This window comes from Microcosmobacter mediterraneus (assembly GCF_031846265.1).
Taxonomy (GTDB): domain Bacteria; phylum Bacteroidota; class Bacteroidia; order Flavobacteriales; family Flavobacteriaceae; genus Microcosmobacter; species Microcosmobacter mediterraneus.
This window is the reverse complement of the sequence record NZ_JAVRIA010000004.1, coordinates 57,672-115,342: the sequence shown is the minus strand read 5'-3', so window position 1 is coordinate 115,342 and position 57,671 is coordinate 57,672. Positions and strand designations below refer to the sequence as shown.

Genomic DNA, 57,671 nt, shown 5'->3' with positions numbered 1-57,671 from the left:
TGAGTATTACCTCTAAATTTTTATCTCTAATGGCTTGTGGTTCTGCATTTTCCTTTACAGCAATAAAATAGTAATAAGGCATAATGTCAACACCTATTTTAGCAAGGTTATTACGAACTCCTTGCCAAAATAAACCATGCCTTATAAGTTTGTAAATCCACTTAATTCTATTAACAACACCTTTACTATCCTTCTCCATAAAACCATAGATTTAAATTTTAAATAATCTAGATTATTTAAAATTCTTTAGAGTAAAATTCCAAGTCCATTTTTTAAAAAACACAATGCTCATGAATAATTTTAAATGGTCTGAATTCATCTTCTTTTTAAACTTAATTGTAGACTTATTAAAAAACTCGCTCACACTATAAAATGTATTAACACCTTGCTCTTCTAGTAATCTATAACTATGATATCTCAAGAAAGGTGCTAAATTTTTACCTCTAAACCTTTCAAAAGTATACATACTATGCAGATAAGCCTCATTAGTATTTAAACTAAATTTACGTTTTCTAAAATAAAATGGTGCTTTTTTAATAAACATATAAGCTGCAACATCTTCACCATTCTTAAGACCTATGCATATTTCGCCACGTTTAAGATCACTTAATAGATCCTTCTGTTCTATTCCTATAATAGTACTTTTTACAAAATTGATTTCAGATTCTCCAAAAATAGAAATCTTAAAATTTTTATCTTCTCCTCTTATTTTTGGTGGAATAACTGGAGTTACCTCTTCCCTAACCCAATAATATGGCATAATATCTATACCTAATTTGGCAATATTATTTCTTACACCATGCCAAAACAAACCATGTTTTATGATATTGTATAACCATTGGAATTTGTACTTAAGTCCTTTCTTATCACCTTCCATAGCTAATCTTTGTAAATACGACCATATTTACCATGACCAGGCTCCATTTTCATTTTTACACGAAACTCTGAAGGTGACATTATTTCACGATTATTGGCTGAGGCAATGACATGGATCCTTTCTATTAAAGCCGAGTTAGTAGCAAGTCTTGTTCTATCTGCATCATACCAGATATTGTCTTCTAAACCAACTCTAACACCTTTTCCTATGGCAATTGCTAAAGAATTCATCATTAATTGTCCATTTCCTATACCTGCTATACTTACTAAGGCATCTTTAGGTGTATCATTTAGCATTACACCTGTATGCAATAAATTAGTTTGTGCGCAGGCAATGTTACCAAACAGTAAATTATAATATAAAGGCTCTTGTATAATTCCTTTATTAACGAGATACTTACCAAAGTTTATCATTCCTACATCAAACACTTCAAGTTCTGGAACGATACCTTTAGATTTCATAACACTAGCTAAATCCTCTATCATACTTGGTGCATTCATACTAGCTACCTTGTTAAAATTTAGTGAGCTTAATGTTAAACTTCCCATATCTGGTTTAAGATCACCTTCTAATGATAGAACATCAGATCTTTTATCTAAAGTGTTGAAATTACGACCACTAAGCGAGGTGCAAATCACCAAATCTGGAGCATATTTTCGTATACCTTCGATGAGTTGAGCATAAACTTCTTTTTTGTAGGTTGGCACACCTGTTTGCTCATCTCTAGCATGAATATGAGTCATGGTTATTCCTAGCTCATAAGCTCTATGTACATCTTCTACTATTTCATTGATAGTAACAGGAACATGAGGTGTCATGTCCTTAGTAGGTATCATGCCAGTTGGTGTAAAATTTATGATTAATTTTTCCATAATAAGTAGGTTTACATGGCATGAAACTACTATTTTTTATAATAATTGATGAAATTTTGACGATAAAAGGCTAGGCAAAATCTGTAATCGGTTACTGTTTACCATAAATTTCGGTGAACAACCAAGAGGTTATAAACAATCTGTTTCTACTTGTAAATAGGGCTTATTTTTTAGTATTTCATCTGTTAAAACGATATTTTTTGCGCATTGAAGAGTCATTTTGCTTGAATTTGTAATTAATTACTACATTCGCTGACTAACTAAGTATAATTTTCTAATATGCTTTTCCCGAATCCCCTAAATTGATGAAAAATATCCTTATTTATGGTGCATCAGGTCATTCTAAAATGATCGTTGACATCATCCATAAAAATAAGTCTCACAATATCATTGGATATATAGATACGTATAAGTCTATTGGTGAGGAGCTTTCGGGATATAAAATCTTAGGAAACTTAGACAATCTATTAGAGTTACAGAAGACTCACAATGTATCACATATAGTCATTGGAGTTGGAGAAAATAGCACAAGGTTAAAAGTTTGGCAAAAGATAAAAGACATATCTCCAAATATTAGTTTTGAGTCAATAATACATCCAAGTGCCATCTTAGCTGAAAATATAGACGTACCTGAAGGTTCAGTTATTATGGCTGGTGCTATTGTAAATATTGACGCTACCATTGGTAAATTTTGTGTGCTCAATACAAACTCGTCTTTAGGACACGATTCTATAATGAAAGATTTTTCTAGCATAGCTCCTGGTGTTGCTGTTGGTGGCAATGTTGAAATAGGATACTGCTCTGCATTATGCCTAAAATCTGGTGTTATACAAAATATAACAATAGGTGATTATTCTGTGATTGCTTCTGGTGCTTTAGTAGTTAAAGACATAGGTGATTACAAACTTGCTAAAGGTGTACCTGCAAATATTATTACTGAGCGCTCTACAAAAGATAAATATTTAGGTAAATAATATCTACTGAGATATTACTATCCTCTCAACTTACTCGTATATTAATTGACTTATTATAACTAATGAAACGATAACTTTTATTCAAAGATTAAAATAGCGTTTAGTCGAAGTAATACTAATACTTCAAAAGCTATTATTAATTTCGATCTGAAACATTTATTACAGAAATCAATTTTTAACTAACCAATGTCATTGAATATCCTCCGAAATAAGGGCTTCTGGCTGTTTGATTCTATAAAAGGAGGTCTTATTAGAAAGCATTTAGACGAAATTATTACAATTCAGAAACAACCTAATTCTGTTGAAGCTGTCCGTTTAAAATATTCATACACTCATAAACTAATAAAGCATGCTAATAAGACCACTACGTATTATAAAAAATTTAAAAATGCTAAAAAAATCAATGATTTACCTGTAGTTAACAAATCATTGATTCAAGAGAATTTTGAAAAATTCAAATCACAAAAATTCATAAACAAAAAAACACATAAAGTATCAACAAGTGGCTCAACTGGCCTGTCATTTTTTATCTTTCAAAATAAAAATAAGCGATCAAGAAATTATGCGGATAGTATTTACTACTATGATAATGCAGCTTATCGTTTAGGAAATCGGATTTATAAATTAATAGTTTGGCATAATAACAATAGAAAAAGCCGATTTAATAGTTGGTTATTGAATATGTATCAATTTGACGTATCCAACCTAAAAGATCAACGCATTGAATACCTCATAAATAAACTGACTAATGATAACCAAAAAAATAAAACATTTTTATGTTATGCTTCAGCTTTAGAACAAATAGCAAAATATTTAGAAAAAAGAGAATTATTTATAAGTAATCATGGTCTTAACGCCATAATAGCAATTTCAGAATACTTAAATAAATACACTAAAGAAACCTTAGAGAAACATTTAAATATCCCTGTTTATTCAAGATATTCAAATGAAGAACTCGGTATGATAGCTCAACAAAGTATATCATCTCCTACTTTTTTTGAAGTTAACCATGCAAGTTATCATGTTGAAATTTTGAGTATGGACTCTGATAAACATGTAAAACCAGGAGAATTTGGAAGAATAGTAGTAACTGATCTACATAATTATGCTATGCCAATGATACGTTATGACACAGGAGATATTGCGCGATACAAATATGACAATAATGGTGTAATGCAACTAGATAAAATTGAAGGTAGAAAAATGGATGTTATTTATAATACTAGTGGTAACATCATTTCATCTTTTATTACTCATGCAATATTTAATGAGCATTATAAACACTTAAAGCAATATCAACTCATTCAACAAGGTGAAAAGGACTATGAAATAAAACTCAATGCAAATCATAGCACTTTGAGTATTGAAGGTGAAATAATTAATAATGTAAAGTCTGAGTTAGGCAAAGATGCTAACGTTAAAATTACATATGTAGAAGAGATACCTCCTTTAGCTTCAGGAAAACGAAGGAAAGTTATTAATAACTATATTATAAATTAGTCATTAATTATTTGAATATGCTTGAAACATGAGTGAAAATTATAAATAAAAGACGCAACCCTTTCGGATTGCGTCTTTCGTCATGTTTATGTAAATTCATATTATTTCACTTCTTCGAAGTCTACGTCTTCAACATCGCTGGCTTCTTCAGCTTGACCTCCAGTTTGCGCTTCTGGTCCTGCTGCTCCACCTTGAGCATCTTGCTGAGCCTTATACATTTCTTCTGAGGCAACTTTCCAAGCTTCATTTATTTTCTCTAAAGCTGGATCAATAATCGCCACATCTTTAGTCTCATAAGCCTTTTTCAATTCTTCAAGTGCGTCTTCGATTGGTTTCTTTTTATCATCAGATAATTTGTCACCAAACTCACTCAACTGTTTTTCCGTTTGGAAAATCATCGCATCAGCACTATTCAGTTTATCAGCAGTTTCTTTTGCTTTAGCATCTGCATCAGCATTGGCTTCAGCTTCTTGCTTCATTTTCTGGATTTCTTCATCTGTTAGTCCTGAAGACGCCTCAATTCTAATGTTTTGAGATTTTCCAGTAGCTTTATCAGAAGCAGACACTTGGATGATTCCGTTAGCATCAATATCGAAAGTTACTTCAATTTGAGGTACGCCTCTTTGCGCTGGTGGAATTCCGTCTAAATGAAAACGACCAATTGTCTTATTATCTGCTGCCATTGGACGCTCACCTTGTAGCACATGAATCTCTACTGAAGGTTGATTATCTGCAGCTGTTGAGAACACCTGAGACTTTTTTGTTGGTATCGTAGTATTAGCTTCAATAAGTTTTGTCATTACGTTACCCATTGTTTCAATACCTAATGATAATGGTGTAACATCTAACAACAAGACATCTTTTACATCACCAGTTAATACTCCACCTTGAATTCCTGCGCCTACAGCGACAACTTCATCAGGATTTACACCTTTACTTGGTGCTTTTCCAAAGAATTTCTCTACTGCTGTTTGCACAGCAGGTATACGTGTAGAACCACCTACTAAAATAACTTCGTCAATGTCTCCTGTTGATAAGCCTGCAGCTTTTAATGCTGTCTGACAAGGTTCAATAGTACGCTTTACTAAATCGTCTATTAACTGCTCAAACTTAGCTCTTGTTAATGTTCTTACTAAGTGTTTTGGCCCACTAGCTGTTGCAGTAATGTAAGGTAAATTAATTTCAGTCTGCGCTGAAGATGATAATTCAATCTTAGCTTTTTCAGAAGCTTCTTTTAAACGTTGCAAAGCCATTGGATCTTTACGCAAGTCCATATTCTCTTCAGCATTAAACTCATCTGCTAACCAGTTAATAATTTTTTCATCAACATCGTCACCTCCTAAATGTGTATCTCCATCTGTAGATAACACTTCAAATACACCATCACCTAATTCTAAAATAGAGACATCATGTGTTCCTCCACCAAAATCAAAAACTACGATTTTTTGATCTTGCCCTTTCTTATCTAATCCATAAGCTAAAGCTGCAGCTGTAGGTTCATTGATAATTCTACGAACTTTTAATCCTGCAATCTCACCTGCTTCTTTAGTTGCTTGTCGTTGCGCATCATTAAAATATGCTGGAACTGTAATAACAGCTTCTGCAACAGAAGTCCCTAAATAGTCTTCAGCTGTTTTTTTCATTTTTTGCAGCACCATTGCAGATAATTCTTGTGGCGTATATAAACGACCATCTATATCTACTCTAGGTGTATCGTTATCTCCTTTAACTACTTTATATGGTACACGTTCTGCCTCTTTCTTAGATTCAGAATACTTGTTACCCATAAAACGTTTTATAGAGTATACTGTTTTTGTTGGATTAGTAACGGCCTGACGTTTTGCAGGATCACCAACCTTTATTTCACCACCTTCTACAAAGGCAATAACTGAAGGTGTTGTTCTTTTACCTTCTGCATTTGGAATAACAACTGGTTCGCTTCCTTCCATTACAGAAACACAAGAGTTTGTAGTTCCTAAATCGATTCCTATAATCTTACTCATAGTATTATGCTTAATGTTATGTTTTATAAATATTTTACGCTCAGTGTAAGTCAATCATTATGCCAACACAAAAATGCTGACATGATGTCATTATTTAAGCTAATACCTATTGAATTTGTCATAATTATAAGTGAGTTAGTAAATGTTAGAAAAAAAATTACTTTGATAAATCAATCTTTATGGTTCTTAGTCTCTTTCAGATAGAGAGCATGCAACCAACTTAGCTATAATTTTAAGTAAATCAGGAAGAGAAACTGAAACTATTCTTAAATTTGAAAGTCCTTTATTAAAAAAATAATATTATTCTTTATTACAGCTATCTCTTCGACGAGAATCTATTAAGTATATGATTCGCCATTTACCTTCTGTTTTAACTAATTGAAATGAGTTAACACCACAGTGACTAAATGTATCATTATACCAAAACTCATAACCTACCCAAGCATTGGCCATATTGGCATCTATTTGAATATTAAAACTGGTTAAGCGTTCATCCCATTTTTGATCGTCTGGTCTATTAGCAATAGCTTTTAATAAATTATCGGCTCCTCCATCATCTTTAAATTGACCTTGACCTTCTTTATTAATAAAAGTTGTTTGCATAATCACTTTAGGCATCATCACAGATTTCATCATAGTAGTATCGCCTTTATGAAAACCATCAAAAAACGTTTCTATAGTTTTTTTAACTTCAATTTGCTCAGATGTCATAGACTGAGAATACATAGACGTTATGGTTATTATTGCTAAAAAAGTAAGAACACGATTCATAGATATCAATTATAGTTTCACACAAAATAAAAGAAACTAATCATTAGTCTAAATAAGTATAGAAAACTTTAACAAAAAAGCTCAGTATTTCTACTGAGCTTAATTTTTAATTAATTATCACTTTATCTATAATTTCTTTGCCATCATATTCAATTTTTAAAATGTACATTCCAGAATTGAGATTACTTAAGTTGAGTTGCTTTATAAAAGGATCACTATAAAGTGTTTCTTCCATTTCAGAAGATACTAACATCTTTCCTGAAACATCATATAAATACATCTTAGAGGTATTGTATAAGCCAGTAAGCGATATATTAAGTATATCTGACGTTGGATTTGGGAAAATTCTATAATCGAACTCTGGATTTTCAACAGGATCTTCTTCGCAATCTATCACTACCTCTACTCTTACTGTAGCTTCATCGTAATCTAGAGCATTAAAAACTGTTACCGTATAGTCTGTAGTTTGATCTGGTGCAACAGTTATGGTTTGTGTGGTTTCGCCTGTACTCCATAAATACTCATCGCCTCCAGTTGCTGTAAGATCAATACTATCACTCAAACATATACTAACATCTTCTCCTGCGTAAGCTTGTACTTGCGGTAGAACATTGATTACTATTTGGTTAGTATCTGAACAGTCGTTAATGTAACCCGTAACTTCGTATGTTGTGGTAATACTTGGATTAACAGCTATATTGGGTTGGGTTGCACCATTATTCCATTGGTATTCATTAGCTCCAGAAGCAGATATGGTAACATAATCACCATCTAAAATAGTAACATCTTCGCCATTAGTGATTACCACATTAGGATTCGGATCTACAAATACAGTTACTTCATCTTCATCTTGGAAATTTCCTTGATAAGCCACCACAGAATAAGTTGTTGTTGATAACGGACTTACAGTTATACTTTGAGTTGTTGCTCCTGTACTCCAAAAATAAGTGTCACCTCCAGAAGCTGTAAGTGTAACTTCATAATCATAACCATCACAAACACGTTGATTTTCACCTGCACTAGCATTAACTTGTAAATCTTCTACTGTTACTGTAACTGAAGATTCTGTAGAACATGCATTTGTTGTTCCTTCTACTGTGTAGCTTGTCGTGACTGTTGGACTAACTTCTATACTCTGAGTAGTTTCGCCTGTACTCCATTGGTATGAGTCTGCGCCTTCGGCTGTTAAGATTGTACTCTCACCATAAGTAATCGTAATATCTGAACCTGTGCTAACATCTGGCAAGGCATTAACTGTTACTGTAACCTCATCTGTATCTTCGCCTCCAGAATCGTTGGATACTATCACACTATAGGTTGTTGTTGTATTTGGTGATACTGTTATACTTTGTGTAGTTTCACCAGTACTCCATTGATAGTTAGTTCCGCCTGACGCAGTTAATATAGTACTCTCGTCTTCACAGATCTCTTGATCCAAACCAGCATTGGCATTGACATCTTCGGTTTCTACTGTTACTGTAACTGAAGATTCTGAAGAACATGCATTTGTTGTTCCTTCAACTGTATAGCTTGTCGTAACTGTTGGGCTAACTACTATACTCTGAGTAGTTTCGCCTGTACTCCATTGATATGAGTCTGCGCCTTCGGCTGTTAAGATTGTGCTCTCACCATAGGTTATCGTAATATCTGAACCTGCATTAACATCTGGCAAGGCATTAACTGTTACAGTGACCTCATCTGTATCTTCGCCTCCAGAATCGTTGGATACTATCACACTATAGGTTGTTGTTGTATTTGGTGATACTGTTATACTTTGTGTAGTTTCACCAGTACTCCATTGATAGTTTGTTCCGCCTGACGCAGTTAATATAGTACTCTCGTCTTCACAGATCTCTTGATCCAAACCAGCATTGGCATTGACATCTTCGGTTTCTACTGTTACTGTAACTGAAGATTCTGAAGAACATGCATTTGTTGTTCCTTCAACTGTATAGCTTGTCGTAACTGTTGGGCTAACTACTATACTCTGAGTAGTTTCGCCTGTACTCCATTGATATGAGTCTGCGCCTTCGGCTGTTAAGATTGTGCTTTCGCCATAGGTTATCGTTACATCTGCTCCTGCACTCACATCTGGTAAAGCATTTACTGTTACTGTGACTTCATCTGTATCACTACAGGTATTGTTAAATACTTCGACGGAATATATTGTTGTTGTATTTGGAGATACAGTTATACTTTGTGTGGTTTCGCCTGTACTCCATTGGTAACTTGTGCCACCTGAAGCGGTCAATGTTACACTATCATCTTCACAAATCTCTTCATCTAAGCCTGCATCTGCAATTGGAATTGCCGTTACAGTTACCGTAACTTCATCTGTATCTTCACCTCCAGAGTCATTTGATACTGTAACACTGTAAGTCGTTGTTGTATTTGGAGATACTGTTATACTTTGCGTTGTTGCGCCTGTACTCCATTGATAGTTTGTTCCGCCTGATGCAGTTAATGTGGTACTTTCGCCTTCACAGATTTCTTGATCTGAACCAGCATTGGCATTAACATCTTCCGTTTCTACTGTTACTGTAACTGAAGCATCATTTGTACAACCATTAGTTGTTCCTGTTACTGTATAGGTCGTTGTATCTGTAGGACTGACTGTGATACTTTGTGTAGTTGTGCCTGTACTCCATTCATATGAATCTGCGCCTTCGGCTGTTAAGATTGTACTCTCACCATAAGTAATCGTAATATCTGAACCTGCGCTAACATCTGGTAAAGCATTAACTGTTACTATAACCTCATCTGTATCACTACAGGTATTGTTAAATACTTCGACGGAATAGGTTGTTGTTGTATTTGGAGATACAGTTATACTTTGTGTGCTTTCACCTGTACTCCATTGATAGTTTGTTCCTCCTGATGCAGTTAGTGTAACACTATCGCCTTCACAAATCGTTTCATCTGAGCCTGCATTGGCTATTAACAAGGGATTAACAGTGACTATTACTTCGTCATCGTCCTCCTCTCCAGAATCTGATACTACAGTAACAGTATATGTTGTTGTTGTTGTAGGTGATACTGTTATACTTTGAGTAGTTTCACCAGTACTCCATTCATAACTAACACCTCCAGATGCTGTTAAGGTTACACTATCTCCAGTACAAATCTCCTGATCTTCGCCAGCATTAGCAAACTGACCATCTTCAATAATTTTGTCTCTAAAATCTACCACATAACATTGAATAGGTACATTATTATTTCCCCAATCTGAAGCAAACATAACTCTACCTCCAGAAGGAGATGGACAGGGTTGTGCCTGATTTTCATAGAGATTCATGGCATTTCTAGATTTACAAATACGCTCTACTCTAGATCCGTCTAATTTCACTGCAACTAATTCGTTCAAATAGGGCTGCCAACTTGTAGATGATGACATGTAAGTATAAACCCAACCTGGTCTATTTAAAGATCTAGCTGATGCATGACTTGCGTAACCTCCAGGTGTTAAAACAGTGGCTTGACCATCAGATAAACGTCTTTTGATGATTCTACCATCGTTCACAGTTTTATCAACACCAACTGCAACTTCATCTCCATTTTCATCTATAGCTACATCAAAATGGCTAGGGCGACCATATTCACTCCAAAATGGACCTGTTTGATCACCTTGTATAGTAAATACTCTAGAACGATCATATCCTGTTCCAAAATTGGCATTAACTATAATGTAGTTTCCTAATGGAGAAATGGTAATAAAATCTACAATAGTTCCTGGAAGTTCTATATCTGGATATTTTATGTTGTTTTCTAAATCTACAGCAAATGCTACTCGCATACCATCGGCACTTCTAGTCGCTAAAATTGCTGCCTTTGTGCCATCTTGAGAAAAGTTACCTGTATAGTCTCCTAATGAAGTATTAGTGTATCCTGAATAAGAAATTAATGTTGTTATTTGCTCTGTATAATAGTTCCAAGCTCTTACACCAGAATTGTTAACCAAAAGCCTAATACTGGGATCTGTTGGATGCCATCTACTATCATTACTACTTGGAATATTGGCAGTTTTAATAACTTCATAGGTTTCTCCATCTAAAAAATAAACGCTTCCCCAACCTCCACCATAGGTTTTATGCATCCCTAAATAAATAATGGATTCATCAGCGTTCCAAGGTTGCCTTACTGAATAGCCATGTCTTGCAATATTTCTCCAAGTAGCACCTCCAGAATTTGGAATAGGAGTATTTACATCTCCTGTTATCCTAGTAATTGATGTGTCAAAATTCGGATCAATTACGCTCTGTAGATAATCGGGTTTGTTTAACACAGGTTGAGGCCAATAGGTCTCTGTACTTGTGTCTAAATCATAATCTTGTGCTAAAATCTTAGTACTACAAAAAGTACTGATTAGCATCATACATACCAATAAAAGGTAGCGTGATTTGGGGCAAATCATTAGCTATTAATTTTGGGGCTTGGACGATAAACCTATAAAAAAATACTACTTAAGCAATTTAATACATACATTTTTCGATTAATTACAATAAAAAATATGTATTTTCTTACAATATTTTGCTATTTAAACGTATTTTTATATCATTACATCGTTATTAATGACTCTAAAACAATATATACGTTTAAAAAAAAGAGTTGGATTACAACCTGAGAAAAAATTTAATACTATCATTGCAGCACAAGACAAGATTTAATGAGATCATTTGTAACTAAACATCTTACCTTTTTTGAGAACTTTATATCGTTCTCACTTTTTAAAGCAGTAGATGCCATTATACCACTTGTTGTTATTCCTTACTTAATTTCAGTAGTTGGCTCTGTTAAATATGGAATCTATGCTTTTGCGTTTTCTCTTATTTTTTATCTTATAAATTTAATTCAATATGGATTTTGGCTTTCTGGTGTTAGATTAGTTGCTACTAATAAAGATAACAGAGATGATCTAGAAAAGATTTACAGTCGAATCTTTTCTACTCAAATTTTCATCGCTACTATAGTTTTATCACTTTTAATTATTCTGACTTTTACGGTTCCAAAATTTAGATCGGAATATATTGTGTATTTATTTTTTATTCCATTAATTATTGGTCAACTATTCTCACCTATGTGGTTATTCTTAGGTATGGAGCGTATGAAATTTATTACCATGATAAACATACTCTCCAAATCTACATATGCTATACTAACGTTTATTTTTATAAAACAAGAACATCAGTATATATACATTTCATTATTTCAATCCATTGGCTTTTTTGTTTCGGGAATTGCAGCCCAAATTTTAATTAAACGGATTTTCAATATGCCATTTAAAATGGCTACATTTAAAGATATTAAGTTTACTCTAAAAGAAGGTTTTAGTGCTTTTTCCTCTTTAATTACTCCAACAATTTACACCAATACTTCTTTGTTTCTAATAGGATTATTTGGTATGCCACAATATGTAAGTTTTTTACAAATAGGAAGTAAATTATCAGGTGCTTTTAGTGTTTTAAACACTATTCTTACAAATGTGTTTTACCCTGTAATTAACAGGAATAAATCCTTAATCAATAAGGTTAAATATTTGTTTATTAGTGTTGGTTTTTTATTGTCTTTAATTATGTATTTTGGAGGTGATATTATAGTACGATTATGGATTCCCGAAAATCAAGAACAGATTATACAAGTAGTTAAAATATTAAGTCCTTCTCCATTTTTTGCTTCTATTATCTCAGCCTATGGAGTTAATGGACTTCTTGTTATGAAAAAAGACAAATTGTATATGATTTTAATACTTGTTGGTTCTGTAGTTGGATTTATTACTGCTGTGACATTAATACCTAGTCATTTTCATATTGGTGGCGCAATTGCTATTGTAATTGCTTTAGGTATAAAAGCCTTTTTAACTATGTACTATTTTAATAGGAATAAAGAAGAGTTGATCGAGGATGAAAGTTAGTTATTACATATGGTTTTTATACTTAGTTCTGTTTCCTTTTTATTTATTTTCAGAAGGAAATCCTCAGTTAGCTGATGCTTTAGGAGCTTTACTTATACTGCTTAATATAAAAACCATAATAACTTCAGTTTTTGATAGTTCATTTACTAAGTTTTTATTGTTTTTTGTGCTTTATGCTGTAATCATAAGTGCTATTTGGATGGCCAACTTAGATGATATTTTGATCCTACGAAACTCAATATACTATGTCTATAGTTTTTTAATATTTCTATTTGTTTATGGTAATATAAATAATGACGATTTTTTAAAAATGACATTTTATGGTCTGCTTACATCAGCCTTAATTCAGTGTATATTAATTCCTCTAAATTTAGATCAAGGATTTAGAGCTCAACTATTTTTTAACAACCCTAATCAACTAGCATTGTGGTCTTTATGTGTTATAATAATTAGTAACTCTATCAGTTTACTAACTTCAAAATACAAAAAAGCTACTTTGGCTCTATCTGTAATAGCATCAATATTTATAGTTCTATCTGCTTCTAGATCTGCTGTAGTTTGTGTGATGATTTTTTGGTTGTTTTTCTTTGTGAAAAGCAGAAAACACTTTTTAACATCTTCAGCTATTTTAATTTCCGTTTTTGCATTCTTTTACTTTTCAGAATCTAAAGTTCTAAATCAAATTTCTCAATTTACATACATTACTGATCGTTTAACATCTAACAAAGTTTCTGGTCATTCAACCTTAGATGAAAGAGGTTATAGTAGAATTTTTGATTATCCTCAGCACCTTATATTTGGTGCTGCAGAAGGCTCTAATTATAGATTTAACACAAAAATAGAGTTACACTCTACGCTACCAAACATACTATTTAGTTATGGTATAATTGGTTTTATTCTCTTCGGAATTGCTCTATCTAAGATAGCAATTAAACCTTATAAAGATGTCCTTATACTCTTTCTTATTATTATGATATTTGCTTATGTACATATGATACTTAGACTACCTATTTTTTGGTTAACACTTTTATTCCTTTACACGTTAAAAGTGAAAAAAGAAAACTCAGATCTATTACCTAATTAAGAAAGCTATGTGTGGTATTAATGGACTAATATATAAAACTGAAGGTAATAAAAATACTGTAGAAGCCTCTGTAAATACTATGAATGATCTTATAATTCATAGAGGACCAGATGATGATGGTATTTATACAAATAGCAATGCTAACTCTTTAATTGGTATGGGAATGCGGAGATTATCTATAATTGATCTTAACTCCGGAAAACAGCCTATTTCAAACGAAGACGATTCTATAACCATTGTTTTTAATGGCGAAATATATAATTACAAAACTCTCAGAGAAGATTTAATTAGTAATGGCTATACGTTTAAAACCGAAAGTGATACAGAAGTTATTCTGAAGTTGTATGAACATAAAGGTCCAGAAGGATTTTCTCTACTTGATGGTATGTATGCGTTTAGCATATATGATACAAAAAAGAATAAAGTTTACATAGCCAGAGATTTTTTTGGTGAAAAACCGCTTTATTATACAAAAACTGAAAAAGCTTTTATTTATGCCTCTGAGTTAAAATCACTAATATCTAATTTGGGCTTTAAGCCAGAAATTTCAAGGATAGGAATGAACTTGTTCTTTAGATTAACCTACATTCCTGCTCCATATACCATATATAAAAACATTCATAAACTAGAAGCTAATACATTTATAGAACTAGATTTAAAAGATTTTAATTTTAGCACTAACGAAGTATACAAGATTAATGCAACGAAAAGTAATCTTAACTTCGAAGACGCTAAGAAAATAGTAAAAGAAAAGGTCTCTGAAAGTGTAGAAAGTAGATCTGTATCTGATGTACCTATAGGAACATTTTTATCTGGTGGAGTAGATTCCTCTGTAGTTTCTTTATGTCTAGCAGATCAAACAGATTCAAAAATCGACACCTTTTCTATAGGTTTTGAAAAAGCAACATATGATGAATCAGATAAATCCAGAACTGTTGCAAATTTAATTAATAGTAATCATCATGAGTTTATTATTAATGAACTAGATCTAAAGACAAATTTAGATGACATTCTACTCAATTTTGATGAACCATTTGCAGATTCCTCTGCGCTTCCTACATTTTTAGTATCTAATAAAACGTCTAAGCATCTTAAAGTAGCATTAACAGGTGATGGAGGTGATGAAATCTTTGGAGGTTACAATAAATATTATGTTGGCAAGCTCAATAACAAGTATACTAGTACAGTTCCAAAATGGCTACATCATAGTGTTAATAACCTTTCTAAGCCATTATTAAATCGAAAAGATGATAATAGAGGGCTACGTTACAAGATTCAGAAATTCCTTAATTCAGTGAGCTATGATAATTCGCATTATTGGAATATTATCTCACTAGGCTTAACAGAGACTGATATTAAGACATTTTTACAAGATCCATATATAATACCTAATATTTTCGATTATTATAAAGAGAAAACTGGAATTAACTCGCCAAAATCACTCAATGATTTTAGAGTTATAGATAAACATATAAGTTTAGAAGGCGATATGTTGGTGAAAGTAGACAGAACAAGTATGCTCAATTCCTTGGAATGTAGAGCTCCTTTCTTAAATAGAGATTTATTTGAATTTACATTAGGTCTTCCTGAAGATTTTCTACTAAAATCATGGAATAAAAAGTTTATTTTAAAAGAAGCATTTAGAGATAGATTCCCTGAAAAATTCTTAGATATTTCAAAACAAGGATTTGGAGTTCCTGTTGGTGATTGGTTGAGACAGTCGTTAAAATCTGAATTAGAACATTACATAAATCCAGAATTCTTAGACAAACAGAATATATTTGAAAAACAAGACATCATTAGTCTTGTAAAAAATCATATCAGTGGTAAAATAGATAATTCTTTCAAAGTATGGTCATATTTCTGTTTTCAGAAATGGTATACATCAATTTATCAAAATTTATAAAGCTATAATTTATTAATGAATAAAATTTTACGCATAACTACAGTTGCTGGCTCTCTTAATCGCTTATTAAGAGGACAATTACGATTTATGAACCAATATTACGAAGTTGTTGGTGTTACAAGTAAAGGTATAAGTTTTGATAGAGTTATCGAAAATGAAGGTATTAGAGTAGAGCCTGTTGAAATGACAAGAACTATAGCTCCAATTAAAGATTTAGTCGCTACCTATAAACTTTATAAGTTAATAAAAAAAGAGAACCCATTAATCGTTCATACTCATACACCAAAAGCTGGAATTCTTGGTATGTTAGCAGCAAAATTAGCTGGTGTTAAACACAGATACCATACTGTAGCTGGTATGCCATTATTAGAAGCTACAGGTTTTAAATTAAAATTATTAGTAGCTGTAGAAAAGTTAACCTATAAATTCGCTACTAAAGTATTTCCAAATTCTTATGGACTAAAAACAATCATTATTGATCAAGGCTTTTGTAATAAAGATAAGGTAAAAGTGATAGGTAATGGAAGTTCTAATGGAATAGATATAGAGCATTTTAATCGTAAACAAGTTTCTAATGAACAACTAGACGCTTTAAAATCTGAGTTAAATATTTCTGATAATGACTTCGTGTATGTTTATGTTGGTAGGCTTGTAAAAGATAAAGGTATAAATGAACTCATAACGGTATTTGATGACATCTCAAAACAGCTCCCAAATTGTAAATTAGTTTTAGTAGGCTTTAGAGAACGAAAACTTGATCCTTTAAAACCTGAAACAGAGAAAACCATAAAAGACAACCCTTCAATAATTGAAGCTGGATTTCAAAAAGATGTGAGGCCTTATTTTGCATTAGGTAAAGTTTTAGTATTTCCATCATATAGAGAAGGGTTTCCAAATGTTGTTTTGCAAGCAGGAGCGATGGGAATTCCGAGTATTGTGAGTGATATTAATGGTTGCAATGAAATAATTATCGATGGAGAAAATGGATTTATTATTCCTGCCAAAGACACTCAGGAACTTAAGAAAAAAATGCTTCATGTTTTAGAAGATGAAAACCACTTAAAACAATTAACATTAAATTCTAGAGAAAATATTGTAAATAGGTTTCAGCATAAATATATTTGGGAAGAGTTACTTAAAATTTATACGAACGCAGAAAATAAAGAACATGTATAAACATTTCTTAAAACGTACAATAGACTTAATTGCAGCAATTATTGGACTTACTATATTAATTCCAGTTATCTTAGTCTTAATAATCATTCTCAGTATAGCTAACAACGGCAAACCTTTTTATTATCAGCTAAGGCCAGGAAAAAACGAGGCTGTATTTAAGCTCATAAAGTTTAAATCTATGAATGATAAAAAGGATAAAAACGGAGAACTCCTTCCTGGTATTGAAAGAATTACACCAGTAGGTCATTTCATAAGAAATTACTCTTTAGATGAAATTCCACAGCTATTTAATGTGCTTAAAGGAGAAATGAGTTTAATTGGTCCTAGACCTCTTCTTATTAGATACCTTCCATATTACAATGATGAGCAAAAAAGACGCCACGATATTAAACCAGGAATTACAGGTTGGGCTCAAGTTAATGGCAGAAATAATATAGGGTGGAAACAGAAATTTGAATACGATGTATGGTATGTAGATAATGTTTCTTTAGTGCTAGATATTAAGATCATTTTGCTAACCATTAAAAAGGTTTTTAGAAAAAAAGATATTTATAATGTAGATAATGAGATTGGACCTGAATTTACTGGTACAGATTAAAAATTCCTTATGGTTTTAAAAGTTTATATTCTTAACGATATTGAAGAAGCTAATGCTTATAACACTGTCCTAGAACAGTTAGACAATAAGCATCCATATTATAAAGTTGCCTTTTTAGATATCTTTTATGATGGCTTAGATAACGCTAGAGCAGTTGCTCTTTTTGATACTAATGAGAAACCATTAGTAACTATGCCTTTTTACTTAAGACCTATTGAAAGTACTTTAGTAAAAAATGAATTGTTTTTTGATGTCACCTCAACTTGGGGTTATAGTGGTCCACTTTATAACGACGATATTTCAGAATTAATTTTAAATGAGTTTTGGAGTTTGGTTGATTCTTGGTACCAAAATAATAATGTAGTTACTGAGTTTTTGAGATTCAACACAACAAACAACACACTTGGCTATAACGGACAATTAGTTACTATAATGAATATTGTAAAAGGTAACTTAACAACACCAGAGGATATTTGGAATAACTACAACCGGAAGGTCAGAAAAAACATTAATAAGGCTAAAAGAGCACAATTATATACTAAAGTACATGATAATATAACAGATCAAGTATTTGATGATTTTTATAAAATCTTTGTCCATACCATGGATAGAACCGAAGCAAAATCTCAGTATTACAACAGTAGTGAAAAGCTCAAATTATTTTTTAAGGCTCATTCTAATAACGCTGCAATTGCACTAACTTACAATGAAGATTCTAAGGCTATTTCATCAGAAATTGTATTACTTTCCAATCATACAATGTTTTCATTTATTGGTGGAACGCTTTCAGAATACTTTAATCAAAGACCAAATGAAGATTTAAAAAATGAAGTCATAAAATGGGGAATTAATAAAGGCTTTAAGTATTATGTACTTGGTGGTGGCTTAGGAAAAGAAGATGGAATTTTTAACTACAAAAAAGCATTTTTCCCAGAGAATACTGTTCCGTTTATTACTGGAAGAAAAATATTGAATAAAGAAATTTATAACGTTCTTTGTAGCGCAATAAAAGAAGAGGATATAACTGATGACTTTTTTCCGTTATACAGATTAAATGTTTAGTAATCATCTAAATGACAGATAACTACAGAAATATAATACAAGATATAACCTTCATAGGTTCAGGGATTGCTACATCCTATACTTTGATACCATTATTAAATCAATTAATGGCGAAAAGCCCTCAAAATAAGGTTAACATTACTGTCATTGAAAAAAGTGAGGAGCATTTCACTGGTCTTGCTTATGGTAATCGATCTGGTGCAACAGCTTTACTTATTACCTCTTTAGCTGACTTTTTACCTGAAGGCAAAGAGCGTGAAAATTTTATTTCGTGGTTATCTAAAAATAAGGAGCTTTTAATTGAGAATTTACTAGATAAAGGTGGCGTATTAACAAAAAACTGGGTTAATACTCATAAAGATGAAATTGCAAATAATAATTGGGAAAATATTTATATTCCAAGACGCTTTTTTGGAAAATACATCTCGCAAAAGCTTAATAACATCATAAATAAAACAAAAGCTTTTGAAACGATACACATAAACTTCGTTAACGATGAAGTATTTAGTGTTAACAGAGAAGATAGTAACGTATTCTCTTTACAGTTAAAGAATAATCAGACCAAGTTAAGCTCCAAAAAAGTAGTTCTATCTGTTGGTATTCCACCAATAAAACAACTTTGGCCTAAAACATTTAATCAACTATATAAAGATCAGTGTATTTTAATTGGTGATCCATATAGAACAGGATTTAGAAAGAATCTAAATACGATTACTGAAAAAGCAAGAACCTCCTCTGAAAAATTAAATTTTGTAATCATAGGTTCCAATGCAAGTGCCATGGAAATGATATACAAAATAAATGATATACAAGATATTAAAGATCAGATTAATACTATCACTGTAATTTCGCCTCAAGGTGAATTACCAAATTCTGCAGTGAATAAAAACACAAAAAAAATCGTTTTTATTCCTAATCATTTATTAAAACTTGCTGACAAGGAGAACGTAACAGCAAAAGAAATCTACGAAGCAGCCCAAAAAGATTTAGATATTGCAGAGCACAAAAGTTATAGTGCAGCCATTACAGAAGTTCCTATTTCTAATGGTTTTAAAGCATTATTACCTAAACTCACAAATACAGAATTAAAAGCTTTTGCGTGCCACTATGGTAATGAAATTGGAAAAAGACAAAGAAGAGCTGGTAAGCACTACACAGATGTAGTAGACAATCTTATTAAAGCTCAAAAACTAATAAATTTAAAAGGGTACTTTGAAGCCATTATTCCTGATGAATCCGATAAATTAAGGTTTAGCTATAAAATAAAAAGAGACTCCACTCCTATTATTTCAGAAAGAACAGTTGATGTTGTCATTAACTGCACTGGAGGTAAAACATTAAACTCAGAAACCGTTAGCCCATTATTAGATCAAGTGATATCCTCTAATCTATGTACACCTAATGCTTCATTAAGAGGGTTTACTGTTGATGAAAATTTTCAAGCTAGTTCTAATCTTTATATCGCTGGACCTTTACTAGCAGGAAACATTATTAATTCGCAAGCGCTTTGGCATATAGAACATTGTGGCAGAATAATTTATCTAGGAAAAGAATTAGCTAAACAGTTAAACAGTAGTTACTAACTTAGACAAAATTACCAAAGAATCGTTATTTTTTGGATTTCATCGTGTTTATTTGGTAATGCACTTGCATAAATTGCATATTGAGCTCAATAATTTAATATTTAGTTCCCCAAAATTAAAATTAACTTACTAAACAAGAGTTTATGGAATCCAAGATTTGGTTATCTTCTCCTCATATGTGCGGCAAAGAACAGTCTTTTATAGATGAAGCCTTTGCTACAAATTGGATTGCACCTTTAGGTCCTAACGTGGACGGTTTTGAAAATGATATTGAGACTTATTTAAAAGAAGATATACATGCAGCAGCACTTAGTTCAGGTACAGCTGCTATTCACTTAGCTTTACAATTATTAGACGTTGGCGTTGGCGATGAAGTAATCTGCCAAAGTAAAACGTTTTCAGCTTCTGCAAATCCAATAGTTTATCTAGGTGCTACACCTATTTTTGTAGATAGTGAATCTGAGACTTGGAATATTTGCCCAAACACATTAGAGGAAGCCATAAAAGACAGAATAGCTAACGGCAAAAAACCCAAAGCAATTATTGCTGTGCATTTATATGGTATGCCTTACAAGGTAGATGAAATTCATAGTATTGCTAAATCTTATGATATACCAATATTAGAAGATAGTGCTGAAGCATTAGGAAGCACCTATAAAAATCGTAAATGTGGCACCTTTGGTGATATCTCTATTTTATCCTTTAATGGAAATAAAATTATTACAACTTCTGGTGGTGGAGCTTTGGTAACGAAATCAAAAAAACTTAGAGATGAAGCCGTTTTTTTATCAACTCAAGCTAGAGATAAAGCTGTAGAATATCTGCATTCTAAAATTGGTTATAATTACAGAATGTCTAATGTTTTAGCTGGTATTGGTCGTGGACAGATGACAGTGATAAACCAAAGAGTTCAGCAACGAAGAGCCAACTATGATTACTATAAGTCTAACCTAAAGGATATTGAACATATATCGTTTATTGAAGCACCAAAAGAGTATTTTACCAATCGTTGGTTGAGCTGTATTTTACTTCATTCAGAAAATCAAAAACATCAATTAATTGAGCACTTAAATGGATTTAATATTGAGTCTAGACCACTATGGAAACCTATGCATCAACAACCAATATTCAAAGATGCACCTAAATATTTAAACGGAATTTCTGATGATTTATTTAAAAAAGGACTATGTTTACCAAGTGGATCTAACTTAAAAGACGCTGAACGTCAACGAGTTTTAGATGCAATTAAATCATTTTTCAAAAAATGATAACTCGATATTTACATAAAATTTCTCAACGTTATGCGCCAAAATGGCTCATACTATTCATTGATGTATGTATCATTCTATCAACTTACTTTTTAGCTCATCTCATACGATTCAATTTTGAATTTGAATTTGACATTTCAAGACTCGCACTACAATTACCATACATTGCAGTAATTTCATTATTAAGTCTAATTGTTTTAGGATCACAAAAGGGAGTTGTTAGATTTACAGGTTTTAAGGATATATTAAATTTGTTTACTAGTATAAACATCTTAGCCACAGTTCTTATCGTGGCTACTTTTGTTTCTCGTAAATTTAATACAGATACTTTAATTAATATTCCTGGATCGATAATTTACATTCATCTACTTCTGAATATTATATTTTTAATTGGCTTTAAATTAATGATTAAGTCTATTTATAACCAATTAATTCAGGAGATAAAGCATCAAAAAAATGTATTGATTTTTGGAGCTGGAAATCTTGGACTGCTTACCTATGATGCTATATCAAATGATAAAAAATCAGAATTAGAAGTTATTGGTTTTATCGATGACGATAAACAGAAAATTGGTAAAAAAATTAATCAGCTTAGAGTACATAGTATAGATCATATAACAAAAGAGTTTATTGAAAAGAATAATGTCGCTGAAGTCATAGTATCTATTCAAACTATAGAGTCTTATAGACTTCTACAAATATGTAGCCAACTATTTTCATTAGACATTAAAGTTAAGATAGCTCCTCCTGTTCAAAATTGGATAGATGGTGATTTAAATGTTGGACAGATTCATGATTTTAAAATTGAGGATTTATTAGGTAGAGAACCCATTTCTATTGATAACCCAGCTCTAAAGGATGAATACGACTCAAAAACTTTATTAGTTACTGGAGCAGCAGGATCCATTGGAAGTGAAATTGTTAGAAAACTGAGAAACTATAATTATAAAAAATTAATCCTTGTAGATAATTCAGAGTCTCCTTTATACGAAATTCAACAAGAGCTAAAACAGAATAATGCTCTCAACGTAGTTTCAGTAATAGCAGATGTTAGAGATTCAAAACGAATGGATGCTATTTTTAGTAAATATAGACCAATGTTGGTATTTCATGCTGCGGCATACAAACATGTGCCATTAATGGAAGATTTTCCACATGAAGCTGTAGATGTAAATATTCAAGGTACAAAAAACATAGCAGACTTATCTGTTAAACATGGTGTAGAAAAATTTGTATTAATCTCTACAGATAAAGCGGTTAACCCAACAAATGTAATGGGAGCAACAAAACGTATTGCTGAGTTATATACAAGTTGCCTAAAAGGACTTGGGAAAACTAAATTTATCACAACAAGATTTGGCAATGTTTTAGGCTCTAATGGTTCTGTTATACCTTTATTTAAAAAGCAAATAGAAAATGGTGGTCCAATTACTGTAACACACAAAGATATTACACGCTACTTTATGACTATCCCAGAAGCTTGCCAACTAGTCTTAGAAGCAGCTGCAATGGGAAGTGGTGGTGAGATATTTGTATTTGATATGGGAGAAGCTATTAAAATTTATGACTTAGCTAAGAACATGATTATTCTTTCTGGTCTTAGATATCCTGAAGATGTAGATATAAAAATTTCAGGCTTACGTCCAGGAGAAAAGATTTTTGAAGAATTACTAGCTAATGACGAAAACACAAAGCCAACCTACCATGAAAAAATAATGATAGCTAAAGCAAAACGTGTAGACCAAAGTAGTGTTGAGCGTAAAATCAATACATTGTGTGTAAAAAGCAAAACATCAAATATACTTAGCATTGTCTCTCTTATAAAAGACCTAGTTCCTGAGTATGTATCCAATAATTCCAAATTTGAAATTCTAGATAATAAAACAACCAAATCATAATTTAAAATGTCAACCAAAAACTCAATTACAATAAAAGTCCTTGTTTTAATGCTTACGCTGAGTATGTTCTCCTGTGGCTCTCGCAAAGACATCGTATATTTTCAAGATGAACCAATATCATCTGAAGATTTTCCAAAACAAAACTCATTTGAAATCATCTATAAAGCAGACGATTTAATTACCATAAACGTCTCAGGTTTAGATCCTGAAGCTGTAAAACCTTTCAACTTACCTGCAGTAACCTATGATGCAATGTCTAGTATTACTACTGATTTAAATACACAAGGTCAACGCAGAATGCTTACCTATTTAATAGATAAGGAAGGAAATATAGAGTTTCCTGTGATTGGTACTGTAAAGCTTGGCGGACTCACAAGAACTGAAGCTACAGTGAAAATGAAAACTATACTTTCAGAGTATATCAAAGATCCAATTGTAAATATTAGGCTTGCTAATTTTACAATTTCAGTACTTGGCGAAGTTAATAGACCAGGAACATTTACAGTTCAGGATGAGCGTATTTCAATTCCAGAGGCCTTAGGTTTAGCTGGTGATCTTAGTATTTACGGAAAACGAGATAATATTTTTTTAATTAGAGAAGTTGATGGGCAAAAAAAATATGCCAAAATAGATTTAACGTCAATTTCGGTTGTTAACTCACCAGTATATTACTTAACACAAAACGATGTTATCTATGTTGAGCCTAACAAAGCTCGTATAAGACAATCAAGCTACAACCAAAATAATGGTCTCGTTGTTTCTGCTATCGGAACAATAGCCACTATCATTGCTATTTTAATTAGATAATACAATTGTTATGAATTCAACATCTAGTAGACATAATTTTAATGCAATAAATAGGTTAGATGCATTTACAAGGCGTTGGAAGTTAATTTTGCTTTCTATAATATTCTTTTTAGGAATAGCTTTTTTGTACTTGAGATATGCTAATTATCAATATCAAGCCACTGCAGTCATAAAAATTAAAGAAGAGGATAAACAAAATAACTCTTTGAAAGAGATTACTGCGCTTCAAAATTTTGGACCATTCTCTAACACCTACAATAAAGTCTCTGATGAAATTGAGATCATTAAATCAAGAACAATTATTGGTAAAGTAGTTGACGATTTAGATTTGAATATCCAATATTATGAGCAAGGAAGAATTAAAGAGCAAGAGTTATTTAAAAACCCTCCTATTCTAATTAATTTCTTTGCTTCAGACTCTGTTGTACACAAAATTGACACGTCATTTTATATTAATATAAAATCAGATTCTAAATTTTTATTATCTAATGAAGGCGGAAAAGATATTTTAAAATTAGGGTCACCAGATGGTAAAAATTATGCCTTTGGTGATCGTATAAAATCTGGTTTTGGTGATTTTATTATTATCCCTAATGAGATTAAGGACGATAAACCCTTAATAGGAAGGTCTATTAAAGTGAAGATATCTTCAATGTCTTCAGCAGTTGAAACCTATTTAAGAAAATTAAAAGTTCAAGCTACAGATGAAACCTCTAGTGTGGTAAAATTAACTTTAAATGAAAACATTAAAAATAAAGCTAATCAAATACTAGATAAAATTGTAGAAAAATACAATGATGATGTTATCAATGATAAAGAGCAGATTGTGAAAATCACATCAGACTTTATTAATAACCGTCTAAATATTGTTTCTAATGAATTAGAACAAGTAGATTACACAGCAGAAAGCTTACAAAAAGATAATAGACTTACAGCCTTATCTGCACAATCAAATATTTTCTTACAAAGCGAGAAAGAAAATGAAGCAAAGCTAATTGCTACTTCAAATCAGATACAGCTTATTGACTATATGAAAGATCATTTAAAGGACAATGATACAAATGCTGATTTACTGCCTGCAGATGTTGGTATTGCTGATAACTCAGTATCTCAGATTACCAAAAGCCATAATGAGTTGGTATTACAACGTAACAGGATATTAAAAAATTCTAGCGAAAAAAACCCAACGGTTGTTAACCTTAATAATCAAATTAGAGCCTTAAAGGATAACCTAAATCAGAGTTTAGAAAACATTCAATCAGCAAACCAAATAACATTAAATGCACTCAATCAAGAAGATCGACGCATTAGTGCTCAAATTTATTCTGCTCCAACTAAAGAACGAAAGTTTAGAGATATAAAGCGTCAACAAGATATCAAAGAGTCATTGTATTTGTATTTATTACAAAAACGTGAAGAAACAGCAATTTCACTTGGAATGTCTTCTCCTAACGCTAAAATTATTGATGCATCTTATGCAACTACAAGACCAATTTCACCTAAAAAAGGTTTAGTCTATCTTTCAGCATTAGTTCTTGGGCTTTTATTACCAATGACACTTATTTTTATTAAAGAAGAGTTTGATACTAAGATACATACCAAAAATGATTTAAATGAAATATTAAATATTCCATTTATAGGAGATATTCCTAAATCCTCAAAGAAAAAGCGATTGGTTAACAAGGTAGATTACTCACCCAAAGCAGAGGCTTTTAGAATTGTTAGATCTAATATAGATTTTATGCTAAAAAGTGTTGCATCTAAATGTAAAGTAGTTTTTGTTACCTCAACAACCAGTCAAGAAGGCAAATCTCATACATCTATTAACTTAGCGTCATCAATATCATTTTCTGAAAAGAAAACATTAATCATAGAGACAGATATTAGAGTCCCTAGAGTTAATGAGTATTTGAGTATAAAAGCAAAGAAAGGACTTACAGATTATATATCTGACCCAAGCATTAAAGTAGAAGATATTATTATTAAAGTTAAAGACAATGACTCTTTAAGTATTATTCCTTCTGGAACTATTCCTCCAAATCCTGCCGAACTCTTAATGAGTGATAGAGTGGATGAATTATTCAAAACCGTAAAAAAAGATTACGATTATATTATTGTAGATACTGCAGCTGTTGGTCTAGTTACTGATACTTTACTAATTAGCGATCATGCAGATATGGTAGTTTATGTAGTTAGCGCGGATAATATTGATAAACGTCAATTACATATTGCTCAAACCATGCACGATGAAAAACGATTACCAAATATGGTAACTTTACTTAATAGCACAAAGAAAAAGAAAGGCTATGGTTATGGCTATGGAAGCACACCGCAAAAGAAAAAGTGGTACCAGTTCGGTTAAATTATAGTTGTCTTCGTTTCTTTTCTTGCTTAAGTAGGTTAAGCTCTCTACTGGTTTGACCAGCAACAGAGGTGTTTTCCTCAGCACGCCTGATAAGATATGGCATAACATCCTTTACTGGTCCAAAAGGCACATATTTAGCTACATTATAACCTTCTGCAGCTAGATTAAAGCTAATATGATCACTCATGCCATACAATTGACCAAACCAAACGTTATTATTGTCTTTGGCAATACCTAATTTATCCATAAGCTGCATCGCTAAATAACTACTCTCTTCATTATGCGTACCAATAAACAAGGCAATTGAATCTAGATGATTAAGCATATAAGTTAGTGATCTATTAAAGTTATCATCTGTAGTTTTTTTATCAGCACAAATTGGCGACTTATAACCGTACTCCTCTGCTCTATCTCTTTCTTTTTCCATGTAAGCACCTCTCACAATTTTTATACCTACAGTAAACCCATCTTGTAAAGCACGATTATGTAAACTTTTTAAATAATCAAAACGATCCCAACGATACGTCTGTAAGGTATTATAAACAATGGCTTTCTCAGTGTTATACAAACACATCATATCCTCAACAAGCTCATCTGCTGCATCTTGCATCCAACTTTCTTCTGCATCAATAAGCACCTCTACATCTTTTTCTTTAGCCAAACTACAAACAGCCTTAAAACGGTCTTCAATTCTGTACCATTCAGCTTGTTCATCATCAGTAAAAGCTTCGCCTCTCCCTTTTTTTTCAAAAAGATAAAATCGACCAAATCCTGTTGGTTTAAAAACTACAATTGGCATAGCCTCTTTCTCATCTGCAAATTGAATGAGTTTTAATATCTTAGATTTAGCATCATCAAATTGGTTTTTACTCTCCTTACCTTCTACAGAATAATCTAATACAGAACACACACCTTTGCTATACATATTATCGATTACTGGTAGGCAGTCATCCTCGTTAATGCCGCCACAAAAATGATCAAAGACTGTTGACCTAATTAATCCCTCTACTGGTAGATTAGCTTTTAAAGCAAAATTAGTCGCAGCAGTACCAATCCTAACTAAAGGCTGATGTGATATCATTTTAAACAAGAAGTAAGCGCGTTCTAATTCAGAATCTGATTTAAGCTGAAAAGCTATTTCAGTATTTTCAAAAAGAGTGTTAGTCATCGTCACAAAAGTATTTACACAAATATATTTATTCGTTTGCTATTTTTTATGAAAATCTAAGTATTTTCGAGCTCTATTACGCTATGATACACCTATGAATTCTATACTAGCAAAAGATTGCGAAATTCATTTTAATATAAAAGCTTATGAGGTTTTAAAAACTCATTTAGCTGAAAAAAACTACTCTAAAGTTGTGGTTATTGTAGATGAAAACACACACCAATCTTGTTTACCTTTATTTCTCTCTAGAGTTGAAAGCGATATCGTTTTTGATATCATTGAAATTGAAGCAGGTGAAATGAGTAAAACTATTGACACTTGCACTAGTGTTTGGGAGGCCTTATCTGATCTAGGTTTTGATAGAAAAAGTTTAATTATTAATTTAGGTGGTGGTGTTGTAACTGATCTTGGTGGTTTTGTAGCTTGTACTTTTAAACGTGGTATTAACTATATAAACATACCTACCTCTTTACTAGCTATGGTTGATGCCTCTGTTGGCGGGAAAACTGGTGTTGATTTAGGTGTTATAAAAAATCAAATTGGAGTCATTGCAACTGGTGAAATGGTTATTATTGATACAGAATTTTTAGCAACGCTACCTCAAAATCATTTACGTTCTGGACTAGCTGAAATGCTTAAACATGGCTTAATTGCTGACCGAAAGTATTGGGATACTTTATCAGATTTATCACAACTTCATATTGAAGATTTAGAGCAACTGATTTATGAATCTGTAATTATAAAAAACAATATTGTTAACTCAGATCCTAATGAAGATGGTGTTAGAAAATATTTAAATTTTGGGCATACTCTTGGTCATGCTATAGAATCGTACTTCTTAGATTATGATGCCAAAGAAGAGTTGCTACATGGTGAAGCTGTTGCCATTGGTATGATTTTAGAATCTTATTTATCATATAAATTATTAGATCTATCTAAAGAAGATTTAGCTACTATAAAAACAAATATTCAAAATTTGTATGGTAAAATAAGTATAGATGAGGACGACTACGAACATATCATAGAGCTCTTAAAATTTGATAAGAAAAACTCTCATGGTGTCATCAACTTTGTTTTACTTGAAGCTATTGGTAAACCCAAATATGACTGCCAAGCTGAGAATGCATTAATCATTGAAGCTTTTGAGTATTATAAAGCTTAAAAGACTCTTACCTTCTTGTTAATAAAGCTTGTGAACTGTTTTATTTTCAGAATTAAAAACATCTTCTTATTTCACATGAGCATAACTTTAAAATAAAAAAAAACCTTTGAAAACTTTGTTAACAAAGGGTTTTAAGTTAAATATATTAAGATAGTTATAGTTCGTTGAAAATAGTGTGCATTAATCGTTTCTTATCATTAATACTCTCTTCTAAAGATATCATTGTCTCTGTTCTGTAAACACCTTCAATATCGTCTAATTGAAAAATAATATTCTTAGCATGTGTTGTGTTTTGGGCTCTTATTTTACAAAAAATATTAAACTTACCTGTAGTGATATGTGCAACAGTTACATAAGGAATTTCTGTAATTCGTTCTAATACAAATTTTGTTTGAGAGGTATTTTGCAAAAAAACACCAACATACGCTATAAATGAATAACCTAATTTTTTATAATCTAATGTCAACGATGAGCCTTTAATAATACCTGCTTCTTCCATCTTTTTAACTCGTACATGTACTGTTCCAGCAGAAATCACTAATTTTTTTGCTATATCTGTAAACGGAATCCTTGTATTATCGATTAACATATCAAGGATCTGATGGTCAATATCATCTAATTTAAACTTAGCCATAAATTGAAGAATCTTTAAATTAATTGCAAAAATAAAGCAATTTCAATAAAGATTACTCATAAAATCAAAGCTTTTTTAAGCTTTTAATGCATATTTTTCATTATTTATCAACACGAAATCGTTTTCGTATCCTTGAAATAATGATTTACTTTCATGAGTTAAAACTGTATTACCTTTTGCATCAATTTCAAAATGACCTTTGTATTGACTTCCTATATCTAAATCTACAACTTGTGGTATAAATTGCACCTTATTCTTATGCAATTGTTCAACATACTGAATAGCAATAGATGTTACTTCACCATTTAAACTTGTATTTTTAATAATAACATCATACCTGAATTTTTCGTTTTCAGGAATTTTAAAATAATCTTTATAAACTGAGGTATCTATACCTTTAGAAATTTCTTGGAGCGCTACACATAACGATTCAAAAATAAACTGACGTGTCTTTTCTCTAACGTAATCGTTTTTAAAATGTCCTGCTTCAAATAATACAGTTGGTACTCCCAAGCTCTGAAAAGTATCACCTACACAATTGTCATTATAAGTATCGTCATACCTACCTATTTGATCTTCTAATTGGTAATTATGGTACTTATAAATATTAGCAATAATAGACATAGCTACGATTCTAGTCTTTGTAACTGATCGTTTCTTATCTTCTGCTGGTGCTAAAAAGGATAATGTAGCAGAGTTTTTATTGGTTACACTAAAAATAGTACGCTGTCCATGAAGATTAAAGCAGAAATCTGGTTTAAGCGTATCAAAAACTTGCCTTAATACTTTACTTTCAGGTTGAGAAAAATCTTTAGCATCTCTATTTAAATCAATAGCATTAGCATTAACACGTGTGTAAACTCTAGCGCCATCTGGATTTAATATTGGAATAATAGTAATATCACAAGTTTGTAATATAGATTTGAACGCATTTTTATTACTTGAAATAACAGAAAATAGGTCAAAAATAGCCTTGGTAGTAGTACTTTCATTTCCGTGCATTTGTGACCACATCAAAATTTTTAACGATCCTGAACCAAAACGAACCGAAAAAATAGGCTCATCTTTTACTGAACGACCAATTTCTAAACATGAAAAATCAGCTGGTAATTTTTCTAAAATCGGAATGATATGATCATTACAAATATAGCGATGAGACAGCTGCTTTTGATAGTGATTATTGAAGGTAGATTGTAGAAAATTTGCGTTCATTAAAATGCGATAGACTACAAAGGTAAACATTTGATAATTTACAAATGTAAACAGCTATGATACGTATATTTAATTACAATTGTAATCAAAATAACCACCTCTTATTGATTACAAGCCCAATACAATTGAAAATTAAATAATAAAAATTATATTTTTATAATATATTGTTGTAATTCAGTAATTTAATATAAATTAAATAAAGTTTATATTTAAATAATAAATAACTTTAACACAGCTTATTACCACTATTAGACCTACATTGTTTACTTTTGTAACACTCAAAACTAAAATTCATCTGTTTACAATGATAAACACCGAAGATTTTATAAAACGTTTACAAAAAGTCATTGATTTTTACGGTGAAAGCGCATCGTCATTTGCTGAAAAAATCGGTGTACAACGTTCTTCAATTTCACATATTTTGAGTGGCAGAAATAAGCCAAGTTTAGACTTTGTTATGAAGGTACTTTCCTCCTATCCTGAAGTTGAATTGTATTGGCTTATGAATGGCAAAGGTCATTTTCCTTCACAGCCAAAACATGACACCATTCAAAAACCTCAACTTAAATCTTCACAACCTAAATTATCTCAAATAAAGACCTCTAAGCCATTATCTAGTGATAAAGCAATTGAACGTATCGTAATTTTCTATTCCGATGGAAGTTTTAGGAGTTTTGAAAGCTAGTAATCAACGTTTTTTCCAAGCATCTAACAACTTTGCTTCTTTATTGAGCAATGTATCAGCATTAGCCATATAATCATCTCTTCTTTTAGCATCTACAGCGTCAGAATTCCACCAATCATGAGTATCCTTAACTGTCTGCTTTAAAAATCTATAGGTCATTCCGTTATTTATCACCTTTTCAGTACTCATACCTGCTGAGCCTAAATGATCTGGAGTTGGCATTATCCAAGGAATACTGAAATAAATTTCATTTTTCTCTAAAAATTCATAATCATCTATAGAAACATAGTTATGATCTATATTAAAAGCAGTATTTGCTTCCTTTACAAAATCGAGTATGTTTTGGGACTGTTTTGGGCCAGTAGCGTTGTATATACCAGATTTTTTGTCTTCTAACAAGCGAATCATAAATTCAGCAGCATCTCTAATATCTATATATTGCACAGCATCATTAGATTTTCCTGGAACCAATACTTCACCAGGCTGACTTAAGCGTATTGGCCAATGCATAAAACGATCTGTTCTATCACCAGGACCAATCATATACGTTGGTCGTACCACAATAGTTCTATCATTTCCAAAATGCTCAGCTGCAACCAACTCTGAGTTGGCTTTCATAACACCATAATCATACTCGTAACGCTCAATCTCTGTGGCATCTTCTGGTACTTTTAGCACAACAGAATCACTTTCTGTATAACGTTCTTTTACATAAGGATAATATACACCAACAGAAGAGGTATACATATATAATTCACAATTATCCTTTAGGAGTTCAGCAGTTTTCCTAGTCCAATCAACCTGTCTCCCAGAATTATCTATTACAGCATCCCATTTGCGGTTTTCTAAAGCTTTTAAGTTATCGTTTCTATCACCTATAAGATGTTCTACCTTATCAAACACTTCTGTTCTAACCTTGGGTATTGTTTTACCTCTTGTAAAAATAGAAACAGAATGTCCACGATCTAAAGCGTAAGCAATTTGGTGAGGCCCTAAAAAACTGGTACCACCTAGTATAAGGATATTAAGTTTCTTAGACTTACTCTCTGTAGCATCTGTTTTAGTCTTTGTAGCAGAATTACAAGCATATAATCCAGAAGACAATAAAGGCACTGCTAAACTGGCTTTTAAACTTGTTATTAGGAACTCGCGACGTGATTTTTTAGTGCTCATTAGATTGTTATTGTTAATACACCTCAAGATAAGAAAAATTAGCATTTACACACTAACCCTCAATATAATCCCAATCCTTAATATCATCAAATCCTTTTTGGCTCTCTGCAACAGAAGGATGCGTTAAAACAGATGCTACAGAAACTTCAGGAATAGCATCATCAGCCAATCCGTTTTTAATAAAAATAAAATTAAAGCCAAGAGCATTTGCACCAACTAAACGATACCCTTTTTTCTTGGCGAGGTTAACCATTGCAACAGGTGAAGCACCATTATATAAAGGATGCTTGCCAGGATACGTATAATTAGCATCATAAGGAACCACAATATTCTTTAAACCAAATTCTCTGTGAGTTTCAATAATAACTACCTGTGGCGTTATGGCATCAATCGCCTCCCAAATCCAGTAATCATTACCATCAATATCAATTGATAACAGACCAATATCGCCATTAAATCCATTAGAATTAATAAGATCGTTGATATTATCTTTAGTTACAATAGCATTCTCAAATTTTGGTTTATAAAACCAAGGATGTGGATATTTACTAAAGAATTTTCGGCCACGTTTTATACTTTTAGAATTACCATCAATAAATAATCCATGCCATCCAAAATTAAAATATAGATTAGCTGAGTTGCTGTTTATACCATCATCAGATCCAATTTCCACAAAGGTTTTATGTGGCATTCCTAAAACTGAAAACACAAACAACAACATACCATCTTCCTCAAATTGAGAAAAAACTCTAAAACCTGTTTCTGAAATTGTAGATAATGTATTTGTTTTTAATTGCTCTTGATACTTTAGGTAAAGTTTTCGTTGAGAAATCTGCACTGACGCAGACCATCGATCTCTTACTTTAAATACTAGAAATTTATCTTTTAGAAGGTTTTTAAACCAATGCTTCATAGCTTTATGGAATAATTCTGTGCTTTGCGAATATAAGAATTATGAATCTTATTTAATTTGACAAAGGTGATATAAGAATTTAAAGAAATTCTGAATATATAATCACCAAGGATCTCTAAATATTAATTTTAAAACCTTCTAATAAGAAATATAGTAATTATATATCTTAAGTTCAATTTAATATCATTTTCTGGACTTTAAAGATTATTTTATATACTTCATCCAAATATTAAAGAAACATGTATTAAGTTTTCTAAATTCATGTTTTGGTCTCAAATTATTTTAGTTAATTAAAAACATTTAGTCCTTATATGAACTTTCGTGCAATTACAATAAATTACATAATGAAATTTGGAAACCTAATTATTAAACAATATGATGGTGGACAAAACAGACCAGTATTTTTTGATGTAAAAAAAACATTCCCAAAACTATCTGTTATTGAAGAAAATTTTAATTCTGTTAAAACTGAATTTGAAAATGTAAATAAACATTTTGAAATTCCAGCCTACCATGAAGTAGACCAAAGATCATATGCTATTTCAGCTAAGGTGGAAGAAAAATTAAAATGGAAGGTGTTTTTGTTAAACTATTCTGGCAAAACACCAGATCTTGCTAAAGAGCTTTGCCCAAAAACAACTGAATTACTTAACACTATACCTAATGCTTATAAAGTGTTTTTTTCTGTATTAGAACCTGGGAAATCTATACCTGCACATCATGGTCCTTACAGAGGATATCTTAGGTATCATTTAGGACTTCAGGTACCTAAAAATTCACCTCCTAGCATAAGAATAAAGGATAAAATATATCATTGGAAAGAAAAAGAAAGTATACTTTTTGACGACACATGGGATCATGAGGTGATCAATAATTCTGATAAAGAAAGAGCTATTCTAATCATTGATCTTCTTAGGCCTCTTCCTTTTATACCTAACTTTATTAATAAATTTATTGCATATTTTCTTTTAAAAAAAATACGAATTAATAAAGTTCTTAAAAACGTAGCTAATTTAAATCAAAATAGAAAAAATTCTAAAGAAGGAAAATAATTGTTGTGTTTGAGACCCTAATTAAATTTCTATAGTCAGTAAATAAATTAATACGTTTTTAAGGTAAAGTTAAAACTCCAAGTTTTAAAAATAATTATGCTCAGATAGAGTTTTAATCGTTTTACGTTGAGTTTCTTTTTATATTTTAATGTAGGCTTGTTAAAAAATTCACTAATGCTATAAAATTTCACAACGCCTTTATCTTTAAGATGCTGATAACTTTGATAACGCAGATAAGGAGCTAAATTTAGACCTCTATAAGCTTCAAATGTATAAGTATTATGCACATAACCTTCAATAGGTTTAATCTCAAATTTTCTACCTCTAAAAGAAAAAGATTTATGCCTTATAAAAGAATAGATACAAATATCTTCATTTTTCTTTATACCTAAACAAGTATCTCCATTATTTAAATCGTTTAATAAATCTTTATGGTCAATACCAATAATATTTTTTTTAACATAAAGTATTTCTTCTTTCTTAAAAGTATACAGCTTATATTTAGATTCGTCATCCCTAATTTTAGGTGGAACAATATCTGTTGAACCTAATTCCCAAAAATAGGGCATAAAATCTAATCCGATTTTTGCTAAAGTATTACGCACTCCATGCCAAAACAGGCCATTATTGACGATATTAGAAAACCATTTAATTTTATAAGATATCCCTTTTTTTCCTGCTTCCATTGAATGTTAAATATCAATTAATTTTTATAATTATCAGTATCCTAATAATTTAAATTTAATATCTCTTTAGCTAAGTTATCGTTTTAAAATTAGAACATAAAGACCATCAAAAAAATATTAATCTAAAAGTTATACTTAGTTTTGCTCAAATTTTAGGTCTTGCCAAAACTTACCAAAACACAATTAATAGACTTTTTAGACAGTAAAGTAGTACTATACAATAACCCAAAATTTATTGAGAGTGATCCAATACAAATACCACATCGCTTCACTAAAAAAGAGGATATTGAAATTGCTGGATTTTTAACAGCAACTATTGCTTGGGGAAATCGTAAAAGCATTATTAATAATGCCACAAAGCTGATGGAACGATTAGATAACACACCTTATGAGTTTGTGATGCAGCATACTAAAAATGATCTCAACCAATTAAATGGTTTTGTTCATAGAACCTTTAATGACATTGATGCTAAACAATTTATCACAAGTTTAAAGCACATATATAACAAACATAATGGTCTAGAAAGAATTTTTACTAAAAACACAACATCAGATTCTACACAAGAGGCTATTCATTATTTTAAACAAAGGTTTTTTGAAGTTAAACATTTAGCACGTACACAAAAACATGTAAGCGATCCTCTTAAAGGTTCCGCTGCTAAACGTATCAATATGTTTTTACGTTGGATGGTACGTAATGATAATGCTGGTGTAGATTTTGGGATTTGGAATACTCTATCACCTTCACAACTCTCTTGTCCTTTAGATGTACATTCAGGTAATGTAGCTCGAAAACTAGGCTTACTAAACCGAAAACAAAATGATGCAAAAGCTCTTACTGAACTTGATAATAGTTTACGAAAACTTGACCCTAAGGATCCTGTAAAATACGATTTTGCTCTCTTTGGATTGGGTGTTTTTGAAGGATTTTAACTCTTAGTTTTTCTTCCTATCTTTAGATTTTAATAATTGATTTATTCTAAATATGTACAAATATATTTTACTGCTTTTTGTTTTTGGACTCAGTTATGCTCAAAAACGAAAACTTCCTGTAGACACAATGGTTATTACCAACCACTCAGTAACTATTAAAGGTGTTTCAATTACATATACAGCAGAAACAGGTATGCAACCTGTTTGGAATAAAGATGATATAGTAACCGCATCATTATACTATACCTATTACAAACGCAGTAATACTAACAAAGGCCCTAAACGTCCTTTAGTATTTTCATTTAATGGAGGTCCTGGTTCTGCTTCAGTTTGGATGCATATTGCCTATACAGGACCTAAAGTATTAAAGATTGATGATGAAGGCTATCCAATACAACCTTATGGTGTAAAAGACAATCCTAACTCCATATTAGATATTGCAGATATTGTATTTATAAATCCTGTAAACACTGGTTATTCTAGACGTGTAAAAAACAATGATGGTGAGTACGCTAACGACAAGGATTTTTTTGGTATTAATGCTGATGTAAAATATCTAGCAGAATGGATGAATACGTTTGTAACCAGACACAACCGTTGGGAATCACCTAAATATATTATAGGCGAAAGTTATGGTGGCACTCGTGTTATGGGTTTATCCTTAGAGCTACAAAACAGTCAGTGGATGTATTTAAATGGTGTTATTATGGTATCTCCTGCCGACTACAAAGTACTACGTGTTGGCGGACCAGTATCGTCTGCATTAAACTTGCCATATTATACAGCTGCTGCTTGGTATCATAAGATGCTACCTGCTACGCTTCAGAACAAAGACTTACTAGATATACTTCCTGAAGCTGAAGACTTCGCAATTAATCAACTCATCCCAGCAATTTCAAAAGGAGGTTTTATTTCAGAAGCAGAAAAAAAAGCAATTGCTAAACAAATGAGTTATTATTCGGGATTATCTGAAAAAGTAATTTCACAGCAAAACTTAGATGTACCTAATCGTTTCTTTTGGAAGGAATTATTAAGAGATAAAACTGGACAAACTATAGGTCGATTAGATTCACGCTATTTAGGTATTGACAAGGTAGAAACAGGAACAAGTCCAGATTATAGCGCAGAGCTTACCTCATGGTTACATTCGTTTACTCCAGCAATAAATTATTACATACAAAATGAATTAAACTTTAAAACAGATGTAAAGTATAATGTATTTGGTAATGTTGGTAATTGGGATAGATCTAACGATAATACTCGTGATAATTTAAGACAGGCCATGGCTCAGAATCCGTATTTAAAGGTTTTAGTGCAATCTGGTTATTATGATGGTGCAACTACTTATTTTAATGCCAAATACACCATGTGGCAAGTAGATCCTAGTGGTAAAATGAAAGATCGTTTTACTTTTAAAGGTTACCGAAGTGGTCACATGATGTACCTAAGAAACGAAGATCTCATCAAAGCAAATGACGACCTTAGAATCTTTATTAAAAACTCTCTATCTAAAGGAAAATCAGCTAAGTACTAGCAATGAAATCACCTTTAGTTAGTATTCTAATTCCATTTAAAAACACTGAATTATTTCTTTTAGAGTGCCTAAATTCCATTATTAATCAGAGCTATACCAATTGGGAACTTCTTATTGTAGATGACAATTCTAGTGATAAAAGTTATTCCATCGCTGCATCATGTGCTGCTGAAGACGATAGAATTATACTTCTAAAAAATTCTGGTTTTGGTATTATTGATGCTCTTGCTACTGCTTTTAGCCATAGTAAGGGAGATTATATAACTCGAATGGATAGTGATGACATTATGCATTTAGATAAACTTAAATTCATGGCTAAAGATTTACAAGAACATGGACTTGGTCATATCGCTTTGGGTTTAGTTAAATACTTTTGTGCTAATGGAGTTGGCGAAGGATTTGCACGCTACGAGACTTGGTTAAACTCACTAACAACCCAAGGCTCTAATTTTTCTGAAATCTATAAAGAATGTGTTATTCCATCGCCTTGCTGGATGGTTCATAGAGAAGATTTAATTAAATCTGAAGCATTTGTACCAAATAGATATCCAGAGGATTACGACTTGGCTTTTAGGTTTAAAAAGCATGGTTTAAAGTGTATTCCAAGCCAAAAAATATTACTTTATTGGAGAGATTACACCACAAGAACTTCTAGAACACATGAACACTATGCGCAGAATCATTTCTTAGATATTAAGCTACATTACTTTTTAGAATCAGATTTTAATAACAGTAGACCTCTTGCAATTTGGGGCGCAGGTACAAAAGGAAAACACATCGCAAAACTACTCATTGAGAAAAAAATTCAGTTTTACTGGATATGCGATAATCCTAAAAAAATTGGTAAAGACATCTATGAAAAAAGGTTGTTGCCATTTAATTATTTAGAACAATTAGAGGATCCTCAAAGTATCATTACTGTTGCCAATGAAGATGCACAGTCTGAGATTACACAGTATTTTCATTCATATAACATGGTCTCTATGCAAGATTATTTTTTCTTCTGCTAGGTAACAAACGTTAAATTTCTCAAAATCGCAAAGTCAAAATGTAAGGTCTTTTTCTATATTTGATAAATTAAAAAATTGGAATGCAATTTAAACACCCAGAAATTCTTTACGCTCTTCTCCTACTTATCATTCCTATCATTGTACACTTATTTCAATTACGACGTTTTCAGAAAGAAGAGTTTACCAATGTTAAGTTCTTAAAAACGGTAGTAATGCATACTCGAAAGAGTTCGCAATTAAAAAAATGGTTAACCTTATTAGCACGTTTAGGCTTATTGGCTTGTGCTATTATTGCATTTGCTCAGCCTTTCTTTTCAAATTCAGATAGTTTTAACACCAAAAGTGAAACTGTTATTTATTTAGACAACTCCTTTAGCATGCAAGCTAAAGGCAAAAACGGAACCCTCCTAAATGAAGCTATTCAAGGTATTTTTGAAAGTATTCCTGATACTGAAGATCTTACACTTTTCACTAACAATGAAACGTTTAAAAACACAACCTTAAAATCTATAAGAAACGATTTAATTACTCTAAAATATTCACCTACTCAATTAAATTACCAAGCCACTGAACTCAAAGGTAGACAGTTGTTCTCTGAAGATGAAAGCACATTCAAAAATCTTGTACTCATTTCAGATTTTCAACAGCAAAATGAACCACTTCAATTTACAGCAGATAGCATTATAAAAACAACGCTTATTCCTTTAGAGCCAAATGTTGAACAAAATGTATCAATAGACAGTGTATTTATATCTAAGACGACTATAGAAAATATAGAGCTAACGGTAGATTTAAGTGCACAAGGTGCTTTAATAGATAATCTATCTGTAGCACTATATAATTCCGATCAACTAGTTGCAAAAAGCTCCTTATCTATTGAGGACAAAACATCTTCAGTATTTACAATTCCTGCTAATACAACATTTGAAGGAAAAGTGACAATTGAAGAGAGTAATTTAAGTTATGATAATACTTTTTATTTTAGCATTGGTGAGACAGATTTAATAAAAGTTATTAGCATTAACGAAGCCGATGATTCTTACTTGAAACGCATATATACCAATGATGAATTTATCTATTCATCTTATGATTTAAAAGACTTAAATTATAATACATTATCTGATCAGGATTTAATTATTCTTAATGAACTAAACACCATACCAAACGCTCTAATCACAACACTAAACGTTTTTAAAAGCAAAGGTGGATCGTTTTTAATTATCCCTTCAGAAGACTCTGATTTAAACTCTTATAATCAATTATTTAGTAGTTTAAATTTACCAAGATATAGCAGTAGTTTACCCAACGATAAACGTATTACAACTATTAATTTTTCACATCCATTATTAGAGAATGTTTTTGATAAAACTGTAGATAATTTTCAATACCCAAAAGTATCCTCATTTTATCCAACAGTTAAGTCAGTTTCTAGTGCATCTGTTTTGCAATATGAAGATGGTTCTTCTTTTTTAACTACTAACAAAAACGCCTTTGTGTTTACAAGTGCTTTAAATTCTGAAAACTCAAATTTTAAAAGCTCACCTTTAATAGTTCCAGTACTTTATAATATTGCGAAACAAAGCTTGCAATTACCAGAATTGTATTATTCCATCGGAAAGGAAAATACTATTGATATTAAAATTGAACTACAGCAAGATGATATCTTAAAATTAGCACAAAAATCAGATACCAATTCAGGATCTATTATTCCTTTACAACGCACCTATCCTAGTAAAGTTGAATTAACCACTAATAATTTTCCTGATACCTCAGGATGGTATTCTGTATTAAACAATGCTAGTGAAGTAAAGCAATTAAGCTATAATTACAATAGGTCTGAAAGTAAACTTAACTATTATAATCTCAGTTTAATTAGCAATGTAGAGGTGAAATCTTCTATTGCTACAGCGATTAATGATATAAAAAGTGCAACAAATGTTAATGAGCTATGGAAATGGTTTGTTATTTTTGCACTAGCTTTTCTTTTAATAGAACTGCTTCTTTTAAAATATCTTAAATGAATCTACTCATAAAATCTACAACAGTCATTGATTCTAAAAGTAATTTTCACAATCAGACAGTTGATATTTTAATTGAAAAGGGCGTAATTACCAAAATAAGTAAGCGCATTACCAATCCAAAGAATTACAAAACCCTTTCTTTAAAAAATTTACATGTTTCACAAGGTTGGTTTGATAGTAGTGTAAGTTTTGGAGAACCTGGTTATGAAGAGCGAGAAACTATTGCAAACGGATTACGCACAGCTGCTCTTTCAGGATTTACTCATGTGGCACTTAATCCTAACACAAATCCTGTTATAGATTCTAATGCTGATGTTACATTTTTAAAATCAAAGAGTAGTAAAACTCCAGTCTCTTTACATCCTGTTGGAGCATTGACAAAAAATGCCGAAGGTTCAGAATTAGCAGAGTTATATGATATGCAATCGGCTGGAGCAGTAGCATTTCAGGATTACCAAAAACCAATTCAAAACCCAAACTTATTAAAAATTGCATTACAATATGCAAGTGGCTTTAATGGTTTAGTTTGTTCTTTTCCTCAAGAATCAAAAATTTCTGGTAATGGTGTTATTAATGAGCAGGTTACAAGTACATCACTCGGACTCAAAGGAAATCCCAATTTAGCAGAAGAACTTCAGGTTGCTAGAGATTTATGTCTTCTAGAATACACCGAAGGTAAATTACATATACCTACAATATCTACAGCTAAATCTGTAGAATTAATTAAAGATGCTAAAAAGAGAAAGTTAAATGTTAGTTGTAGCGTAGCTGTTCATAATCTTGTTCTTAATGATAGCTTACTAAGTACTTTTAACACCAATTTAAAGGTATTACCTCCGCTTAGAACGCAAGAAGATTGTGAGGCACTAATTGATGGTTTAAAAGATGGTACTATAGATATGGTAACAAGTGATCATAATCCTATAGATATTGAGCATAAAAAAGTAGAATTTGATCATGCCAAGTATGGAACAATAGGCTTAGAATCTGCTTTTGTCGCATTAAATACTGTACTTACGTTAAAGAAAACTATTGAAGTTCTTACTAAAGGAAAATCTAGATTTGGCATTGAAGATGCTGTTATTGCTGAAGGTACAAGAGCTGATTTATCACTTTTTAACCCAAATTCTACAACTATATTTACTAAAGATAATATTCACTCAACATCAAAAAATGCTATTTTTCTTGGACATGAAATAAAAGGAGAAGTTTATGGTATTGTAGCAAATAACCAACTGGTTCTAAATCAATAATGACAGAAGCGACCATCAAAGAAGGAAAGCTTTTAGCTTGTGTAGCCTATATTCCTCTTTTTGGAGTTCTCATTGCTTATATTCTAAATAACAACAAAAAAAATCCGTTTACAAGTTTTCATGTTAGGCAAGGGTTAGGATTGTTTTTGTTCTATCTAATTTGTGCTGTAAGTGTTTCTAACTTAGACTCACCAACACTAAGGCTATGGTTGTGGTATTCTTTTATAGGGTTATTTATTATTGGTTTTGGGAGTGCTTTACTTGGTAAAACTTACGTTATCCCTATTATTGGGAACTATATTCAAAAAACATTTAAAAATTTAGGAAGCTAATGTCTTTATCTTTAGAATATGTCTCTAGACCATCGACTTTAAAAGAAAACGCACCACTACTTATAATGTGCCATGGTTATGGCAGTGATGAAAACGATTTATTTTCATTTGCTTCAGAATTACCAGAAGAACTTTATATCATCTCATTAAAAGCACCTATTGCCATGCAACCCTATGGTAATGCTTGGTATGCTATTAATTTTGATGCAGAGCAAGGAAAATGGAGTGATAACGAACAAGCAAAAGCATCAAGAGATCGTATCGCTAAAGTTATTGATGAAGCTTGTGAAATATTTCCAGTAGATAAAAACAATGTAACATTACTTGGTTTCAGTCAAGGTACTATATTAAGCTTGGCAGTAGCACTTACATTTCCTAAAAAAATAAAAAATGTTGTAGCGTTAAGTGGTTATATAAATACAGATATCATGGATTCTGATTTTACAAAAAAAGATTATTCAAATCTTAGTATTTATAGCTCTCATGGTAGCGCAGACCAAGTAATACCTGTAGATTGGGCAAGACAAACACCCAAATTTTTAGATCACTTAAACATAGAGCACACGTATTCTGAATTCCCAGTTGGTCATGGTGTAGCACCTCAGAATTTTTATGAATTTAAAGATTGGTTAATGAAAAGAATCTAAGATGTAGGATACATAAAATACTCAACCAATTTGTATTTTAAATTACCTTCATTATCAACTTCATAGGTTACAAAAATTTCTCCCCAATGTTTACCATCACTAAAGTTAGCAATAATCCATCGATGATTTAATAGTCTAATTTTATCTATGAGTATTTTACCTTCAGTCATAGAAACATAAGGAACTATTGGATGATCATCGCCATTATAATTATTCATGTTATACAAACCTTCTTTAATGGCAGGAATAAGTTTAGAGGTGTCATAACCAGCATCTTCCAGATAGGTTAAAGCACCTTCATTTTCGTCAATAGTAAATTCTTTAAGGTCAAAAATCTGATCTTCTAAATTTAGAATTTGACGTTCTAATTCAGTTTGTTTTTGTATTTTCTTTTCAAGTTTATCCTCATAGTCTTCCAAAATATTTTTGGAGTTCACATACTGAAATACGACCAGTAATAGTGAAAAAATAAAGAGGTACATAAAAATTCTACTTTTCATATCTATAATGTGATTTGAAGATTATCATAAGCTAAAAAAACGTTTTCTGGTAACTTTTGTTGCACCTCATCATGAAAACCCAACATATGACTTATATGGGTTAAATAAGTCTTTTCTGGTTTTACTTTATTAATAAAATCAATAGCCTCATCCAGATTAAAATGAGATAAATGTGGTGTTTCTCTCAAAGCATTTACAACCAAAACTTTAACTCCTTTAAGTTTTTTTATCTCCTTATCAGGAACCGTTTTCATATCTGTAAGGTATGCGAAGTCACCAAACCTAAAGCCAAAAACCTGTAATTTATGATGTAGTCCATCAATTGGTATAATGCTTAAATTCCCTAGGGTAAAAGGCTTATTTTCAATTTCATTCTCAACAATATTAGGAACTCCTGGATATTTTGGCTCGTTTGTAAAAATATAATCAAAACGCTTTGCTAAAGCCCTTAAAACTCTTTTGTGAGCATAAATAGGGAAATCACCTTGCCTAAAGAAAAATGGTCTAATATCATCTAAACCTGCAGTATGATCTGCATGTTCGTGAGTAAACACAATACCATCTATTTTAGAACATTTGGCTCTAAGCATCTGCTGTCTAAAATCTGGGCCACAATCAATAACGTATGCATAATTGTTCCATTCAATAAGAACTGATACTCGTAATCTTTTATCTTTAGGATTTGTACTTAAGCAAACAGGATGCGTACTTCCAATAATCGGAATACCTTGTGATGTACCAGTACCTAAAAAAGTAACTTTCAAAAGTGTGTTAAGTTTAGTACAAAAATAGGGTTATTTTTTTGTTTGCCTTTGTAATTTAATACCTTTGTAATTGCTATTATAACTTAGAATTGCAATGGAAATCACACTAAAAGGCGATAAGCAAATAGAGAATATTCCCTCTATAAAAGATAAAGCGCTTCGCATAAATCTTAACGAACATATTTACGGTACTTTTGCAGAAATTGGCGCAGGGCAAGAAACTGTTCGTCAATTCTTTAGAGCTGGTGGTGCCTCAGGAACCATTGCAAAAACTATGTCTGCTTACGATAAAGATTTTAGTGATGCTATTTATGGTATTGAAAATGATAAACGCTACGTTACAGAAGCGCGTCTTAGAAAAATGCTTAATCACGAAACACGTCTTATTGAAGAACGTATTACCAGAGATAAGCATCCAAACAAAATGTTCTTTACGTATGCAAATACTGTAGCGACTATAGATTTTGCAAAAAAATATAAAGGTCATGGTTGGGTTGGTATTAAATATCAAGTAGATCCCAAACAGGATTATAACGAAATAGTACTTCATATTCGTTTTAAAGAGAACGATGCTCGGTTACAACAAGAAACCTTAGGTAAACTAGGAACTAATCTTATTTATGGCGCTTTTTATAAATACAATGAACCGAGAAAACTCCTAAGATATCTTTACGATCATTTAGATAAAGATCAACTAGAAATAGATACTATTAATTTTTCAGGTCCTGTTTTTGAAGATGTTGATAACAGATTAATGAGTCTACAACTCGTTAGAAACGGAATGACAGATGCTGTAATGTTTGCTCCAGATGGTAATAATGTATTACCAGCAAGAGTACTTTACAAAAAGAATATTTTAGCATTAAGAGGAAGTTTTAGACCTGTTACCAAAGTTAATATGGACATGTATCAGAAATCTTACGATATGTTCATTAAAGAAAATAGGGTTGATACTGAAAAAACTCAAGTGATTTTTGAGATTACGCTCTCTAACCTCAGAGCAGAAGGTGAAATTGACGAACAAGATTTCATGGATAGAGCTAAACTATTATGCTCACTTGGCCAGACTGTTCTTATTTCAAATTTCCAAGAATACTATAAGCTAGTAGAATACTTCTCACAATATTCTAAAAGCAGAATGGGTCTCTCTATGGGAGTTAACAATCTCGTTGATATTTTTGATGAAAAATATTATCGCCATTTAAGTGGCGGAATTCTTGAAGCTTTTGGGAAATTATTCTTCAAAGATCTAAGAGTTTACTTATATCCTATGCAAAACGATGATGGTACCTTAACCACAAGTGAAAACCTAAAGGTTCATCCACGAATGAAAGAACTCTATAAATTCTTTAAATACAATGGGAAAGTTGTTGACATCACAGATTTTGATGATTCAATACTAAGTATATTCTCTAGAACAGTTCTTGGAATGATTGCAAATGGTGAAGATGGTTGGGAAGCCATGTTGCCAGAAGGAGTCTCTAAACTCATTAAAGAAAAAAGCTTGTTTGGTTATGAAGCCGAAGAAGTCATAAACAAATAAAAAAAGCGACTGGTTATTGAGGCTCTCGAAGTGCAGTCGCTTTTTTTATGATCCTAAAATTTGAACTGCATGAGCTTTAGTTTTTACTTTAGTAATAACCTCCTCAATAATTCCATCTCCATCAATTATAAATGTAGTTCTATGAATACCATCATATTCTCTACCCATAAACTTTTTTGGTCCCCAAACTCCAAACGCTTCAATAACAGATTTATCTTCATCTGCTAAAAGATCATAAGGAAACCCAAATTTATTCTTAAAGTTAGATTGTTTTTTTTGACTATCAGCACTAACACCAATTACCTCATACCCTTCACTTGTAAAACGTGCATAGTTATCACTTAAATCACAAGCTTCTGCTGTGCAACCTGGAGTACTCGCCTTTGGATAAAAGAAAACTACTAATTTTTTTCCTTTAAAATCATTTAAGTTAACTGTATTTCCGTCTTGATTTAATGCTGAAAATTCTGGTGCTTTGTCACCTGCTTTTAAATGTGTCATATTCTGTATTTTTGTTTTTGCAAAGATAAGACCTATGACCAAGCAAGAAAAAGTAGATTTTGTTATAAAAACCTTAAATAATCTTTATTCAGAGATTCCTATACCGTTAGAGCATAAAGATCCTTACACCTTGCTCATAGCTGTATTAATGTCTGCACAAAGTACAGATGTGCGTGTTAACCAGATTACGCCATTACTTTTTAACAAAGCTGATAACCCTTACGATATGATTAAATTATCTGTTGAAGAGATTAGAGAAATCATAAAACCAGTAGGCTTATCGCCTATGAAAAGTAAAGGTATTCATGGATTATCTCATATACTCATAGATAAACACCATGGAATGGTACCAAAAACTTACGAAGAGTTAGAAGCCTTACCAGCTGTTGGTCATAAAACTGCTGCTGTTGTATTATCTCAAGCTTTTGGTATACCTGCGTTTCCAGTAGATACGCATATTCATCGATTAATGTATCGTTGGAATTTAACTAACGGAAAAAATGTAGTGCAAACGGAAAAGGATGCTAAACGCTTATTCCCTAAAGATTTATGGAACGATCTTCACTTGCAGATTATATGGTATGGCAGGCAATATTCACCAGCTCGTGGTTGGGATTTAGAAAAGGATATTATTACAAAAACTATTGGTAGAGCTTCTGTGTTAAAAGAGTACTATAAAAAAAAGTCCTGATGGGCTAATCAGGACTTTTTAAAGACTTAATTTAGAAGTGTTTCAAACTTCAATTTATTACAATGTATAACACTTAAAGCCTTAGAGTAATTCAAAAGAAAATTCACTGTTTCTTCTTTTGGGTTCAGTTGTTTTTTTGTTTTGGGACGTTCAGAGTAAAGTTTTGCCATTTCTTAAATTTATGGGTTATAATACTTAGAAAACGACAAAATATTTACTTTATTATATCAATTTGTTAAAACTATATTATTTTGCTCAATTACTTTACGTAAATTAATAAGCGCATAACGCATTCTACCTAGAGCTGTATTAATACTAACACCTGTTTTTTCAGATATTTCCTTAAAGCTCATGTCTTGGTACATTCGCATTCTAAGCACCAACTTTTGATCTTCAGGAAGTTCTTCTATTAAACGCCTTACATCCTCCTCTACTTGTGATTTAATAATTCGTTTTTCAGCATTTAATGACGAGTCGCTTAACACCGAAAAAATACTAAACTCACCAGAGTTATCAAACTTTGGCATTCTACTGTTACGTCTAAAATGATCTATAACCAAATTATGTGCTATACGCATAACCCAAGGTAAAAACTTACCTTCTTCGTTATAGCGTCCTCCTTTGAGCGTTTTTATAACTTTAATAAAAGTATCCTGAAACACATCTTCAGTAATATCTCTATCAAAAACTTTAGAGTAAATAAAACTGTAAATTTTTTGCTTATGCCTATTTATTAGAATAGCCAATGCATTTTCGTCTCCATTAATGTAATTGCTAACCAACACTGCATCTGTGATAAGTTCTTTTCTCATAATCATTACTTTAGGGCGTCACGTTTTTATCGCGACTTGAGGTTAATAAACTAAAGTAATCTTATGTATACGCAGTGCTTTTTTTAATTGTATATGAACCAAATATAACAACAATCATTCCGAAAAAACAAAAATTAACACTAAACTTTAACATTTTTTTCTTTAAAAAACCATTTTCTAGGATGAATTTCAAATGGTATCTTTGCAAGATTATTTCTCATTAAAATCAATGAAAATCAACGTTCTAGACGCAAATCCTAAAGAAAACATCATCATTAAAGGTGCTAATCTGCATAATCTTAAAAATTTAGATGTTGTCATTCCGAGAAATAAATTAGTGGTTATTACAGGATTATCTGGTTCTGGAAAGTCTAGTTTAGCCTTTGATACCTTGTATGCAGAAGGTCAAAGACGCTATGTAGAGAGCTTATCTAGTTATGCACGTCAGTTCCTTGGTAGGCTTAATAAACCAAAAGTAGAATTTATTAAAGGCATTGCTCCTGCTATTGCAATAGAACAAAAAGTAAACTCAACCAATCCACGATCTACAGTTGGCACTACAACTGAAATTTATGATTATTTAAAACTTCTCTTTGCTCGTATTGGCAAAACATACTCACCTATTTCTGGAAATCTTGTAAAAAAGCAACGTGTCAAAGATGTATTAGAACATATTAAAACCTTCAATGAAGGTGAAAAGTTACTCCTACTTGCTCCTATTATTCTTGAAGATGGACGAACCATGGAAGATAAACTCAAAGTCCTTTTACAACAAGGTTATGCAAGGGTTAAGCAAGGTAATGAGGTGTATAGAATTGAGGACAGCATTGAACATCTAGATGGCTCAGAGGTATTTTTAGTGGTTGATAGAATTGTCAATAAAACTGATGACGATTTTTACAATCGCTTAGCAGATGCCATAGAAACAGCATTTTTTGAAGGTAAAGGCACATGCACAATTGAATCTTTAAGTAACCAAAATCAAGCAACCTTTAATAATAAGTTTGAGCTTGATGGCATGGTATTTTTAGAACCAAATGTACATTTATTCAGTTTTAATAATCCTTATGGTGCATGCCCAAAATGTGAAGGCTATGGTGATGTTATTGGTATAGATAATGACTTAGTCATTCCGAATACTGGATTATCCGTTTATGAAAACGCAATTTTCCCATGGCGAGGCGAAAGTATGAGTTGGTATCGTGATCAATTAGTAAATAACTCACATAAATTCGATTTTCCAATCCATAAACCTTATTTTGAATTAACAGAAGCTCAAAAACAACTCATTTGGGACGGAAACGAACATTTTGAAGGGCTTAATAGTTTCTTTGCTGAGCTTGAAAGTAAAGCCTATAAAATTCAGAATCGTGTGATGCTATCGCGTTATAGAGGCAAAACTAAATGTAATGTTTGTAATGGCAAACGCCTGCGACCTGAAGCCAATTATGTGAAAATTGGTGGTGTAACTATTACAGATTTGGTTGAGTTACCACTTAAAAAACTCACTAATTTCTTTAAGCAACTAGAGCTTAATGACTACGATACACAAATTGCTAAACGACTCCTTAAGGAAATAAATAACAGACTCGGTTTTTTAAACAATGTTGGTCTCAATTATTTAACGCTCAACAGACGTTCCAATACACTTTCTGGAGGTGAAAGTCAACGTATTAACTTGGCTACGTCTTTAGGTAGTAGTCTTGTTGGTTCTATGTATATCTTAGACGAACCAAGTATTGGGTTACATCCTAAAGACACTGAGAAATTGATTAAAGTTCTAAAATCTCTCAGAGATCTAGGCAATACAGTTATTGTCGTGGAACACGATGAAGACATTATGCTAGCTGCTGACGAAATTATAGATATTGGACCAGAAGCAGGCACTTTTGGCGGCGAAATTGTTGCAGCAGGAACCTATAAAGACTTACTAAAATCTGACTCTCTGACTGCGCAATATTTAAATAGGAAATTAGAAATTAAAGTTCCAAAATCTAGAAGAACGTCTAAATACAGTATTGATATTGTTGGAGCTAGAGAACATAACCTTAAAAATATAGATGTTAGTTTCCCATTAGAAATGCTTACAGTGGTTACTGGTGTTTCTGGTAGTGGAAAAAGCACATTAGTAAAGAACATTGTATTTCCAGCAATACAAAAAAAATTAACAGGTTTTAGTGATAAAGCAGGACAGTTTACAGAGCTTGAAGGCAACTTTAGCAATGTAAATCATGTGGAGTTTGTAGACCAAAACCCAATCGGTCGTTCATCGCGCTCTAATCCTGTAACCTATATAAAAGCCTACGATGATATTCGTGCGCTATACGCTAGTCAGAAATTGAGCAAAATACGAAACTATCAAGCCAAGCACTTTAGCTTTAATGTAGATGGTGGACGTTGTGAAACTTGCAAAGGTGAAGGTTCAGTGACTATTGAGATGCAATTTATGGCAGATGTCCATTTAACTTGTGAAACTTGTAATGGTAAACGCTTTAAGAAAGAAGTACTCGAAGTTAATTATGAAGGTAAAAATATTGACGATATACTTAACTTAACCATTGACGATGCTATTGCTTTTTTTGACGCCTTTAAGCAAACTAAGATTAAAAACAAACTACAACCACTACAAGATGTTGGTTTAGGTTATGTAACTCTTGGTCAAAGCTCTTCTACCCTTTCTGGTGGTGAAGCGCAACGCATAAAATTAGCTTCATTTTTAGGCAAGGGTTCTAAAAGTGATAATGCTCTATTTATTTTTGACGAACCTACTACTGGTCTACACTTTCATGACATAAAAAAGTTACTTAAGTCTTTTCAAGCCTTAATTTCTAAAGGCCATTCTATTATCGTAATTGAACACAATTTAGAGCTCATTAAATGTGCTGACCATATTATTGATTTAGGTCCTGAAGGTGGTGAACATGGTGGGCAATTGATGGCTTTTGGCACACCAGAAGAAATTGTGAACAACGATAGTTCCATTACTGGAAGTTATTTGAAGGAAAAGTTATAACGTGATACAGATATAATGAAATCAGAACTTTTAGAGTGGTTAAAAGAAGCTTATCATAAATCTGTATAGTCTATTTATCCTTAAGTCTATTACTCACAAACTCCACACGAGTTTTTCCATGAGGTGTTGGTTTCCCATCTTTTCCAAGATTAACCATAATTATGTTGTCTACAGTGAGAATGGTTTCTCTGGTCATCATATTACGTGCTTCACACTTCATAGATATTGATGATCTACCAAACTTAGTAACTTCCATACCCATTTCAACGATGTCACCCTTTTTTGCAGATGCCATAAAGTTAATTTCAGAAATATACTTCGTTACAATCTTTGAATTTTCAAGTTGAACAATAGTGTAGAGCGCAGCTTCTTCATCAATCCATTCCAACAATCGACCTCCAAACAGTGTTCCATTTGGATTTAGATCTTCAGGCTTTACCCATTTACGTGTGTGAAATCTCATCTTTTAGTGGTTAGTGGTTAGTGGTTAGTGGTTAGTGGTTAGAATAATGTATTTACCTTATCATTTCCCATTTTAGGAATGGTAAGATTACAACCAAATGCAGGATTCAGTGTCTTAATAAAATGTGCTGACAATAAAGGTGAGGCTTTTTCAATATTTTGGTGTACAAAGAAATCTATTTCCTTTATGCCTTGATCTTTCCAGGCAACCAATCGGTCAACCCAATCTTCTAGTCTTTTATAATCACTTTCGTGGTTAGCACCTACATATCTTATAAAAGCTGTTGCATTAGTTAAGCGCATATGCATAAGATCTCGTCTTCCTGCAGTATCAACAATAACATTAGAAATGTTGTTTTGTTCTAGCAAATCGTAAAGTTCTTCTGCAACTTTAGCATCATTATACCAGTTGGTATGCCTAAACTCAATAGCCAAAGGCACCTCCTTAGGCCAAGACTCCACAAAATTAATCACACGATCAAAATCTTTAGGTGCAAAATTAGTATGCATTTGCAAAAAAATTGTTCCAAGTTTTTCTTTAAGATTAGACGCATTATATAAATAATGTTCAACAACCTCTTTGGTTTCATTAAGGCGTTTCCAATGGCTAATTTCTTGGTTTAATTTTGGAAAAAATTTAAAGTCAACTGGAGTTTTAATATTCCATTTTTCAAACTGTTCTGGAGGAAAAATTCTATAAAACGTTGCATTCAACTCAATAGAATTGAACTGTGTAGAATAATATTCTAGTTCATCTTTTGTTCCTCTTGGGTAAAACCCTTTTAAGTCTGCTTTATTCCATTTAGCACAACCAACAAAAACCTCAGGTTCATTATCGTCCTTTACTTTATGGAGTACATGTTTTGTATCTGGATGATCTTCTGGTAAGGTGAAATCTATTCCTTCAGGATTTTCTACACTGCCAAATTTCATAATCTAAATTTTGAATAAAGATACATATCAGATATTAGAATTTCGAATACCTAATTTAAAATTCTTCGCTGTTAATAAGCTCGTTAACAAGAAAACTAATTAATAAGTTTTTTGAAACTTGAAATAGATACTTTTAATGATAAATCTAATCCTCATGAACCGTAAAAATAACCTCAAAAATTGTCGCCCAGAAATTCCTTCGTTAACTATACATAAAAATATGTCAGCTGACGAACGCTTTCAAAACGAAGTATTGCGTCCTGTAATTAAATTTCAAAATGATTTACTTATAGAAGCCTTTAGAAACTATATTGCTAAACACAAAAATGTGTTTTATGATTTGTCATTAGAAAAACGAATGGCCTATATAGAGAATGCAACGCATAAAAACATGAAGTTTAGAAACTCATTAAAAGGTATGATTATTGGGCTTTTTACGTTAGAAGAATATAAAGTGTACATCCAAAATTCTTCAGCATTAAATAAGCGTATGATGAATATTGTTAAACAACGTTTACTAAGCCAAATTCAATTATTTGAAAAACCTGAGGTTTTAAAAGCTGTTTGATTTAAAGCAGTGATTCACCATTAAGGTTAGTCGTTAAGACATCGCTCATATAATCAAAATAAGGCCTTATTGCTTTAAAAGAAGTATCTATTTCTTTTAAAAACCCATCAGAGAGCACTTCTTTATCTGTAAATTTTCTGGTAAAAATAAATTGCTTCTTTCTAATGAGGTCAATGGCAGTATGCTCTTTATTAAACCCTTTTGGTGCGGTTTTCACTTCATCGCCTACCAATTCTCCCCAAACAGATTTAAATTTTTTGTTAGTGATAATTTCACGTATGTCTTGATCATCCATTTCAAATTCTTTACGAATTCTTAGTAAATCATCCTTGTGAGGTTCCCAAAAGCCTGTAGCTAAAAAACTTTCGTTATTAGGCTGAATATGTAAGTAATAACCACCTCTAAGCTCTGGTTTTTTTCTATGAAAAGAGCCTCCAAAATGTGTTTTATAAGGCGTTTTGTCTTTAGAAAAGCGCACGTCTCTATAGATTCTAAAGATTTTAACCTTATCTATGATATCGTGTTTATTTAAGTTATCAGAAATAGCGTTATAAAATACTTTTACCTTAGCTTCAATAGCTTTAAATTCTGTCTTATGCTCTGAAAACCAGTCGCGATTGTTATTTTTTTGTAGTTTCTTAAAAAATGGAAACACCTCTTTTGGTACTATTATTGACATAATACTGTAAATCAAGTTATTGCATAAAAGTAAGGAAAACGGCTTGTTTTTTGAAAGAATTTTCACTATAATGCAAAACTTTTCAAACTAATATATACAAATGGGTAGACCAGCAACAAAACCAACAAAACTAAAAGACGGATACTATATTGAAATTAGAAACAAAGGCGCAAGATCTGGAATTAAACTTTATAGCCAGAATAAATTGCAAATGCATCGTGCTATAAAAATGTACGAGCGTTCTAAAGAAGTTTTAATATTAGGAGAATCTGTTAACGGTAAATTCGTTGACAAAGAACCAAAGATGCACGTCGTTAGTTAAGGATACATTAAACAACTAACCAAAATATTAAGAGCATTGATTAAACGTCAATGCTTTTTTTATTGTTCAAACTTTACTGAATTTAATATTAATCCTGATGCTGGTGCTATATAATCTTGATGAGAATCTATTCCTGGTGTTAAACTATGCTTTATAAAATTTATATCCACCTCTCCTTTTCCTAATTTTATTAGTGTTCCCATCATTAACCGAATTTGATTTCGTCCAAAGCCTTTTCCTCTTACTCTTAGCATATAGGTCTTTTCAGGAAAAAAATTTGCACTAAATAAATCGTTATCAACCAATTCACATAAATCTATTGTTCTATTATACACTCCAGAATCTGAAGCCTTATAACAATAATTTTTAAAATTATGAGCGCCTTCAAAACACTTTGCACCTTCTTTCATGATTGCAATATCTAAATCATCTAAAATAGTGGTTAAAATTGGTGCACAAAATGGATGAAATTTTCCACCGAATGCAAATAAGTAAATGTATTCTTTTAATTTAGAGTGTTGTATGATATTAAATTTCTCATCTACCTCTCTAATAGCTAATGCTCTTATGTCTTGTGGTAAATTATAATTAAACCAATTCAAAAAAGTATTTTGATCTTCTATAGGCTCTTCTAAAAACAACTCAAAAGCTGTTTCATTGGCAGAAACCATAGCATCAGTTCTACCTGTTATTAAAGTTTTAAACTTCTTGTTCTTCAAAACATATTTAAATGTTCTGTCTATCATTAAGTGCAAAGTTTTAAGGTTAGGTTGTTTCTGCCAACCATGAAAACGATATCCTAAATATTGAATCGTAAATACGTAAAAAAACTTCTTTTGCAAGGCTTAAGATTTAGGTTTGAAAATACACTAAATGAAGGCATCTATCAAATTTTTTATACATTGTTATCAATTAACTAACTTAAATTATAAAAATTATGTCAACATCAAAACCACCTATTTGGTATTGGATTCTCAGTATCATTGCACTTCTCTGGAACGCCTTAGGCGTAATGAATTACATTCAGCAAGCCTACAGAACTGAAGGCTTTTTAGAGCAAGTTACCACAGAACAGTTAGCAATTTTAGATAGCAGACCGGCTTGGGCTACAGCAGTATTTGCTATTGCAGTATTTACAGGATTATTAGGAAGTTTATTACTTCTTTTAAGAAAAAAAGTAGCTACTCCAATATTGATAATATCTTTTGTATGTGCTGTTGCTACTCAAATCTGGTGGTTTACAACAGATGGACCATCTACAGGTGGTCAAATTACTGGAATCTTTATTCCTGTATTAGTTATAGTCTTTGCAGCATTATTAGTTTGGATGTCTAGAAAAGCTACAGCTAATAGTTGGAACTCTTAATATTAAAGTAGATATTGTAATAAAAGCATCAGAAATACTGATGCTTTTAATTTTTCCTATTTTTTAAAATATTCACTACATCATTAATTTTAAAGCCTTTAGCTTGTAGAAGAATGAGGTAGTGAAAGAGTAAATCTGCACTTTCGTTGAGGAATAACTCATCGTTAGTGTCTTTTGCTTCAATAACAACTTCAACAGCTTCCTCTCCTACTTTTTGCGCAATTTTATTTATACCTTTTGCATATAATGAGGCAACATAAGACGAGTCTTCAGTTGCATTATTCTTTCTGCTTTCAATAATCGACTCTAATTCAGATAGAAATCCATAACTGTTTATATTTTCCTCATTCCAGCAAGTATCAGAACCTGTGTGACATATTGACCCTTGAGGGCTCACTTTAATTAAAAGTGTATCACTATCACAGTCTAATTTAATATCAATAAGATTTAAAAAATTTCCGCTTTCTTCTCCTTTGGTCCATAGACGTTGTTTTGTTCTGCTAAAAAACGTTACTAACTTCGTATTTATCGTTTTTTGAAGTGCATCATTGTTCATATAACCAAGCATTAGAACGTTTTTAGTCGTTACATCTTGGATTATAGCTGGCACAAGGCCATCAACACTTTTATTAAAATCTATATTCATAATTTTTAATTCTGTCTGGCCGAGCGCAGTCGAGACCTTTTTGGATCACAAAACTACCTTTCGACTGCGCTCAAGGTGACCAGTTTTGTTATATTCTAACAGGAATTCCCTGTTTCTTTAATTCTCTTTTCAGTTCTAATATAGGAATGTCACCAAAATGAAAAACACTTGCAGCCAATGCAGCATCTGACTTTCCTAGAGTAAATGCATCAGCAAAATGTTGAATCGTGCCTGCGCCACCAGATGCTATAATTGGAATATTTACTAATTCTGATAACGTAGCTAAAGCTTCATTTGCAAACCCTACTTTGGTACCATCATTATTCATAGATGTGAATAGGATTTCACCAGCACCACGTTGTTCTGCTTCTTTAGCCCAATCAAATAATTTCACCTCAGTTTGTATCGTTCCTCCTGCTAAATGCACAAACCACTCACCTTCTATTTGCTTAGCATCTATAGCAACGACAATACTTTGACTACCAAACTTATCAGAAAGTTTACTAATTAATTCTGGACGTTGTAAAGCTGACGAATTAATAGAGACTTTATCAGCACCACAATGTAATAACGCATCAACATCTTCAACTGACGATATTCCACCACCAACAGTAAAAGGTATATTCACTTGCTCTGCAACCTTTAAAACCATATCATACATGGTTTTTCTATTTTCTAGAGTTGCAGCAATATCCAAAAACACTAATTCATCCGCTCCTAATTCAGCATACTGTTTTGCTAAAACAACAGGATCACCTGCATCACGTAAACCAATAAAGTTGACACCTTTTACAGTACGACCGTTTTTAATATCTAAACAAGGAACAATTCGTTTTGTGAGCATACTATATAAATTGTTCTAATTCTCTTAAACTAATTCTATTCTCATAAATAGCCTTACCAATAATTACACCTTCACATCCAATTTTCTCTAATTCTTCTAAATCTTTTATTCCAGAAACACCACCAGATGCAATTAGCTTTATAGATTGAGCACTACTATTATTGCTACACTCTTTTATTATAGTTTTGTAAAGTGCTATAGAAGGACCTTCTAACATGCCATCTTTTGAAATATCAGTGCATATGACATATTTAATTTGTTTTCTCTGATAATCTTTTATGAACGAAACAACTTCTTCCTTACTACTATCTTGCCAACCATTAATGGCTATTTTTCCATGATTGCTATCCGCACCCAAAATAATTTTTTGTGGCCCATATTTAGCCAACCATCCTTCAAAAGTTTGTCTGTCGCTAACTGCTATGCTTCCTCCAGTAATTTGTTTTGCACCACAGTTAAAAGCAATATTTAAATCTTCATTAGCCTTTAAACCACCTCCAAAATCAATTTTTAAGTTCGTTTTTGAAGCTATAAGCTCTAAGACTTTATAATTAACAATATGCCTTGCTTTAGCACCATCAAGGTCTACCAGGTGCAAATACCCAATACCTGAAGCTTCAAAAGCTTTAGCAACTTCTAGAGGGTTTTCGTTATACACTTTTTTTGTATTGTAATCGCCTTTAGTAAGTCTAACGCACTTACCTCCAATAATGTCAATAGCTGGAATTATTCTCATCTTATAAGTCTAAAAAGTTTTTTAATAATTGCTTACCTATTTTTCCACTTTTCTCTGGGTGAAATTGCACACCATAGAAATTATCGTTCTCTAACGCAGTGGCATACTCAAGCTCATATTGTGAAGTAGCAATAGTTTCATCACAGTATTCTGCATAATAACTATGTACAAGGTACATGTATTCTTCTTCTATGATACCCTTAAATAAATCTGATTTAAGGTTC

Annotated in this window: 53 protein-coding genes (2 of these 53 cut by a window edge); 29 read left to right on the top strand and 24 right to left on the bottom strand. The window is 31.9% G+C overall.

Translation table 11 applies throughout. From position 1 onward, the window contains the following. The 3 genes in view from RM697_RS08775 to RM697_RS08765 are tightly spaced (at most 33 nt apart) and all read right to left on the bottom strand, a layout consistent with a single transcriptional unit that may run on beyond the window. Positions 1-199, bottom strand: partial view of a GNAT family N-acetyltransferase gene (locus RM697_RS08775; RefSeq protein WP_311427504.1) — the 5' end (the start) only. It extends 443 nt beyond the left edge of the window; only the first 199 of its 642 coding nucleotides appear in the window; the start codon lies at positions 197-199; its stop codon lies off the left edge, out of view. A gap of 33 nt (positions 200-232) precedes the next feature. Further along, positions 233-877: a GNAT family N-acetyltransferase gene (locus tag RM697_RS08770; RefSeq protein WP_311427503.1), complete on the bottom strand. Its 645-nt coding sequence runs from the start codon at positions 875-877 to the stop codon at positions 233-235. Positions 878-879: 2 nt separating this feature from the next. Beyond that, positions 880-1,749, bottom strand: coding sequence for a beta-keto acid cleavage family enzyme (locus RM697_RS08765; RefSeq protein ID WP_311427502.1), 870 nt, complete (start codon positions 1,747-1,749; stop codon positions 880-882). 305 nt (positions 1,750-2,054) lie between these two features. Here RM697_RS08765 and RM697_RS08760 point away from each other — a divergent pair, with 305 nt between their 5' ends. Together RM697_RS08760 and RM697_RS08755 are read left to right on the top strand one after the other, a co-directional pair. Next, positions 2,055-2,723 (top strand): NeuD/PglB/VioB family sugar acetyltransferase, encoded by a 669-nt coding sequence (locus tag RM697_RS08760; RefSeq protein ID WP_311427501.1) that lies wholly within the window; start codon positions 2,055-2,057, stop codon positions 2,721-2,723. Between the two features lie 186 nt (positions 2,724-2,909). Next, a complete protein-coding gene (locus tag RM697_RS08755) occupies positions 2,910-4,223 on the top strand; it encodes a phenylacetate--CoA ligase family protein (protein WP_311427500.1) in 1,314 nt (437 codons plus the stop codon). 101 nt (positions 4,224-4,324) lie between these two features. Here the strand turns inward: RM697_RS08755 and dnaK are convergent, their stop codons facing one another. The 3 genes from dnaK to RM697_RS08740 form a co-directional block, all read right to left on the bottom strand. Further along, complete coding sequence (gene dnaK / locus RM697_RS08750; protein WP_311427499.1) at positions 4,325-6,226, bottom strand: molecular chaperone DnaK; 1,902 nt, start codon at positions 6,224-6,226, stop codon at positions 4,325-4,327. 300 nt (positions 6,227-6,526) lie between these two features. After that, positions 6,527-6,997 carry a nuclear transport factor 2 family protein gene (locus RM697_RS08745; RefSeq protein WP_311427498.1) on the bottom strand — a complete coding sequence of 157 codons (471 nt, stop codon included), beginning with the start codon at positions 6,995-6,997 and terminating at the stop codon, positions 6,527-6,529. 106 nt (positions 6,998-7,103) lie between these two features. Continuing rightward, on the bottom strand, positions 7,104-11,408 hold the full coding sequence (locus RM697_RS08740) for a T9SS type A sorting domain-containing protein (RefSeq protein WP_311427497.1): 4,305 nt from the start codon (positions 11,406-11,408) through the stop codon (positions 7,104-7,106). Between the two features lie 252 nt (positions 11,409-11,660). Here RM697_RS08740 and RM697_RS08735 point away from each other — a divergent pair, with 252 nt between their 5' ends. The 11 genes from RM697_RS08735 (at position 11,661) to RM697_RS08685 (ending at position 26,649) form a co-directional block, all read left to right on the top strand. Further along, positions 11,661-12,905: an oligosaccharide flippase family protein gene (locus RM697_RS08735; RefSeq protein WP_311427496.1), complete on the top strand. Its 1,245-nt coding sequence runs from the start codon at positions 11,661-11,663 to the stop codon at positions 12,903-12,905. Then, the gene (locus RM697_RS08730) at positions 12,895-13,989 is read left to right on the top strand and encodes a hypothetical protein (protein WP_311427495.1); all 1,095 of its coding nucleotides are present in this window, start codon (positions 12,895-12,897) and stop codon (positions 13,987-13,989) included. The genes RM697_RS08735 and RM697_RS08730 overlap by 11 nt, the downstream gene beginning before the upstream one ends. 7 nt (positions 13,990-13,996) lie before the next feature. Beyond that, positions 13,997-15,895 carry an asparagine synthase (glutamine-hydrolyzing) gene (asnB, locus tag RM697_RS08725; protein ID WP_311427494.1) on the top strand — a complete coding sequence of 633 codons (1,899 nt, stop codon included), beginning with the start codon at positions 13,997-13,999 and terminating at the stop codon, positions 15,893-15,895. Between the two features lie 15 nt (positions 15,896-15,910). Beyond that, positions 15,911-17,071 (top strand): glycosyltransferase family 4 protein, encoded by a 1,161-nt coding sequence (locus RM697_RS08720; protein ID WP_311427493.1) that lies wholly within the window; start codon positions 15,911-15,913, stop codon positions 17,069-17,071. Continuing rightward, the gene (locus tag RM697_RS08715) at positions 17,064-17,669 is read left to right on the top strand and encodes a sugar transferase (RefSeq protein ID WP_311427492.1); all 606 of its coding nucleotides are present in this window, start codon (positions 17,064-17,066) and stop codon (positions 17,667-17,669) included. The genes RM697_RS08720 and RM697_RS08715 overlap by 8 nt, the downstream gene beginning before the upstream one ends. 9 nt (positions 17,670-17,678) lie before the next feature. Continuing rightward, positions 17,679-18,731: a GNAT family N-acetyltransferase gene (locus RM697_RS08710; protein ID WP_311427491.1), complete on the top strand. Its 1,053-nt coding sequence runs from the start codon at positions 17,679-17,681 to the stop codon at positions 18,729-18,731. An 11-nt stretch (positions 18,732-18,742) separates the two neighbouring features. Further along, entirely contained in the window at positions 18,743-20,314 is a 1,572-nt protein-coding gene (locus RM697_RS08705; RefSeq protein ID WP_311427490.1) for an FAD/NAD(P)-binding protein, read from the top strand. A gap of 143 nt (positions 20,315-20,457) precedes the next feature. After that, complete coding sequence (locus tag RM697_RS08700) at positions 20,458-21,582, top strand: DegT/DnrJ/EryC1/StrS family aminotransferase (RefSeq protein ID WP_311427489.1); 1,125 nt, start codon at positions 20,458-20,460, stop codon at positions 21,580-21,582. After that, positions 21,579-23,480 carry a polysaccharide biosynthesis protein gene (locus RM697_RS08695; protein WP_311427488.1) on the top strand — a complete coding sequence of 634 codons (1,902 nt, stop codon included), beginning with the start codon at positions 21,579-21,581 and terminating at the stop codon, positions 23,478-23,480. The genes RM697_RS08700 and RM697_RS08695 overlap by 4 nt, the downstream gene beginning before the upstream one ends. 6 nt (positions 23,481-23,486) lie before the next feature. Further along, positions 23,487-24,287, top strand: a complete 801-nt coding sequence (locus RM697_RS08690) for a polysaccharide biosynthesis/export family protein (protein ID WP_311427487.1) — start codon at positions 23,487-23,489, stop codon at positions 24,285-24,287. Positions 24,288-24,297: 10 nt separating this feature from the next. Continuing rightward, on the top strand, positions 24,298-26,649 hold the full coding sequence (locus tag RM697_RS08685; RefSeq protein ID WP_311427486.1) for a GumC family protein: 2,352 nt from the start codon (positions 24,298-24,300) through the stop codon (positions 26,647-26,649). Position 26,650: 1 nt separating this feature from the next. Here the strand turns inward: RM697_RS08685 and RM697_RS08680 are convergent, their stop codons facing one another. Beyond that, complete coding sequence (locus RM697_RS08680) at positions 26,651-27,820, bottom strand: proline dehydrogenase family protein (RefSeq protein ID WP_311427485.1); 1,170 nt, start codon at positions 27,818-27,820, stop codon at positions 26,651-26,653. Between the two features lie 94 nt (positions 27,821-27,914). Here RM697_RS08680 and aroB point away from each other — a divergent pair, with 94 nt between their 5' ends. After that, a complete protein-coding gene (gene aroB / locus RM697_RS08675) occupies positions 27,915-28,982 on the top strand; it encodes a 3-dehydroquinate synthase (RefSeq protein WP_311427484.1) in 1,068 nt (355 codons plus the stop codon). 154 nt (positions 28,983-29,136) lie between these two features. Here aroB and RM697_RS08670 read toward each other — a convergent pair whose 3' ends face one another. Together RM697_RS08670 and RM697_RS08665 are read right to left on the bottom strand one after the other, a co-directional pair. Continuing rightward, positions 29,137-29,616 (bottom strand): Lrp/AsnC family transcriptional regulator, encoded by a 480-nt coding sequence (locus RM697_RS08670; RefSeq protein WP_311427483.1) that lies wholly within the window; start codon positions 29,614-29,616, stop codon positions 29,137-29,139. 75 nt (positions 29,617-29,691) lie between these two features. Next, a complete protein-coding gene (locus tag RM697_RS08665) occupies positions 29,692-30,828 on the bottom strand; it encodes a M14 family zinc carboxypeptidase (RefSeq protein WP_311427482.1) in 1,137 nt (378 codons plus the stop codon). A gap of 304 nt (positions 30,829-31,132) precedes the next feature. Here RM697_RS08665 and RM697_RS08660 point away from each other — a divergent pair, with 304 nt between their 5' ends. Further along, positions 31,133-31,513 (top strand): helix-turn-helix domain-containing protein, encoded by a 381-nt coding sequence (locus RM697_RS08660; RefSeq protein ID WP_311427481.1) that lies wholly within the window; start codon positions 31,133-31,135, stop codon positions 31,511-31,513. A gap of 3 nt (positions 31,514-31,516) precedes the next feature. Here the strand turns inward: RM697_RS08660 and RM697_RS08655 are convergent, their stop codons facing one another. After that, the gene (locus RM697_RS08655; RefSeq protein ID WP_311427480.1) at positions 31,517-32,686 is read right to left on the bottom strand and encodes an NAD-dependent epimerase/dehydratase family protein; all 1,170 of its coding nucleotides are present in this window, start codon (positions 32,684-32,686) and stop codon (positions 31,517-31,519) included. A 52-nt stretch (positions 32,687-32,738) separates the two neighbouring features. Then, positions 32,739-33,599: a hypothetical protein gene (locus RM697_RS08650; RefSeq protein ID WP_311427479.1), complete on the bottom strand. Its 861-nt coding sequence runs from the start codon at positions 33,597-33,599 to the stop codon at positions 32,739-32,741. A gap of 311 nt (positions 33,600-33,910) precedes the next feature. On the opposite strand from RM697_RS08650, the gene RM697_RS08645 reads away from it, so the two are divergent. After that, positions 33,911-34,651: an aspartyl/asparaginyl beta-hydroxylase domain-containing protein gene (locus RM697_RS08645; RefSeq protein WP_311427478.1), complete on the top strand. Its 741-nt coding sequence runs from the start codon at positions 33,911-33,913 to the stop codon at positions 34,649-34,651. Between the two features lie 47 nt (positions 34,652-34,698). Here the strand turns inward: RM697_RS08645 and RM697_RS08640 are convergent, their stop codons facing one another. Next, complete coding sequence (locus RM697_RS08640) at positions 34,699-35,337, bottom strand: hypothetical protein (protein WP_311427477.1); 639 nt, start codon at positions 35,335-35,337, stop codon at positions 34,699-34,701. A gap of 159 nt (positions 35,338-35,496) precedes the next feature. On the opposite strand from RM697_RS08640, the gene RM697_RS08635 reads away from it, so the two are divergent. From RM697_RS08635 to RM697_RS08605, 7 genes are all read left to right on the top strand, one after another. Beyond that, positions 35,497-36,270, top strand: a complete 774-nt coding sequence (locus RM697_RS08635; RefSeq protein WP_311427476.1) for a TIGR02757 family protein — start codon at positions 35,497-35,499, stop codon at positions 36,268-36,270. Between the two features lie 52 nt (positions 36,271-36,322). Further along, the gene (locus RM697_RS08630; RefSeq protein ID WP_311427475.1) at positions 36,323-37,804 is read left to right on the top strand and encodes a S10 family peptidase; all 1,482 of its coding nucleotides are present in this window, start codon (positions 36,323-36,325) and stop codon (positions 37,802-37,804) included. A 2-nt stretch (positions 37,805-37,806) separates the two neighbouring features. After that, complete coding sequence (locus RM697_RS08625) at positions 37,807-38,814, top strand: glycosyltransferase family 2 protein (protein WP_311427474.1); 1,008 nt, start codon at positions 37,807-37,809, stop codon at positions 38,812-38,814. Between the two features lie 80 nt (positions 38,815-38,894). Beyond that, positions 38,895-40,835 carry a BatA domain-containing protein gene (locus tag RM697_RS08620; RefSeq protein WP_311427473.1) on the top strand — a complete coding sequence of 647 codons (1,941 nt, stop codon included), beginning with the start codon at positions 38,895-38,897 and terminating at the stop codon, positions 40,833-40,835. Then, positions 40,832-42,088, top strand: a complete 1,257-nt coding sequence (locus RM697_RS08615; protein ID WP_311427472.1) for a dihydroorotase — start codon at positions 40,832-40,834, stop codon at positions 42,086-42,088. The genes RM697_RS08620 and RM697_RS08615 overlap by 4 nt, the downstream gene beginning before the upstream one ends. Then, complete coding sequence (locus tag RM697_RS08610) at positions 42,088-42,420, top strand: hypothetical protein (protein ID WP_311427471.1); 333 nt, start codon at positions 42,088-42,090, stop codon at positions 42,418-42,420. The genes RM697_RS08615 and RM697_RS08610 overlap by 1 nt, the downstream gene beginning before the upstream one ends. Continuing rightward, positions 42,420-43,067: an alpha/beta hydrolase gene (locus tag RM697_RS08605; protein WP_311427470.1), complete on the top strand. Its 648-nt coding sequence runs from the start codon at positions 42,420-42,422 to the stop codon at positions 43,065-43,067. Before RM697_RS08610 ends, RM697_RS08605 begins: the two co-directional genes overlap by 1 nt. On the opposite strand, the gene RM697_RS08600 is transcribed toward RM697_RS08605, so the two are convergent. Together RM697_RS08600 and RM697_RS08595 are read right to left on the bottom strand one after the other, a co-directional pair. After that, positions 43,064-43,567, bottom strand: a complete 504-nt coding sequence (locus RM697_RS08600; RefSeq protein WP_311427469.1) for a hydrolase — start codon at positions 43,565-43,567, stop codon at positions 43,064-43,066. The two genes, RM697_RS08605 and RM697_RS08600, sit on opposite strands and share 4 nt — an antisense overlap. A 2-nt stretch (positions 43,568-43,569) precedes the next feature. After that, positions 43,570-44,331, bottom strand: a complete 762-nt coding sequence (locus RM697_RS08595; protein WP_311427468.1) for an MBL fold metallo-hydrolase — start codon at positions 44,329-44,331, stop codon at positions 43,570-43,572. 94 nt (positions 44,332-44,425) lie between these two features. On the opposite strand from RM697_RS08595, the gene RM697_RS08590 reads away from it, so the two are divergent. Then, a complete protein-coding gene (locus RM697_RS08590; RefSeq protein WP_311427467.1) occupies positions 44,426-45,874 on the top strand; it encodes a TonB-dependent receptor in 1,449 nt (482 codons plus the stop codon). Positions 45,875-45,919: 45 nt separating this feature from the next. Here RM697_RS08590 and bcp read toward each other — a convergent pair whose 3' ends face one another. Further along, positions 45,920-46,375: a thioredoxin-dependent thiol peroxidase gene (gene bcp, locus RM697_RS08585; protein WP_311427466.1), complete on the bottom strand. Its 456-nt coding sequence runs from the start codon at positions 46,373-46,375 to the stop codon at positions 45,920-45,922. A gap of 34 nt (positions 46,376-46,409) precedes the next feature. Here bcp and RM697_RS08580 point away from each other — a divergent pair, with 34 nt between their 5' ends. Next, positions 46,410-47,066 (top strand): endonuclease III domain-containing protein, encoded by a 657-nt coding sequence (locus tag RM697_RS08580; protein WP_311427465.1) that lies wholly within the window; start codon positions 46,410-46,412, stop codon positions 47,064-47,066. 227 nt (positions 47,067-47,293) lie between these two features. Here RM697_RS08580 and RM697_RS08575 read toward each other — a convergent pair whose 3' ends face one another. Beyond that, complete coding sequence (locus RM697_RS08575; protein ID WP_311427464.1) at positions 47,294-47,878, bottom strand: RNA polymerase sigma factor; 585 nt, start codon at positions 47,876-47,878, stop codon at positions 47,294-47,296. 229 nt (positions 47,879-48,107) lie between these two features. Here RM697_RS08575 and uvrA point away from each other — a divergent pair, with 229 nt between their 5' ends. Next, positions 48,108-50,891 (top strand): excinuclease ABC subunit UvrA, encoded by a 2,784-nt coding sequence (uvrA, locus tag RM697_RS08570; RefSeq protein WP_311427463.1) that lies wholly within the window; start codon positions 48,108-48,110, stop codon positions 50,889-50,891. Between the two features lie 70 nt (positions 50,892-50,961). Here uvrA and RM697_RS08565 read toward each other — a convergent pair whose 3' ends face one another. Together RM697_RS08565 and RM697_RS08560 are read right to left on the bottom strand one after the other, a co-directional pair. Beyond that, the gene (locus RM697_RS08565) at positions 50,962-51,354 is read right to left on the bottom strand and encodes an acyl-CoA thioesterase (RefSeq protein WP_311427462.1); all 393 of its coding nucleotides are present in this window, start codon (positions 51,352-51,354) and stop codon (positions 50,962-50,964) included. A 38-nt stretch (positions 51,355-51,392) separates the two neighbouring features. Next, positions 51,393-52,286: a DUF72 domain-containing protein gene (locus tag RM697_RS08560; protein WP_311427461.1), complete on the bottom strand. Its 894-nt coding sequence runs from the start codon at positions 52,284-52,286 to the stop codon at positions 51,393-51,395. A 154-nt stretch (positions 52,287-52,440) separates the two neighbouring features. Here RM697_RS08560 and RM697_RS08555 point away from each other — a divergent pair, with 154 nt between their 5' ends. Then, a complete protein-coding gene (locus RM697_RS08555; protein ID WP_311427460.1) occupies positions 52,441-52,854 on the top strand; it encodes a glyoxalase in 414 nt (137 codons plus the stop codon). A gap of 1 nt (position 52,855) precedes the next feature. Here the strand turns inward: RM697_RS08555 and RM697_RS08550 are convergent, their stop codons facing one another. Continuing rightward, complete coding sequence (locus tag RM697_RS08550) at positions 52,856-53,533, bottom strand: DUF2461 domain-containing protein (RefSeq protein ID WP_311427459.1); 678 nt, start codon at positions 53,531-53,533, stop codon at positions 52,856-52,858. A 100-nt stretch (positions 53,534-53,633) separates the two neighbouring features. On the opposite strand from RM697_RS08550, the gene RM697_RS08545 reads away from it, so the two are divergent. Continuing rightward, complete coding sequence (locus RM697_RS08545; RefSeq protein WP_311427458.1) at positions 53,634-53,855, top strand: hypothetical protein; 222 nt, start codon at positions 53,634-53,636, stop codon at positions 53,853-53,855. A 59-nt stretch (positions 53,856-53,914) separates the two neighbouring features. Here the strand turns inward: RM697_RS08545 and RM697_RS08540 are convergent, their stop codons facing one another. Continuing rightward, positions 53,915-54,601 carry a tRNA pseudouridine synthase A gene (locus tag RM697_RS08540; RefSeq protein ID WP_311427457.1) on the bottom strand — a complete coding sequence of 229 codons (687 nt, stop codon included), beginning with the start codon at positions 54,599-54,601 and terminating at the stop codon, positions 53,915-53,917. A 191-nt stretch (positions 54,602-54,792) separates the two neighbouring features. Between RM697_RS08540 and RM697_RS08535 the strand changes: the two genes are divergently transcribed. Beyond that, positions 54,793-55,221 (top strand): hypothetical protein, encoded by a 429-nt coding sequence (locus RM697_RS08535; RefSeq protein ID WP_311427456.1) that lies wholly within the window; start codon positions 54,793-54,795, stop codon positions 55,219-55,221. A gap of 46 nt (positions 55,222-55,267) precedes the next feature. On the opposite strand, the gene hisIE is transcribed toward RM697_RS08535, so the two are convergent. The 4 genes from hisIE to hisH form a co-directional block, all read right to left on the bottom strand. Then, a complete protein-coding gene (hisIE, locus tag RM697_RS08530; RefSeq protein WP_311427661.1) occupies positions 55,268-55,870 on the bottom strand; it encodes a bifunctional phosphoribosyl-AMP cyclohydrolase/phosphoribosyl-ATP diphosphatase HisIE in 603 nt (200 codons plus the stop codon). Positions 55,871-55,955: 85 nt separating this feature from the next. After that, positions 55,956-56,711 carry an imidazole glycerol phosphate synthase subunit HisF gene (gene hisF, locus RM697_RS08525; protein ID WP_311427455.1) on the bottom strand — a complete coding sequence of 252 codons (756 nt, stop codon included), beginning with the start codon at positions 56,709-56,711 and terminating at the stop codon, positions 55,956-55,958. A gap of 1 nt (position 56,712) precedes the next feature. After that, positions 56,713-57,447: a 1-(5-phosphoribosyl)-5-[(5-phosphoribosylamino)methylideneamino]imidazole-4-carboxamide isomerase gene (gene hisA / locus RM697_RS08520; RefSeq protein ID WP_311427454.1), complete on the bottom strand. Its 735-nt coding sequence runs from the start codon at positions 57,445-57,447 to the stop codon at positions 56,713-56,715. A gap of 1 nt (position 57,448) precedes the next feature. After that, on the bottom strand, positions 57,449-57,671 hold the end of the coding sequence (gene hisH, locus RM697_RS08515) for an imidazole glycerol phosphate synthase subunit HisH (RefSeq protein ID WP_311427453.1). It continues 359 nt past the right edge of the window; the window shows 223 of its 582 coding nt (coding positions 360-582); the start codon falls outside the window, past its right edge; it ends in the stop codon at positions 57,449-57,451.

Bases quoted from the DNA above. Each gene is read 5' to 3' on its own strand.
- RM697_RS08625 (WP_311427474.1), top strand. From the start codon at position 37,807: ATGAAATCACCTTTAGTTAGTATTCTAATTCCATTTAAAAACACTGAA.
- bcp (WP_311427466.1), bottom strand. From the start codon at position 46,375: ATGACACATTTAAAAGCAGGTGACAAAGCACCAGAATTTTCAGCATTA.
- RM697_RS08720 (WP_311427493.1), top strand. From the start codon at position 15,911: ATGAATAAAATTTTACGCATAACTACAGTTGCTGGCTCTCTTAATCGC.
- RM697_RS08640 (WP_311427477.1), bottom strand. From the start codon at position 35,337: ATGGAAGCAGGAAAAAAAGGGATATCTTATAAAATTAAATGGTTTTCT.
- RM697_RS08745 (WP_311427498.1), bottom strand. From the start codon at position 6,997: ATGAATCGTGTTCTTACTTTTTTAGCAATAATAACCATAACGTCTATG.
- RM697_RS08565 (WP_311427462.1), bottom strand. From the start codon at position 51,354: ATGAGATTTCACACACGTAAATGGGTAAAGCCTGAAGATCTAAATCCA.
- RM697_RS08705 (WP_311427490.1), top strand. From the start codon at position 18,743: ATGACAGATAACTACAGAAATATAATACAAGATATAACCTTCATAGGT.
- RM697_RS08665 (WP_311427482.1), bottom strand. From the start codon at position 30,828: ATGAACGCAAATTTTCTACAATCTACCTTCAATAATCACTATCAAAAG.
- RM697_RS08695 (WP_311427488.1), top strand. From the start codon at position 21,579: ATGATAACTCGATATTTACATAAAATTTCTCAACGTTATGCGCCAAAA.
- RM697_RS08560 (WP_311427461.1), bottom strand. From the start codon at position 52,286: ATGAAATTTGGCAGTGTAGAAAATCCTGAAGGAATAGATTTCACCTTA.
- RM697_RS08670 (WP_311427483.1), bottom strand. From the start codon at position 29,616: ATGGCTAAGTTTAAATTAGATGATATTGACCATCAGATCCTTGATATG.
- RM697_RS08550 (WP_311427459.1), bottom strand. From the start codon at position 53,533: ATGTCAATAATAGTACCAAAAGAGGTGTTTCCATTTTTTAAGAAACTA.
- RM697_RS08605 (WP_311427470.1), top strand. From the start codon at position 42,420: ATGTCTTTATCTTTAGAATATGTCTCTAGACCATCGACTTTAAAAGAA.
- RM697_RS08610 (WP_311427471.1), top strand. From the start codon at position 42,088: ATGACAGAAGCGACCATCAAAGAAGGAAAGCTTTTAGCTTGTGTAGCC.
- RM697_RS08735 (WP_311427496.1), top strand. From the start codon at position 11,661: ATGAGATCATTTGTAACTAAACATCTTACCTTTTTTGAGAACTTTATA.
- RM697_RS08590 (WP_311427467.1), top strand. From the start codon at position 44,426: ATGGAAATCACACTAAAAGGCGATAAGCAAATAGAGAATATTCCCTCT.
- RM697_RS08740 (WP_311427497.1), bottom strand. From the start codon at position 11,408: ATGATTTGCCCCAAATCACGCTACCTTTTATTGGTATGTATGATGCTA.
- RM697_RS08690 (WP_311427487.1), top strand. From the start codon at position 23,487: ATGTCAACCAAAAACTCAATTACAATAAAAGTCCTTGTTTTAATGCTT.
- RM697_RS08755 (WP_311427500.1), top strand. From the start codon at position 2,910: ATGTCATTGAATATCCTCCGAAATAAGGGCTTCTGGCTGTTTGATTCT.
- RM697_RS08545 (WP_311427458.1), top strand. From the start codon at position 53,634: ATGGGTAGACCAGCAACAAAACCAACAAAACTAAAAGACGGATACTAT.
- RM697_RS08700 (WP_311427489.1), top strand. From the start codon at position 20,458: ATGGAATCCAAGATTTGGTTATCTTCTCCTCATATGTGCGGCAAAGAA.
- asnB (WP_311427494.1), top strand. From the start codon at position 13,997: ATGTGTGGTATTAATGGACTAATATATAAAACTGAAGGTAATAAAAAT.
- RM697_RS08535 (WP_311427456.1), top strand. From the start codon at position 54,793: ATGTCAACATCAAAACCACCTATTTGGTATTGGATTCTCAGTATCATT.
- RM697_RS08680 (WP_311427485.1), bottom strand. From the start codon at position 27,820: ATGACTAACACTCTTTTTGAAAATACTGAAATAGCTTTTCAGCTTAAA.
- hisA (WP_311427454.1), bottom strand. From the start codon at position 57,447: ATGAGAATAATTCCAGCTATTGACATTATTGGAGGTAAGTGCGTTAGA.
- RM697_RS08715 (WP_311427492.1), top strand. From the start codon at position 17,064: ATGTATAAACATTTCTTAAAACGTACAATAGACTTAATTGCAGCAATT.
- hisF (WP_311427455.1), bottom strand. From the start codon at position 56,711: ATGCTCACAAAACGAATTGTTCCTTGTTTAGATATTAAAAACGGTCGT.
- dnaK (WP_311427499.1), bottom strand. From the start codon at position 6,226: ATGAGTAAGATTATAGGAATCGATTTAGGAACTACAAACTCTTGTGTT.
- aroB (WP_311427484.1), top strand. From the start codon at position 27,915: ATGAATTCTATACTAGCAAAAGATTGCGAAATTCATTTTAATATAAAA.
- RM697_RS08555 (WP_311427460.1), top strand. From the start codon at position 52,441: ATGAACCGTAAAAATAACCTCAAAAATTGTCGCCCAGAAATTCCTTCG.
- RM697_RS08650 (WP_311427479.1), bottom strand. From the start codon at position 33,599: ATGAAGCATTGGTTTAAAAACCTTCTAAAAGATAAATTTCTAGTATTT.
- RM697_RS08580 (WP_311427465.1), top strand. From the start codon at position 46,410: ATGACCAAGCAAGAAAAAGTAGATTTTGTTATAAAAACCTTAAATAAT.
- RM697_RS08645 (WP_311427478.1), top strand. From the start codon at position 33,911: ATGAACTTTCGTGCAATTACAATAAATTACATAATGAAATTTGGAAAC.
- RM697_RS08660 (WP_311427481.1), top strand. From the start codon at position 31,133: ATGATAAACACCGAAGATTTTATAAAACGTTTACAAAAAGTCATTGAT.
- RM697_RS08630 (WP_311427475.1), top strand. From the start codon at position 36,323: ATGTACAAATATATTTTACTGCTTTTTGTTTTTGGACTCAGTTATGCT.
- RM697_RS08615 (WP_311427472.1), top strand. From the start codon at position 40,832: ATGAATCTACTCATAAAATCTACAACAGTCATTGATTCTAAAAGTAAT.
- RM697_RS08760 (WP_311427501.1), top strand. From the start codon at position 2,055: ATGAAAAATATCCTTATTTATGGTGCATCAGGTCATTCTAAAATGATC.
- RM697_RS08600 (WP_311427469.1), bottom strand. From the start codon at position 43,567: ATGAAAAGTAGAATTTTTATGTACCTCTTTATTTTTTCACTATTACTG.
- RM697_RS08730 (WP_311427495.1), top strand. From the start codon at position 12,895: ATGAAAGTTAGTTATTACATATGGTTTTTATACTTAGTTCTGTTTCCT.
- RM697_RS08765 (WP_311427502.1), bottom strand. From the start codon at position 1,749: ATGGAAAAATTAATCATAAATTTTACACCAACTGGCATGATACCTACT.
- uvrA (WP_311427463.1), top strand. From the start codon at position 48,108: ATGAAAATCAACGTTCTAGACGCAAATCCTAAAGAAAACATCATCATT.
- RM697_RS08620 (WP_311427473.1), top strand. From the start codon at position 38,895: ATGCAATTTAAACACCCAGAAATTCTTTACGCTCTTCTCCTACTTATC.
- RM697_RS08655 (WP_311427480.1), bottom strand. From the start codon at position 32,686: ATGAGCACTAAAAAATCACGTCGCGAGTTCCTAATAACAAGTTTAAAA.
- RM697_RS08685 (WP_311427486.1), top strand. From the start codon at position 24,298: ATGAATTCAACATCTAGTAGACATAATTTTAATGCAATAAATAGGTTA.
- RM697_RS08575 (WP_311427464.1), bottom strand. From the start codon at position 47,878: ATGAGAAAAGAACTTATCACAGATGCAGTGTTGGTTAGCAATTACATT.
- RM697_RS08770 (WP_311427503.1), bottom strand. From the start codon at position 877: ATGGAAGGTGATAAGAAAGGACTTAAGTACAAATTCCAATGGTTATAC.
- RM697_RS08540 (WP_311427457.1), bottom strand. From the start codon at position 54,601: ATGATAGACAGAACATTTAAATATGTTTTGAAGAACAAGAAGTTTAAA.
- RM697_RS08710 (WP_311427491.1), top strand. From the start codon at position 17,679: ATGGTTTTAAAAGTTTATATTCTTAACGATATTGAAGAAGCTAATGCT.